The organism is Vibrio sp. 2-Bac 85 (assembly GCF_037546705.1).
GTDB lineage: Bacteria > Pseudomonadota > Gammaproteobacteria > Enterobacterales > Psychromonadaceae > Psychromonas.
This window is the reverse complement of sequence record NZ_JALAAB010000013.1, coordinates 1-57,671: the sequence shown is the minus strand read 5'-3', so window position 1 is coordinate 57,671 and position 57,671 is coordinate 1. Positions and strand designations below refer to the sequence as shown.

General features: G+C 37.1%; 51 protein-coding genes and 1 pseudogene (1 of these 52 running past the window's edge). 33 read left to right on the top strand and 19 right to left on the bottom strand.

Features of this window, described 5'->3' with window-relative positions:
- The 8 genes and pseudogenes from MT390_RS13735 to MT390_RS13700 form a co-directional block, all read left to right on the top strand.
- On the top strand, positions 1 to 1,050 hold the 3' portion of the coding sequence (locus tag MT390_RS13735; protein ID WP_499441684.1) for a di-heme oxidoredictase family protein. It extends 267 nt beyond the left edge of the window; 1,050 of the gene's 1,317 nt are visible here — the last part of the coding sequence; the start codon falls outside the window, past its left edge; its stop codon occupies positions 1,048 to 1,050.
- 535 nt (positions 1,051 to 1,585) lie between these two features.
- Positions 1,586 to 2,920 (top strand): D-serine ammonia-lyase, encoded by a 1,335-nt coding sequence (gene dsdA, locus MT390_RS13730; protein WP_499441683.1) that lies wholly within the window; start codon positions 1,586 to 1,588, stop codon positions 2,918 to 2,920.
- Between the two features lie 491 nt (positions 2,921 to 3,411).
- A complete protein-coding gene (locus MT390_RS13725; RefSeq protein WP_499441681.1) occupies positions 3,412 to 5,022 on the top strand; it encodes a BCCT family transporter in 1,611 nt (536 codons plus the stop codon).
- Positions 5,023 to 5,198: 176 nt separating this feature from the next.
- Positions 5,199 to 5,795, top strand: coding sequence for a DUF4202 domain-containing protein (locus MT390_RS13720; protein WP_499441680.1), 597 nt, complete (start codon positions 5,199 to 5,201; stop codon positions 5,793 to 5,795).
- A 1,033-nt stretch (positions 5,796 to 6,828) separates the two neighbouring features.
- A complete protein-coding gene (gene rnk, locus MT390_RS13715) occupies positions 6,829 to 7,242 on the top strand; it encodes a nucleoside diphosphate kinase regulator (protein WP_028867838.1) in 414 nt (137 codons plus the stop codon).
- 311 nt (positions 7,243 to 7,553) lie between these two features.
- Positions 7,554 to 8,426 carry a DMT family transporter gene (locus MT390_RS13710; RefSeq protein WP_499441678.1) on the top strand — a complete coding sequence of 291 codons (873 nt, stop codon included), beginning with the start codon at positions 7,554 to 7,556 and terminating at the stop codon, positions 8,424 to 8,426.
- Between the two features lie 543 nt (positions 8,427 to 8,969).
- Positions 8,970 to 10,340 carry a hypothetical protein gene (locus tag MT390_RS13705; protein WP_499441677.1) on the top strand — a complete coding sequence of 457 codons (1,371 nt, stop codon included), beginning with the start codon at positions 8,970 to 8,972 and terminating at the stop codon, positions 10,338 to 10,340.
- Positions 10,341 to 10,587: 247 nt separating this feature from the next.
- Positions 10,588 to 10,744 (top strand): annotated as a pseudogene (locus MT390_RS13700) (IS6 family transposase); the annotation flags it as partial.
- A gap of 880 nt (positions 10,745 to 11,624) precedes the next feature.
- Here the strand turns inward: MT390_RS13700 and MT390_RS13695 are convergent.
- The 3 genes from MT390_RS13695 to MT390_RS13685 all read right to left on the bottom strand — a co-directional run bounded on the left by MT390_RS13695 (position 11,625) and on the right by MT390_RS13685 (position 15,469).
- Complete coding sequence (locus MT390_RS13695) at positions 11,625 to 13,001, bottom strand: Na+/H+ antiporter NhaC family protein (RefSeq protein ID WP_499441675.1); 1,377 nt, start codon at positions 12,999 to 13,001, stop codon at positions 11,625 to 11,627.
- Positions 13,002 to 13,087: 86 nt separating this feature from the next.
- Positions 13,088 to 14,026 (bottom strand): aromatic alcohol reductase, encoded by a 939-nt coding sequence (locus tag MT390_RS13690; RefSeq protein ID WP_499441674.1) that lies wholly within the window; start codon positions 14,024 to 14,026, stop codon positions 13,088 to 13,090.
- Between the two features lie 765 nt (positions 14,027 to 14,791).
- On the bottom strand, positions 14,792 to 15,469 hold the full coding sequence (locus tag MT390_RS13685) for a hypothetical protein (RefSeq protein ID WP_499441672.1): 678 nt from the start codon (positions 15,467 to 15,469) through the stop codon (positions 14,792 to 14,794).
- A gap of 453 nt (positions 15,470 to 15,922) precedes the next feature.
- On the opposite strand from MT390_RS13685, the gene MT390_RS13680 reads away from it, so the two are divergent.
- Complete coding sequence (locus tag MT390_RS13680; protein WP_499441764.1) at positions 15,923 to 16,081, top strand: hypothetical protein; 159 nt, start codon at positions 15,923 to 15,925, stop codon at positions 16,079 to 16,081.
- A 138-nt stretch (positions 16,082 to 16,219) separates the two neighbouring features.
- On the opposite strand, the gene MT390_RS13675 is transcribed toward MT390_RS13680, so the two are convergent.
- Together MT390_RS13675 and MT390_RS13670 are read right to left on the bottom strand one after the other, a co-directional pair.
- Positions 16,220 to 16,720: a GNAT family N-acetyltransferase gene (locus tag MT390_RS13675; protein ID WP_299667552.1), complete on the bottom strand. Its 501-nt coding sequence runs from the start codon at positions 16,718 to 16,720 to the stop codon at positions 16,220 to 16,222.
- 329 nt (positions 16,721 to 17,049) lie between these two features.
- Positions 17,050 to 18,501, bottom strand: a complete 1,452-nt coding sequence (locus MT390_RS13670; RefSeq protein WP_499441670.1) for an NAD-dependent succinate-semialdehyde dehydrogenase — start codon at positions 18,499 to 18,501, stop codon at positions 17,050 to 17,052.
- A 180-nt stretch (positions 18,502 to 18,681) separates the two neighbouring features.
- On the opposite strand from MT390_RS13670, the gene MT390_RS13665 reads away from it, so the two are divergent.
- Entirely contained in the window at positions 18,682 to 19,611 is a 930-nt protein-coding gene (locus MT390_RS13665; RefSeq protein WP_499441669.1) for a LysR family transcriptional regulator, read from the top strand.
- A gap of 101 nt (positions 19,612 to 19,712) precedes the next feature.
- On the opposite strand, the gene lhgO is transcribed toward MT390_RS13665, so the two are convergent.
- Together lhgO and glaH are read right to left on the bottom strand one after the other, a co-directional pair.
- Complete coding sequence (gene lhgO / locus MT390_RS13660) at positions 19,713 to 20,939, bottom strand: L-2-hydroxyglutarate oxidase (RefSeq protein WP_499441667.1); 1,227 nt, start codon at positions 20,937 to 20,939, stop codon at positions 19,713 to 19,715.
- 89 nt (positions 20,940 to 21,028) lie between these two features.
- Complete coding sequence (glaH, locus tag MT390_RS13655) at positions 21,029 to 21,991, bottom strand: glutarate dioxygenase GlaH (RefSeq protein WP_499441666.1); 963 nt, start codon at positions 21,989 to 21,991, stop codon at positions 21,029 to 21,031.
- 253 nt (positions 21,992 to 22,244) lie between these two features.
- On the opposite strand from glaH, the gene MT390_RS13650 reads away from it, so the two are divergent.
- The 8 genes from MT390_RS13650 to MT390_RS13615 all read left to right on the top strand — a co-directional run bounded on the left by MT390_RS13650 (position 22,245) and on the right by MT390_RS13615 (position 30,485).
- The gene (locus MT390_RS13650) at positions 22,245 to 23,135 is read left to right on the top strand and encodes a LysR family transcriptional regulator (protein WP_299667567.1); all 891 of its coding nucleotides are present in this window, start codon (positions 22,245 to 22,247) and stop codon (positions 23,133 to 23,135) included.
- A gap of 130 nt (positions 23,136 to 23,265) precedes the next feature.
- On the top strand, positions 23,266 to 24,582 hold the full coding sequence (aptA, locus tag MT390_RS13645) for an omega-aminotransferase AptA (protein WP_299667570.1): 1,317 nt from the start codon (positions 23,266 to 23,268) through the stop codon (positions 24,580 to 24,582).
- 349 nt (positions 24,583 to 24,931) lie between these two features.
- Complete coding sequence (locus tag MT390_RS13640) at positions 24,932 to 25,963, top strand: TRAP transporter substrate-binding protein (RefSeq protein ID WP_499441663.1); 1,032 nt, start codon at positions 24,932 to 24,934, stop codon at positions 25,961 to 25,963.
- 115 nt (positions 25,964 to 26,078) lie between these two features.
- Complete coding sequence (locus MT390_RS13635; protein ID WP_499441662.1) at positions 26,079 to 26,693, top strand: TRAP transporter small permease subunit; 615 nt, start codon at positions 26,079 to 26,081, stop codon at positions 26,691 to 26,693.
- Positions 26,690 to 28,024, top strand: coding sequence for a TRAP transporter large permease (locus MT390_RS13630; RefSeq protein WP_499441660.1), 1,335 nt, complete (start codon positions 26,690 to 26,692; stop codon positions 28,022 to 28,024). Before MT390_RS13635 ends, MT390_RS13630 begins: the two co-directional genes overlap by 4 nt.
- The gene (locus MT390_RS13625) at positions 28,025 to 28,450 is read left to right on the top strand and encodes a universal stress protein (RefSeq protein ID WP_499441658.1); all 426 of its coding nucleotides are present in this window, start codon (positions 28,025 to 28,027) and stop codon (positions 28,448 to 28,450) included.
- A 425-nt stretch (positions 28,451 to 28,875) separates the two neighbouring features.
- Positions 28,876 to 29,850: a tRNA dihydrouridine(20/20a) synthase DusA gene (gene dusA, locus MT390_RS13620; protein ID WP_499441656.1), complete on the top strand. Its 975-nt coding sequence runs from the start codon at positions 28,876 to 28,878 to the stop codon at positions 29,848 to 29,850.
- Between the two features lie 32 nt (positions 29,851 to 29,882).
- Entirely contained in the window at positions 29,883 to 30,485 is a 603-nt protein-coding gene (locus tag MT390_RS13615) for a DUF4136 domain-containing protein (protein ID WP_299667588.1), read from the top strand.
- A gap of 162 nt (positions 30,486 to 30,647) precedes the next feature.
- On the opposite strand, the gene panM is transcribed toward MT390_RS13615, so the two are convergent.
- The 4 genes from panM to gpmM form a co-directional block, all read right to left on the bottom strand.
- Positions 30,648 to 31,076 (bottom strand): aspartate 1-decarboxylase autocleavage activator PanM, encoded by a 429-nt coding sequence (gene panM / locus MT390_RS13610; protein WP_499441653.1) that lies wholly within the window; start codon positions 31,074 to 31,076, stop codon positions 30,648 to 30,650.
- Between the two features lie 42 nt (positions 31,077 to 31,118).
- Positions 31,119 to 31,955 carry a divergent polysaccharide deacetylase family protein gene (locus MT390_RS13605; protein WP_499441652.1) on the bottom strand — a complete coding sequence of 279 codons (837 nt, stop codon included), beginning with the start codon at positions 31,953 to 31,955 and terminating at the stop codon, positions 31,119 to 31,121.
- A 1-nt stretch (position 31,956) separates the two neighbouring features.
- Entirely contained in the window at positions 31,957 to 33,228 is a 1,272-nt protein-coding gene (locus tag MT390_RS13600; RefSeq protein WP_499441763.1) for a murein hydrolase activator EnvC family protein, read from the bottom strand.
- A gap of 236 nt (positions 33,229 to 33,464) precedes the next feature.
- The gene (gpmM, locus tag MT390_RS13595; protein WP_499441651.1) at positions 33,465 to 34,994 is read right to left on the bottom strand and encodes a 2,3-bisphosphoglycerate-independent phosphoglycerate mutase; all 1,530 of its coding nucleotides are present in this window, start codon (positions 34,992 to 34,994) and stop codon (positions 33,465 to 33,467) included.
- 212 nt (positions 34,995 to 35,206) lie between these two features.
- On the opposite strand from gpmM, the gene MT390_RS13590 reads away from it, so the two are divergent.
- The 4 genes from MT390_RS13590 to gpsA all read left to right on the top strand — a co-directional run bounded on the left by MT390_RS13590 (position 35,207) and on the right by gpsA (position 37,599).
- Positions 35,207 to 35,635, top strand: a complete 429-nt coding sequence (locus MT390_RS13590; protein WP_166372123.1) for a rhodanese-like domain-containing protein — start codon at positions 35,207 to 35,209, stop codon at positions 35,633 to 35,635.
- A gap of 2 nt (positions 35,636 to 35,637) precedes the next feature.
- Positions 35,638 to 35,886 (top strand): glutaredoxin 3, encoded by a 249-nt coding sequence (grxC, locus tag MT390_RS13585; RefSeq protein WP_166372124.1) that lies wholly within the window; start codon positions 35,638 to 35,640, stop codon positions 35,884 to 35,886.
- A 36-nt stretch (positions 35,887 to 35,922) separates the two neighbouring features.
- A complete protein-coding gene (gene secB / locus MT390_RS13580) occupies positions 35,923 to 36,384 on the top strand; it encodes a protein-export chaperone SecB (protein ID WP_166372125.1) in 462 nt (153 codons plus the stop codon).
- 210 nt (positions 36,385 to 36,594) lie between these two features.
- Positions 36,595 to 37,599, top strand: coding sequence for an NAD(P)H-dependent glycerol-3-phosphate dehydrogenase (gene gpsA / locus MT390_RS13575; protein WP_299667608.1), 1,005 nt, complete (start codon positions 36,595 to 36,597; stop codon positions 37,597 to 37,599).
- Positions 37,600 to 37,687: 88 nt separating this feature from the next.
- Here gpsA and asd read toward each other — a convergent pair whose 3' ends face one another.
- Both asd and nadE read right to left on the bottom strand, forming a co-directional pair.
- The gene (asd, locus tag MT390_RS13570) at positions 37,688 to 38,800 is read right to left on the bottom strand and encodes an aspartate-semialdehyde dehydrogenase (protein WP_166372127.1); all 1,113 of its coding nucleotides are present in this window, start codon (positions 38,798 to 38,800) and stop codon (positions 37,688 to 37,690) included.
- Positions 38,801 to 39,031: 231 nt separating this feature from the next.
- The gene (gene nadE, locus MT390_RS13565) at positions 39,032 to 39,862 is read right to left on the bottom strand and encodes an NAD(+) synthase (protein WP_499441649.1); all 831 of its coding nucleotides are present in this window, start codon (positions 39,860 to 39,862) and stop codon (positions 39,032 to 39,034) included.
- Positions 39,863 to 40,464: 602 nt separating this feature from the next.
- Between nadE and MT390_RS13560 the strand changes: the two genes are divergently transcribed.
- The 3 genes from MT390_RS13560 (at position 40,465) to MT390_RS13550 (ending at position 43,035) form a co-directional block, all read left to right on the top strand.
- A complete protein-coding gene (locus MT390_RS13560; RefSeq protein WP_166372129.1) occupies positions 40,465 to 41,262 on the top strand; it encodes a transporter substrate-binding domain-containing protein in 798 nt (265 codons plus the stop codon).
- A 71-nt stretch (positions 41,263 to 41,333) separates the two neighbouring features.
- Positions 41,334 to 42,284, top strand: coding sequence for an amino acid ABC transporter permease (locus MT390_RS13555; protein WP_166372130.1), 951 nt, complete (start codon positions 41,334 to 41,336; stop codon positions 42,282 to 42,284).
- A 22-nt stretch (positions 42,285 to 42,306) separates the two neighbouring features.
- On the top strand, positions 42,307 to 43,035 hold the full coding sequence (locus tag MT390_RS13550) for an amino acid ABC transporter ATP-binding protein (RefSeq protein ID WP_205963062.1): 729 nt from the start codon (positions 42,307 to 42,309) through the stop codon (positions 43,033 to 43,035).
- Positions 43,036 to 43,253: 218 nt separating this feature from the next.
- Here MT390_RS13550 and MT390_RS13545 read toward each other — a convergent pair whose 3' ends face one another.
- Complete coding sequence (locus MT390_RS13545; protein ID WP_166372132.1) at positions 43,254 to 44,093, bottom strand: 2OG-Fe(II) oxygenase family protein; 840 nt, start codon at positions 44,091 to 44,093, stop codon at positions 43,254 to 43,256.
- A 367-nt stretch (positions 44,094 to 44,460) separates the two neighbouring features.
- Here MT390_RS13545 and glmU point away from each other — a divergent pair, with 367 nt between their 5' ends.
- Complete coding sequence (glmU, locus tag MT390_RS13540; protein WP_499441647.1) at positions 44,461 to 45,822, top strand: bifunctional UDP-N-acetylglucosamine diphosphorylase/glucosamine-1-phosphate N-acetyltransferase GlmU; 1,362 nt, start codon at positions 44,461 to 44,463, stop codon at positions 45,820 to 45,822.
- 164 nt (positions 45,823 to 45,986) lie between these two features.
- Here glmU and MT390_RS13535 read toward each other — a convergent pair whose 3' ends face one another.
- On the bottom strand, positions 45,987 to 47,738 hold the full coding sequence (locus tag MT390_RS13535) for a DEAD/DEAH box helicase (protein ID WP_166372134.1): 1,752 nt from the start codon (positions 47,736 to 47,738) through the stop codon (positions 45,987 to 45,989).
- Positions 47,739 to 48,165: 427 nt separating this feature from the next.
- On the opposite strand from MT390_RS13535, the gene yjeH reads away from it, so the two are divergent.
- Positions 48,166 to 49,440, top strand: coding sequence for an L-methionine/branched-chain amino acid transporter (gene yjeH / locus MT390_RS13530; RefSeq protein WP_499441645.1), 1,275 nt, complete (start codon positions 48,166 to 48,168; stop codon positions 49,438 to 49,440).
- 3 nt (positions 49,441 to 49,443) lie between these two features.
- Here the strand turns inward: yjeH and nfuA are convergent, their stop codons facing one another.
- Together nfuA and MT390_RS13520 are read right to left on the bottom strand one after the other, a co-directional pair.
- Complete coding sequence (gene nfuA, locus MT390_RS13525; protein WP_499441644.1) at positions 49,444 to 50,031, bottom strand: Fe-S biogenesis protein NfuA; 588 nt, start codon at positions 50,029 to 50,031, stop codon at positions 49,444 to 49,446.
- 270 nt (positions 50,032 to 50,301) lie between these two features.
- Positions 50,302 to 51,063: a ComF family protein gene (locus tag MT390_RS13520; RefSeq protein ID WP_499441642.1), complete on the bottom strand. Its 762-nt coding sequence runs from the start codon at positions 51,061 to 51,063 to the stop codon at positions 50,302 to 50,304.
- A gap of 29 nt (positions 51,064 to 51,092) precedes the next feature.
- Here MT390_RS13520 and bioH point away from each other — a divergent pair, with 29 nt between their 5' ends.
- The 3 genes from bioH (at position 51,093) to MT390_RS13505 (ending at position 52,692) form a co-directional block, all read left to right on the top strand.
- Complete coding sequence (bioH, locus tag MT390_RS13515; protein ID WP_299667639.1) at positions 51,093 to 51,938, top strand: pimeloyl-ACP methyl ester esterase BioH; 846 nt, start codon at positions 51,093 to 51,095, stop codon at positions 51,936 to 51,938.
- Between the two features lie 74 nt (positions 51,939 to 52,012).
- Positions 52,013 to 52,267 carry a flagellar biosynthesis protein FlgE gene (locus MT390_RS13510; RefSeq protein ID WP_166372137.1) on the top strand — a complete coding sequence of 85 codons (255 nt, stop codon included), beginning with the start codon at positions 52,013 to 52,015 and terminating at the stop codon, positions 52,265 to 52,267.
- 11 nt (positions 52,268 to 52,278) lie between these two features.
- Entirely contained in the window at positions 52,279 to 52,692 is a 414-nt protein-coding gene (locus tag MT390_RS13505) for a hypothetical protein (RefSeq protein WP_166372138.1), read from the top strand.
- 248 nt (positions 52,693 to 52,940) lie between these two features.
- On the opposite strand, the gene MT390_RS13500 is transcribed toward MT390_RS13505, so the two are convergent.
- Together MT390_RS13500 and MT390_RS13495 are read right to left on the bottom strand one after the other, a co-directional pair.
- Positions 52,941 to 53,429 (bottom strand): FKBP-type peptidyl-prolyl cis-trans isomerase, encoded by a 489-nt coding sequence (locus tag MT390_RS13500; protein ID WP_166372139.1) that lies wholly within the window; start codon positions 53,427 to 53,429, stop codon positions 52,941 to 52,943.
- A gap of 12 nt (positions 53,430 to 53,441) precedes the next feature.
- Positions 53,442 to 53,666, bottom strand: coding sequence for a YheV family putative zinc ribbon protein (locus MT390_RS13495; protein WP_166372140.1), 225 nt, complete (start codon positions 53,664 to 53,666; stop codon positions 53,442 to 53,444).
- Between the two features lie 135 nt (positions 53,667 to 53,801).
- Here MT390_RS13495 and MT390_RS13490 point away from each other — a divergent pair, with 135 nt between their 5' ends.
- The 3 genes from MT390_RS13490 to MT390_RS13480 all read left to right on the top strand — a co-directional run bounded on the left by MT390_RS13490 (position 53,802) and on the right by MT390_RS13480 (position 57,413).
- Positions 53,802 to 55,712 (top strand): ABC transporter ATP-binding protein, encoded by a 1,911-nt coding sequence (locus tag MT390_RS13490; RefSeq protein ID WP_499441639.1) that lies wholly within the window; start codon positions 53,802 to 53,804, stop codon positions 55,710 to 55,712.
- Between the two features lie 71 nt (positions 55,713 to 55,783).
- Positions 55,784 to 56,071 carry a pyrimidine/purine nucleoside phosphorylase gene (gene ppnP / locus MT390_RS13485; protein ID WP_113819433.1) on the top strand — a complete coding sequence of 96 codons (288 nt, stop codon included), beginning with the start codon at positions 55,784 to 55,786 and terminating at the stop codon, positions 56,069 to 56,071.
- A 262-nt stretch (positions 56,072 to 56,333) separates the two neighbouring features.
- Positions 56,334 to 57,413 carry a polysaccharide lyase family 7 protein gene (locus MT390_RS13480; protein WP_499441636.1) on the top strand — a complete coding sequence of 360 codons (1,080 nt, stop codon included), beginning with the start codon at positions 56,334 to 56,336 and terminating at the stop codon, positions 57,411 to 57,413.
- Positions 57,414 to 57,671 lie beyond the last annotated feature (258 nt).

Below are 57,671 nucleotides of genomic sequence, written 5' to 3'. Positions count from 1 at the left end.
GGTCCGCTTGCAATCACTGACTCATGTGCAAATTGCCATGAATCTTCAAGTAGAGCGGAATCATTAAAAAGTGATGGTTCCACTGGCAATGGAATATTGTTCAGATTACGGGATATAGAGGGCAATGTAGATTCTATGTTGGGTGCACAACTGCAAACTTATTCCGCAGATGGAGTGCCCGAAGGAAGTGTAAGCTGGTCCGAAGGAAGTTCAAATGAGATCCTTTTCCATTTAAACGATAATGTAAATGCGCTTGATGAAGGCATAGTTTTAGCACCTAGACTATCGCCTCAATTGATTGGAATGGGATTATTAGATCTAGTGCCTGAATCGGTTATTCTTGAGTATCAAGATATTAATGATACTGATATGAATGGCATATCTGGTAGAGCAAACCAACAACAGCAATGTATTGGTCGTTTCGGCTGGAAAGCTATCCATTGTTCATTGGATGGGCAAATAGTAGGTGCACTTCAACAGGATATGGGATTAACTTCAACGTTGAACCCAGCAGAACCTTGCTCTGATAATCAAGGAATATGTAATATTTATCCATCGGGAGGTGACCCTGAAGTATCTGATAAGTCGGTACAGGATATTAATGATTTTTTAACTATACTCGCGGTGCCAGAAAGGCGAATTAATAATCATGAAACATTCCTTGCGGGAAGAGCACTTTTTAATTCTACTGGTTGTAATGCATGCCACCGAGAAACGTTAAGTACTGGTGAAGTGGAAAGGTTCCCTATTCTCAGTAATCAAACATTTTACCCTTACACTGACTTATTGCTTCACAATATGGGCCCTGAGCTTAGTGATGGTGCAAAAGAGTCCGGTGCAGAAGCTGATGAATGGCGTACACCACCATTATGGGGATTAGGTTTAATTGAAGGTGATGAGAAAAGTCGATTCTTGCATGATGGCCGAGCCCTCACCATTGAGCAAGCAATCTTGTGGCATGGTGGTGAATCAGAGAGTGCTAAAGAAACTTATTCTCAACTGACGAATGATGAAAAAGATGCATTATTAGCTTTTTTAAGGGCTATTTAATTTAAATTCACTGCGCTGATTTGTTTTGTTTGTCGCGAGTTGAAGCCCTTAAACTGAAATTGCTCCGTTAAAACTGTTTAAGTTAAAACTACTGAAGTTAAAGCTGCTATAAATTGAGAGTCTAACCTGCTAACAGAGAGCAGGTTAGGCTCTGCTTTTCGCAGCTGCTGTACCTACATCAATGAAACCGTTATATTTTCACAATCTAAGGTGAGTTTATCTGTGGCGGATTCAACATTGAAGTGTTATCAATAATCGGCTTTAATTAATTTGGATTAGGCATTATCTAATCGATGAGTTAATTAGTTTAGGCAATATTTTCTGTCCCAGCTCAACAGTACTAAACGTTTGCTTATTTAGGGCCGAAGCCTCCGTTTTTTAAATGACCTAAAAGCCCATTATTTTGCATTTTTATTAACCTCATGATAAATCTATCTATACCCTTCATTTTTTGACTTCATTAAATATTGTGACTTTCCAAGGCTGCAATTGATGACTGTTGTATTCGATTATTTAATTTAAGGTGTTAAAACTAATGTCGCTGAATATACAAAAGCTTATTACTGAATTCCCTTTACTTGAGCAATTGATTGCATTGCAAGAAATAAGTTGGTTCAACCCTAATATAACTAGTTTAGAAGAAGGTCTGCCTTATGTTGGGCTCAATCATAATGATATTAAAGCAGCCAGTGATAGGTTAACAAGATTTGCACCTTATTTAGCACAGGTCTTTCCTGAGACGGCTGCAAGCAATGGCATTATTGAATCTGAGGTGGTCAGCATTAGCAAGATGCAAGCACAGTTAGAACGTGAATACACGACACTAATTGTAGGAAAAATGATGCTGAAAAAAGATAGTCACTTACCTATTTCAGGTTCAATTAAAGCGCGAGGTGGAATATACGAAGTATTAACACATGCAGAAAAGTTAGCGATAGCTGCTGGTTTATTAAAAGAGTCTGATGATTATCGTAAACTCGATAGTGATCAATTTAGAGCGTTTTTTAAAGGTTACCGTATCGCCGTAGGTTCAACAGGTAATTTAGGGATGTCTATTGGCATTATGAGCGCTAAATTAGGTTTCTCCGTCTCTGTTCATATGTCTGCAGATGCAAGGCAATGGAAAAAGGACAAACTGCGTGAACATGGTGTGAATGTTGTTGAATATGAACAAGATTATGGTGTTGCCGTGGAGCAAGGTCGTCAACAGGCAGAGAGTGATAGTAATTGTTTTTTTATTGATGATGAGAATTCACAAACACTTTTTCTTGGTTATGCTGTTGCAGGTCAACGATTAAAAAAACAGTTCCATGAAATGGGAGTTCGCGTGGATCAAGCTCATCCTTTGTTTGTCTATTTACCCTGTGGTGTAGGTGGCGGTCCCGGTGGTGTTGCGTTTGGTTTGAAAATGGCTTTTGGTGATAATGTACATTGTATCTTTGCCGAGCCAACACATTCACCATGTATGTTATTAGGTGTTTATACTGAATTACATGACGGTATTTCAGTTCAAGATCTGGGTATTGATAATATCACTGCTGCTGATGGATTAGCGGTTGGTCGAGCATCGGGGTTTGTTGGTAGAGCGATGCAACGTCTGTTGGATGGTTATTATACTATCTCAGATCAACGCATGTATCATCATCTAGCTGAGCTCAGTGAATTAGAAAACATTCAACTTGAGCCTTCTGCACTCGCTGGCATCGTAGGCCCGATCATAGTGAATAAAAATATAGAGTATAAAAATCGTTTACAGTTAGATGCCATTAAAATGCAAAATGCTACTCATTTAGTATGGGCAACGGGTGGCGGCATGGTACCCAAAAAAGAGATGGATGATTATCTTGCTCAGTCGTTAACACCTACTTAACCGCCATTATTTATAGCCCGTTAATATCGATATTAGTGAAGATATTGGGGTGAAAAACCTGTTAATACTCAGTCATTACTTAGAGGGTTTATGTTGAGACTGATGATTTTAAAAATAAAGATAATCATGGTGGCATTAATCGATAAAATGCCTAGCTCATTATTTATAGAGAATTAGCGGTTAATCATGAACTAAGTAGTAAGCAATAAAAGTAACCTCTACTTCTGAAAGTTAATATTTTTAATTTAAATTACTTCACTTTAAAGCACTATATTGTAAATTATTTAAATTAAATCAGATAGTTACCTTAAAGCTCGTGGAGAGTGCTTTCTATGGTAAAGTAGCCGGCCAGGGGACTAGCGATAAAGCCTAAAATTACTCCAATAAAGAGATTTGACCATGGTCTATTATGGTGGGCTAGCTAGTCAAATATAACTTAAATATGGAGCATGTCCTTCTATTTGTTAATACAAATAGGTAAGACACAGTTTATGAAATTCAAATCAAACAAGTACAGTATTGAATCAACAGATTATCAGGTCGGTCAGGATAATTTTAATAAATGGGGCTTCGATGTCCACAACACAGTTTTCACTGCTTCAGTAGCGTTATCCATCCTTTTCATCGTCACTCTGCTAATGTTAGAGCCTGCCGATGCAAAAGCAGCCATTGACTCAATTAAGGGCTCTGTCCTGTCTAATTTTGACTTCCTATTTATGTGGGGAGCCAATATCTTATTAATCTTTGCCGTTATATTAGCATTTTCCCCCTTGGGTAAAATTCGCTTAGGTGGAGATAAAGCGACCACTGATTATTCAACAATGTCATGGATTTCAATGCTATTTGCAGCGGGCATGGGGATTGGATTAATTTTCTGGGGCGTGGCAGAGCCAACTGCTTTCTTTACCAATTGGTACGGAACTCCATTAAATGCAGAACCTTTTACGGCAGAAGGCCGTGAACTAGCATTAGGTGCAACGGTTTTTCATTGGGGACTGCATGCTTGGGCTATCTATGGAATGACAGCACTTTGTTTAGCTTATTTTGTGTATAACAAAGGCCTGCCACTATCCATGCGCTCCGTATTTTATCCGATTTTAGGTGATAGAGTTTGGGGAATAACCGGTGATATTATTGATGTATTAACCGTTTTAGTGACCTTATTTGGCCTAGCAACTTCTCTTGGATTAGGCGGTGCACAGGCGGCTAGTGGTATTAGTCATGTTTTTGGTTTTGAAAATAGCCTTTATCTAAAGCAGTTCATTATTCTATTAATTATGGGTTTAGCTATTCTATCGGTCACGCGAGGAATGGATGGAGGAGTTAAACTGTTAAGTAACCTTAATATGGTCATTGCCTTTATATTCTTGGGGCTAATCGCTGCTTTGAACTTCACAACGGTACTTGATTCTTTGGCTACCGCAGTGATCGGTTATGTAAAAAATATTATCCCGTTAAGTCAGTCTTCGGGACGTGACGATACAACATGGTTGCATGGGTGGACAGTCTTTTATTGGGCGTGGTGGGTTGCTTATGCACCTTTCTTTGGCATGTTTGTAGCGCGTATATCTAAAGGGCGTACGGTGCGTGAGTTTCTTATTTGCGTGATGGTTATTCCTACGTTAGTCACCACTGCCTGGATGTCAGTTTTTGGTGGTGTAGCTATTGAACAGATCATTGATAAAGTTGGATTGTTAGGTGCTGAGCAAGGTATTACAGATGTGTCTTTAAGCCTTTTTTACATGCTAGATGCTTACCCTCTCGGTGATGTTTTATCTGTTATCGCAGTTGTATTAATTGTTGTTTTCTTTGTAACTACATTAGATTCAGGCTCCATTGTTATCGATAGCATGACAGCGGGAGGCAAACTAGAAGTGCCAATGAAACAAAAAATAGTGTGGGCTGTTATCTCGGGTGTTATCGCAATGGTAATGCTGTGGATTGGCGGTACTCAGTCTATTCAAGCGCTGCAATCGATCACTATTATCGCAGCACTGCCTTTCACTCTTATTCTTCTGCTTGGTTGCGTTAGTTTGCTGAAAGGGTTATTAACTGAAGTAGACAAACCAAAGGTAATAGATGAACGAATCAAACAAAGCTAGTATCTAACCAGTATTAAGGCTTTATAAAAAGCTCCCTTGTGCCTAGTGCAAGGGAGCTTTTTTCTATCAAAAATATGAGTATTTAATGTTGTGAACATTTCTTATTTTTTTGTTGTAAGTATTTTTATATAGTTAGTCTCTATTTACCTATCGCGAGAAGTTGCAGGGAGCATGTTATGAATCAAAAACTTGAACAAGTCATTGGTCTAATTGATGACGTTAATAATGAAGATCCAAATAAAGAGTTAGTAGGCGATAAGGAATGGCCAAAGGAACGTTTATATTCTGAGCGTATGGCTGAAATGTTGAATCGTTTTAAACCTGATGCCAACGAGTTATTGAAAATAGCTGTACGTGGCCAACATATTCAACGCTGGAAATCATTGCGTAGTGATTATCCGGTTGGAAAGCAAGGATATCATCAGTGGCGATCTGAGCTTTATACCTTTCATGCAAATGGTGTTGCTACCTTGATGCAGCAAGTTGGGTATGAACCAGATGATATTGAACAAGTTAAAAATGCCGTCGGTAAAAAAGCCATTAAACGAAACCCTGATAGTCAATTGGTCGAAGATGTTGCTGGTTTAGTGTTCATTGAATATTACATGTTAGCTTTTGCCCTAAAGCATCCTGAATATACTGAAGAAAAATGGATTGGTATTATTCTTAAAACATGGCGAAAAATGTCAGATGATGCACATCAATTCGTTTTAGCTGGAAATATTAAATTACCTGAGTCTTTACAAAATTTAATTGTTAAAGCTATTAGTTGATTTCAGCTTACTTCGTTTTATTTCAGGAGATTCGACATCTTGGTTTTGAATTCAAGTATTGAGGTGTCTTATTTTTTATTATTGTGCTTGTCTGTGATTTTATTTTCCCCTTTGAATAGCTTATAAGAAGGTTGTGCCGGAGTAGTATTACCCACCGCTTTGTCTTTTTATTTGAGAGCTTAAAAGTAAAGAAAAACTCTTTTACTTTACATTTTGATTCTAAAATTAGTTGCTTGAAATAGTTAATTTTTTCTTTTGTTAAATCTTACTGGATAAGCTTGAAGTTATTATTTAAGTTGTTATATTGAGCTTATGAAAACATCAATATTTTATACTATCAATTTCTTAAGGAGCTTCGTCCTTAAATTCCCCTCTTAAGCGGGCATATGTCTATGCCCATCTGTATTTGCAGATAATCTTCCCAATAAAATTAAACTTAAAAACAAACTTATGAGATCAATTAAACCTCTCCAAAAATAGGTTTATTGTGACTTTTTTATATACATTTTGTCTAATCGTATGTGATTAATATTTATCAAAATAGATCAGGAGGCTATGTGAGTTGAATCTGAGTAAATTTTAGTTTTGTTACAAAAATACGTAATTAATCTGTTATTTATTATTTAGGTGATGATATGTCAAAGAGTGAAATGAAAAAGCCCGTTTTATCATTGAAAGAAAAACGGAAACTTAAGAAAGAAGATAATAGCAATAAAATTGTAAAACCTAGAAAAAGAAAAGGTTAAATAATGATGGGGCCATATATTGGCCTCATTTTAAAAATTACCGATTGAAAATCAAACACAACAATAGTCAAAATAGTTATAAAAATTGTATATGAGGTGCTGTGTCGTCGTAGTGAAAATAACAAAATATATTTTATCTTATTGAAATATATTTGTTATTTCTATTTTAACCCCACCCAATCTACATTAACGAACGTTAAATTAATCTTTAACGTCTCTACGAATAAATGTTCTGACTTGTGTTAGATCTTTAAATAATTGTTGTATTAATAATACTGAGAATAAAAATGAATCAAAAACCAGAGATTACTATTTCGTCCTTAGATTTAGATCGATTATATAACGTCATTGATCTGTTACCTAAAAACAGTGTGGCAGGAGTGAGTGGACTTGAAGAGGAACTCGCTCGTGCCAATATTGTCGATCCTGAACAGATTCTTCCGGATCTAGTTACCATGAATTCTACCGTCAAATTTTCTGTTGACTCATCGCTAAAAGAGTTTGTGCTTACCCTTGTTTATCCCAAAGATATTGATTCAAAAGGTGAGAAAATATCAATATTAGCTCCCGTCGGAAGCGCTCTTCTTGGGCTTTCTATAGGGGACAGAATTGAATGGCCAAAACCAGGTGGGGGAACAATCAAAGTAATGATTAAAGAAATACTGTATCAACCAGAGAGAGATGGCGAACTTCATCGATAAGTCACATTAAAAAGTTCGGTGATCACTATGCCACCGAATAATTTATAGCTGCGCTTATATCATGGCTCTTTATATCTGGGCAACACAAGGGTAGTAGTCCCAAAGGGCTATCAAAGCATAACCAAATAAAAGCTAAGCAAAGCCAAATAAAGACTAAATAAAATGAATGCTTATTTTCAAATATTTTTTTAAAATATGGTATTTCATTTTTGAGTTCAAAATATTACAAGATCGCATGTTGACGATTAAATTGAAGAGCAATCTCTGATAGCACTAATATTTCATTTTAACTTTAAAGGAAGCATTTTATTATGTGGATAATATATGCATTACTCGCTACTGTTTTTTTTGGTATGCGAGGGGTATTGTACCAATGGACATCACAGAAAAAGATGAACCGAAATTTATTCTTATTTGGCGTCTTTTTTGTAGGATTTTTAGTAAGTCTTTCTGGTGTCGCCTTGCTAGACCAAGAATGGTATGGATGGGCGGATATTGCCGTTGGTTTAGCATTAGGCTTTGGTTCTTTTGCCGCTAATGCTTTTTTACATAAAGGCTTTTCTGTTGGAAAGGCTTCCCTAATTAGTATTTTGTCTGGGTTAACTCCCTTATTTGTACTGATTTTTGCTTTTTTATTATGGCAAGAGACCTTGACCACACTGCAATTGATTGGCTTTTTTATCATTTTTGGTGGTCTTTATATTATCCGCTACTCCAATGAAATTTCCATAACCAATTTACAAGGTGCGCAATGGGGATTACTTGCAGCATTATTCTTTTCATTTAATGACTTATTAGGTAAGCAGTCCACTCTTCTTGAGGCTGATACGTTCGCCACATTAACCTCAATGTTTGGTTTTGGTAGTTTTCTTTTTGCGATGAGTTGGTTAGCCAATCGTAAAAAAATAGTGGAGGATGAAAATGACACTCGTCCTAGTTGGTCTGGATTAAAAACATTTTCCTGCGGCTTATTTATTGGATTGACTAATGTCGCTGGCATGGTTGCAATAATATCCGCTTTTGCAATTGGCAACACAGGATTAGTATCAGCTATTTCTGGAATGAATATCTTAATCATCCTGTTGTACTCTCGCATTATTTTAAAAGAATCTTTTACTCGTCAAGAGTTTTTAGGATTAGCTACCGCTTTCATAGGGGTTATAGTACTGAGATTGAGCTATTAATAATTCCTGTTTTGAAGTGATTAAAAAGTAATCATTAAATTAATGCGCGTAAAATTGTCGTGTATTTTTTATATATAGTTTGTGTGTGATTTATGACATTTTTTAATTTTTTGGGTAAATAAACTTTATAAAAAACTTTTTTTCTTAAAGTGTAGAAATTCTACAGTTGGTTAGTTGGTTAGTTGGTTAGGTGGTTAGGTGGTTAGGTGATAAGGGTTATATGGGATATTTATATTTTGATGAGTCAATTCGAGATAATGGATGTTCAGATTAACTTAGCTTTTACTTTTTGCTTGTAAGCGTTTTATGTTACAAATTGTAAATCCATCTCTTCTCTTTATCTTTAAATTGTACATTCAGCACCTCTTTTAATATTTTTTTATCATTAATATTACTATTTGTGATTGTTATTTGGCTTTAAGTGTTTAATATGCAAATCAAATATTAATTTTATACCCAATAATAGGCATTTTTATGTCGGGTATTTACGAAGAAAATTAATATTTAACATATTTTTTACTTTTCAAATTGCAGGGAATCTTAATGAAAAAAACATTACTCGCTCTAAGTATTGCTGGTTTATTAACAGCATGCGGTGGTTCAGATGGTACTAATACAAGTACTGGTTCAGATAACACTGATTCAAGTAGCTTCAAAGTTATTGATGGTTATTTAAGTGGTGCAGAAGTTTGTGTAATAGCCGAAGGTGCTGATATTTGTACTAAAATTGGCGAAACTGATGAAAATGGCAGTATCGACATTCCAGCGGGAACTACAGGGCAATTAGTTGCAACAATCATTGCTGGTAAAACATTAGACGCAGACAGTGTCGGTTTTGTTGATACGACATATCAAATGCTGGCCGATATTAAGGTTAGTACTCATAACGTTATCACTCCTTACACAACATTAGATGCACTTGATCCTGATAAATCAATAGCAGATATTGCTGCAGAGCTGGGGTTAAATGTCGATGTTATTAATGGAGATTATGTTGCATCAACCAGTGAAGAAAAAGAAACAGTACATGCAATTGCAAGAGTCCTAGCGTCAAAATTAAATGAAAGTAAAGACGAGAATGAACCTGCAACATTATTAACACATGCAAGTGATGTAAAAGCGTATATTGATGATAATGAAATTACGGACTTATCTAATGCTCATTTTAGTATCGATAGTAATAACGTCGTTACACATAGTATCAGTAATCCTATATTAAATACTTTCATTGCAAACAACCTATATGTTGAAGATGATCCTGACTCAAACCTATTCCATTTATATAATTTAAATGAAATTAGAAATGAATCAGAGAATTTTGGAGTAGGCTTTACTTCAGGTACAAATATTTCAATATATAATATTGATTCTCATGAGAAAATCGACGCTGAATTTACTACAGAAGGTAATATAATTAACCTTTCGATTGACGATGAAATTGTTTCAGATGAGTTTATTTACGTAGGTGATAGCTTAGCTTTAGTCGTCACCAGTTCAGATAGTGATTTAATTACTTATGTAGATTCAGATGTGGATGATAGAGACATAGTTTGGTCTAAAGATTATTTTATCGAGAATACATTCTATTATATCTTCGATGATTCTGATTCGGACACGCCTAAACCTGCCATTATAGATATAACTTTTGCAGAGGATGGTACTGCGATAATGCATGATCAAGGTCCAGAAGAGAATATCACTTGGGAGGTTGATGGTTTGTATTTAACACTTTATTTTGATGCTAATGATCCGGATGATTCAATAACAATCTTAAAGTATGTAGCTGAAGGTGATATAACTTTATTTGCAGAAAAGGCTGAACCTGGATATAAACCTTCTTCTTATGGTTTGATGTCTACGAATCAAACATTAGCAAAACAAATCTTTAATCGTTGGAATACATTGGCTAATTAATTAGTGTTAAACTCCCCACGCTGGGTGCGCGGGGAGCTTATTTATATGAACTACTTTTTAAAAGGTACTCTTAACTAAGCTAGGTCTGTGATTCTCTATAACTGCATTTTAAATATAATCAAAAACTTCCAGAACCGTTTCTAACTCCCATTGGTATAAGCTCATTCTTAGATGCATCTATTAGGGGACTGTCATTAGAGAACTGTCAAGTTAATAACTGCCTCAGCCATTATACGATAATCTTCAAATGAACAATCCTAATATCTATGTAGGTTATCGTTACCCTGCCCAAATCATCAGCCATGCCGTCTGGCTTTATCATCGATTTACACTTTGCTTTCGTGATATTGAAGAGTTGCTAGCAGCGAGGTATCGTTGTTGGTTATGAAACGATCCGGCAATGGTGTAAAAAATATCGCAATGTCTACTGTAATCAGATCAAAAAGAACCGTGGCTAACTCGTTGATACTTGATACTTGATACTTGGTACTTGGTATCTGGATGTGGTATTTATCAAAATAAATTGCGTATTCCATTATCTTTAGCGAACAGTTGAGCAAGATGATAATGAGATGAATATCTTAACCCAAAAGCGTAAAGATAAAAGCGTTGCAATGCATTTTTTCAAACGCTATTGAAAGGTGAAGGGGTAATACCACTCAAGTTTGTGACAGATAAACTAGCAAGTTCTCTGTGGCAAAAAAAGAGTTAGTACTAAGTGGGGAATGGCTGCAGTATAAGACATTCGGGATATTTCTCTTCCATATCAGTTAATAGTATTTTAACTGATTAATTGTTTGCTATAACACAGTAAAGAATGGGTTCAGCTGGTTTTAGGTCTTGTGTATTGATACTTTGTGTAACAGATAATTGATTGTTATAACTCGCTAATAGGATGTTTGGGAGTTAGCTTCCTAGCTGGCAGAGGGACATAAAGCCTAGAGCAGATCCTGATTACTAAATAATGCAAAATTAAGGACTTGTTCACGTTAGATAAAAATATATGAACCAGATGAAAATGAATATTCTTCAAAATCAACCATACGCTACTCTTCGTCCGCTTCGATATAAATAAGACTGAAAAATCAAAGCGGTAGGGTGGTCAGGATGAGGACTGCCAAAATTACGTTGATAGAGATATTCACGCTCTAAGACTTCAAATTCAGTTTGTTTTTTTTATTATGATAGAGGGGGATTAAGCCCATCTCTAGGAATTCGCATTCCAATCTAGACTCATGAGGCTACGTTTTGCGAGTTTAGAGAATGGAAGCGAGGAAACAAGTTTTATATGTTTGAGCCTACAATTAAGTACCCGATAATAGATAAGCCAGCAAACAGTAATGTGAATGGAAGTTGTGTTCGAAAATGCAGTACTGGTTCACAACCCGCCGCCGAGGACGCAACAATAACTGAGTCTGAAATAGGCGAATTTTGATCACCAAATACAGCCCCAGAAATAATTGCTCCAATCATTATTGGGATAGGTATTCCCATATTAATTGCCATTGAAACTCCAATAGGTATTAAAATACTGACGGTGGCACCAGAACTACCCGTTGAAAAGGAAATCAACATGCCGATAATAAATACCATAGTCGGCACTATCCATGGAGGAAACTGTCCCGAAACCAATCCTGCTAGATAGCTACCACTACCAAGCTGACCAATAATATTACTGAGCGTAAAAGCGAGTAACAGAATAAGTACAGCGGGTAGAATCTGTTTAAAGCCTTCTAACACCCAGTTCATATACTGGGAAAAGGCGATGTCAAAGAATCGATAAGCTAAAGCAGATCCAAGTAAAGAAATATAGCCACTCCAATAGATAGCATTACCGACATCGCCTTTTAATAGGTTCCCATTGCCGGTGACTAACGTGATCGTAATAATGGACCCCAACAGAAGGATCAAAGGCAACATTAATATAACAATGGGAGCGCTGACAATAGGTGTTTGGATTCGTTGGTTTTCAAGTGCTGGCTCTTGTTCAATAGAGCTGCGCGTTGATTTAAAGTCGTGATTCCAGAGTGCAAGAAGTGGCACCGATGCTAATACTAAAAGGGTGTAAAACTGATAGCCGATAGCACCAAAAATATAATCCATCGGCTTGCCCGTTAATACCCCGCTTTCAACTTGATGAGCTAACAGGCTAGAAAGAAATACACCTGCGCCGCTGATAGGTAATAGCCAAGCAAGTGGTGCACCGGTACTATTGGCAACATAGGCCAATTTTGCTTTTGAGATATTATGCTGAGCAAAAAGAGGGCGACCGACTAATCCAACCATCATCATCGAGCCAATGCCTTCTAAGCACATTAGAGAGCCCATCAAGAAGGTAATAAGCTGGGCACCGCGATTTGATTTGACTAAATTACGTTGAACTGTCAGATGATATATCATCTTATGAACAGCACCTGATTGTTGTAATACATTGATTACAGCACCAATCATAGTAATAAATATCAGACTTTTTACTGCACTAGTCGAGCTGAATGTGTCTGCGATAACATCAAAACTTTGAGTTACTCCTCCTAAAAATGAGTCGTTAAGTAAAATCGACCCTGCTAATATCCCTGCAAATATTGACAAATAGGCTTGTCGAGTAGTAATTGCTAAAGTAATCGCTAAAAGGGGAGGAAGTAAGGTTAGCCAAGTATCCATTGCCGTGTTCTCACATTAAGTAATTATGACTAGCATTATGGCCGGCATTAAAACTGCTAGCCACTGGGCTTTGGGAACATACATTGTTAATTATCAAATATAAACTCAGGATCAGCTATCGCTTGCTCAGGTGTACGTGAAACTTGATAATCAGGGTAGAGCTGACTTATTCGTAATGTCTCATCGGTAAAAGAAGCAAGTTTACCAATAACATAGATTACATAATTAATCCCCCAACGTTCGCGATCGGTTTCCGCACCTTTCTTAGCGGTAATTTCATCACCTGCTGTATTTCTAGCCTCAGTGATAAACTCAGAAGAGAAATGTTCATACTCAAATTCATTATCCGGAAAATTTGCTTTCAACAGTTTAATCATCTTAGTTTGAGTGAGTACGTTGAGATCCATTTGCACACATTGATTAAGGGTGCGAACATCCGTTAATGCTAACGCCGCTATATAACCTATATCTTCGATATCATGGGTATAGATAGGTAACTCCATATCACCAAAAGTGGTTATTTTGCGGAAAAAACGCAGGTTTGGTAGGAAGTAATCAAAGATCCCGCCATTATAGAAAAATGTCCAACCAATGCCCGATTCCATGATCTTTTTATGCAATGCTTTTTTATAGTCGAAAAGGATACCGTCGCCCTCATCAAGGTTACGAGTGTGACAACCAAACTCGGTTGGTACAAAGCGTTTTACACCCGCTTTAAGTGCTGCTTCTAACCATAGAGCCTCGGCTTTGGTGATTATTTCTTTAGATCCTGGCACCGCGCTGATCAATGTTTCCACATCTTTTAACGCTACCGTCATCTGATCAAGATTAAGCATATCTGGTACTTCGATTAATTGTGCACCTTGTGCTTTATATGCAGAGAGTTTTTCGCTGTTTTTACTGGACAGAGAGCGGTGAAGAAGAATAACGTTATGCCCTAGCGCTAATAGGTTTTTTGTTAAAGGCGTACCTATTTGACCTGTGGCGCCAATAATCGCAACTGATTGTTTTGTGAAGGTATACATTGTTTTTCTCCTGCTGTTTATTTATCTGATAAGTATACTCAGGGAAGAAAAGGCCGCACGGTTAAGACGGGCATAAAAATGGTCAATATCGAACTAAGGTAATGACGACTTACTTAATTGTAAGTCATCATTACTGAGGTACATGGGAATATAAGCTTTTTTATTTGCGAGATCTACATATCAATCCCTTTAGTCAACCAACTAAATATTTGTGTTACAACCTCTGTATAATATATTAAAGAGTTCATTATTTTTGAAGTTCATATGTCAATCTAGAATCAATTATTGTTATTTTTAAAGGAAAAGAATGGGGTGAGGTCTTTCATTTTGCATTTTTTGATTATTTGAGCTAGTTGTGGATTATTCACTCTTAATTAATAGGGAGGCTTTTATGAGTCGTCCTTTACGTTTAGAATTTTCAGGTGCGCTTTATCATGTCACATAGCGTGGTAATGAAAGAAAGGCTATTTACCTAGAAGGGAGTGATGTTTAGATATTTCTCAATGTATTGCACATCGTTTATTCGCGTTATATATTCATTAGTAACTTACATTATTTCGGCTAATAAAAACCAATAACTATGAAATGCAAAATGAAAGACCTGACCTTCATTTTTTTTCATTAGAAGGTAACTTTGGTGTTGGTTAGCATAAAAAGATAATCAGTGACAGTCTTTTAAATTTTAGAGTAAGTTTAAAAATATATATGAACTCCAAATGATAAACATAAAAATAACTAATTTTTTATGTTTATCAGTAAATTTTTTTAAAAATATTTGCAGCGAATAGTTGAGTCTGTACTAAGAGTTTGAAACTGTTTAGACATTTTTTTGAAATTAATTAAACCTATCAACATTATTAAAAGCAATAAGGGGGCTGAAGGAGCGGGTACTCTTACAAGAACAACACCAGCATTTACAAAGCTATAGTTTGAAACGCTCATATCACCAAAATAAAAATATGGACCACCAGCTAAATCTGTAATTATCCCATCATCACCTCCAAATATCACAGAGTCTATGTCGTTACCTTCTCTCACACCGTAAACGCCTAATCCATCAATGAAAGCATAAGAACGATCAATGCTTTGACCTGGTCCAGTAGTCCTGCCTAATAAATCGTGTACTTTAAATAAAAAGTCGTAATTATGGAATGATGTTAATATTGCAGTTTCTCCATTCCATGGTATTGGTCCATTATCAAATGTGTCTATATAAAGCGTATCTAACATATCGATAGCTTCTTCATGAGTCGCAGTACGGAAGGCATTACCATACCCTAGTTTATCATATTTAGTGAGTGCTTCTTGTTGAGTCATGCCTCGAGTTAAAGACCAATCTAACCAATCTAGACCATTGATTGTTGTATATGTACCATTATTGATGATTGTTGCATTAGCTAGAGGTACAAAAAATAATAAAGTTAAGATAAAAATTTTTCTCATAATAGACTTCTCATTTGTTATTTATATATAAAAAAATAATTCAATAGCATTAAAAATACCATGTTCTAAAGCATTAATAATGCCATATTCTAACTTTTTGTTTTTAAATGGTTTATTTTTATTTTATATGTTGGTAATTTAAAAGTGTAAATATTGTCAACACTATTGTGGCATTAAATTTTTATTTCTACGGTAGAACTATTAATTTAATATTATCGAAGCAAAGAGTGTATTAATTATAATTCCAACGTTATTAATGAATTAATGAAAAAAGGGGGGAGTTATATCAACTATTTAGTTATTAAATATTGGTTGTGTAATGTATAAATTTATTCGGCATTCATAACAAGTGTTATTATGAATTTTTGATTTTCGAATTGCAAAGGAATGGGTGACCCTCATGTTGGATTGACTAATGTCGCTGGCATGGTTGCAATAATATCCGCTTTTGCAATTGGCAACACAGGATTAGTATCAGCTATTTCTGGAATGAATATCTTAATCATCCTGTTGTACTCTCGCATTATTTTAAAAGAATCTTTTACTTGCCAAGAGTTTTTAGGATTAGCTACCGCTTTCATAGGGGTTATAGTACTGAGATTGAGCTATTAATAATTCCAGTTTTGAAGCTATTGAAAAGTAATCGTTAAATTAAGGTATATTAAAAACCTACTAATACTTATTTACGTATAAAAATATTAGTAGATTTTGTTCTTAATAAATTATCGGTATAGCTATCGGGAAATATTTTTAAAATATTTTAGCTGTTGTATTTAAATCATCAGGCGATAATCGATATATACGCATTGTGTCAACACAATAGGCTCCCATCTCTTGGTAAAATGCTATCGCAGAAGTGTTCCAGTCGAGACAGCCCCATTCAAGCATCTCACAGCCTCGCTCGATTGCAGTTTTTGACAAAAACTGCATTATAACCTTACCCAGGCCTTTTCCTCTTTTAGCATCATCAATTAAGAGGGCATCGATAAATAATCCTGAGCGTCCAGTAAAAGCAGAACTTTTCTCATGAAAATATGCGAAACCAACCGTTTGCCCATCATAAATCCCAAAGACAACCTCACCTTGCTTAGAGGTGAGGAGGCGCTCTATTCGTTCCGGTGTAGCTGTTATTGCATCTGTCATTTTTTGATAACTGCCTAATTTTTGCATAAAGTCGACTACCAACTCGGCATCCGAGGGCTTACCAATTCGGAGGTGGAACTTGGGTATTTTTGTAGAAATTTTTGTCATTGTTAAACCTACTGTAAATTCCTGAATCAAAGGGGAATGGTTGGTTAATCTTTCGTATCGATAGTCTTCATTTCTTTTTTTCAATGGTTCGTTAAGTGAAATCAAGATGGGCAGAAATAAAACTCATTCATTTCATAACATCTTTATTTCAGTAATAAATAACTAATGAGAAATAATTATTACCTAAAAGGGTAGTGTCATGTGATTTTTTTATAAGATAATCAGTGTCTTAATATGTAAATGGTGATACCTGTAACTATTAATATTAAACTTTAATCAAATAAAGCATTAGCAATATTGCTAATGCTTTATTTGAAAAATAGACATTTTTAAACATCGATACCTAGGCACAAGTATTTAATTTCTAAGTAATCTTCAATACCATATTTTGAACCTTCACGGCCATTTCCTGATTCTTTAATTCCACCAAAAGGTGCGACTTCAGTTGAAATAATACCTTCATTAATACCAATAATACCGTATTCTAATGCTTCACCTACTCGCCATATTCTACTATTGTCACTGCTGTAGAAGTATGCGGCTAAACCATAAGGAGTATCATTGGCCCGCTTAATAACATCTTCCTCATCGTTGAAACGAAAAACCGTTGCGACCGGGCCGAATAATTCTTGGTGAGCTATATCCATTTTTTCACTAATATTCGTTAGAATGGTCGGTTGATAATAAAGTTCACCAAAGCTTGCTACATGACCTCCTAAATGTAACTCTGTGCCTTGTGTTAAGGCATGCTCAACGATACTAGAAACTTTATCGATAGCCTTTTTATTGATCAGTGGACCTACTTCTGTTCCATCTATCAACCCACAACCTAATCGTAATTCACTAACTGCTTTTGTAAATTTATCCATAAACTGATCATAAATTGCATCATGCAGATACAAACGATTTGTACACACACAGGTTTGGCCTGCATTACGATACTTAGAGATAAGCGCGCCTTGCACAGCTTTATCAATGTCAGCATCATCAAAAACAATAAATGGAGCATTACCTCCCAACTCCATAGAAACTTTTTTTACTGTTTGAGACGCTTGCGCCAGTATGTGTTTACCTATTGCAGTTGAACCAGTGAAAGATACTTTTCGTACCAATGGATGAGTGCAAAGTACTTCGCCGACTATAGCTGGTTGCTTTGTTGTAACTATGTTAATTACACCTTTTGGAATACCGGCTTGCTCTGCGAGTTTTGCCATTGCTAATGCGCACAAAGGTGTATCTTCACCAGGTTTTACTATCACAGTACAGCCCGCCGCAAGTGCAGGGGCTACTTTACGAGTGATCATTGCAACAGGAAAATTCCACGGCGTAATCGCTGTCACGACACCAACTGGTTGTTTGATTGTCATGTAACGATTGCCAGGCATCGGTGCTGGAATATTATCACCGTAAGTTCGCTTGGCTTCTTCAGCAAACCATTCAACGAAAGATGCACCATATATTACCTCTCCATATGCTTCTTTATATGGTTTTCCCTGTTCAGATGTGAGTAATTTAGCTAGGTCATCTGCATGTTCGACTATTAAATTAAACCATGCTTTAAGCAATATAGAACGTTGCTTTCCAGTGGTTTTACGCCACTCAATCAAAGCATTATCAGCAGCAAGTACAGCCATTTCAGCATCTTCAATTGTCATATCGGGTACCGATGTTATGACTTCCCCAGTAGCTGGATTTTCGACATTCATCGTTGCGCCACTTTGTGCGCTGATCCACTTCCCATTGATATATGCAAGAGATTGAACTAATTGTAACTTCTTCATTTATTTCACCTATTAGACTAACTAGCTATTAAAAATTTGAATGTGCGTCACCTCTACTGAAAGTATTACTCGCTTCAAAGAATAACGTAACAAACTCATATACACTGGTACATCATAGTAATATTTGATCCATTAAATATATACGCACGTTTAAATCTGAAGTTTTATGGGTATGCAACAATGACAAAAATATCTTTTCCTGTTGGGCAGGTTGGTGATTATGAGATTAAGCAGCTAAAGATATTTAAAACAGTTGCTGATTGTGGTGGTTTTTCTGCTGCTGAAACCGAACTAAATATTAGTCGCTCAACGATAAGTATTCATATTTCAAATTTAGAATCTCGCCTACATTTGACTCTATGTCGCCGCGGTCGTGGTGGTTTTTCACTCTCAGAAGAAGGCCAAGTGGTTTATGATGCAACAGTTATACTATTGGCTGGGTTGGAGCACTTTCGAAACATTATTAATGGCCTAGATGATAATTTATCTGGCTCTTTGACAATCCTGTTTAGTGATACGATAAGTTTGGATCAACGAGCTGATATCCCCACTGTTTTCCGACACTTTTCCGAAGTGGCAAGTGATGTTTATTTGACTTCGGAAGTTGCTAAAATGGCTGAAATTGAACGTCAAGTGTTAAGCGAAGAAGCTGATATAGGTTTTATTCCTTATCATCGTAGCCTTGATGGTTTGGAGTACCAGGCTATTTTTACTGATAATTGCTATTTATATTGCAGTAATGAGTGCTCTCTATTTAGCATGTTTGATGATGAGATTAGTGACGATATTATCAACGCTTTCCCGGTAGTTTATGCTGGCATGAAGTCTCAGGAAAATGTTAATGGACACCTCTTAAACATGAATGTTAAAGCAACAGCGTATAACTACGATTCTCGCTTAGCCTTATTACTTTCTGGGCGTTATATTGGATTTTTACCTGAAAGCTACGCGCAGTCTTATGTCGATGCAGGGAAATTGAAATGTTTGGTAAAGGATCAACGTTTTTATCGTTCTAAAATTATGGCGATTACTAAAAAAACTAGTACCGTAAACCGTATTCGATCGTTGTTCATTAAAACATTAAGTGATTTTTACAACCGTGATATTTAAATAGTAAAACCATCAACTGGGGGACTTATACTTATGCTGATGGTTTTTAATTCATAAAAATACTTATTATTCTATCCTAAGTAAGCTTTATGAAGTAACTCTTAAATTACCTCCTCCCCTTGTTTTTTCATTATCTTTTCGCATATATAGTTGCCAATTGGAATTGCCGATGTTGCTGCTGGTGAAGGAGCATTACAAACATGTAAGCTGCGAGGGCTTTCTGCAAAGAGAAAATCATGCACTAAGCTACCGTCCTTTAATACTGCTTGAGCTCTTATCCCCGCTGGATAAGGTTGCAAATCAGCAAGTTCTATTTGGTTGCAGTATTTATTGACTAATTTCAAATAGCCTGGTTTCCACCATGAATTTTTAGTTTCAATCAATCCTGATTTTAAGTTGTTTTTAGTGACTTTCCAAAAACCTGAGAAACTCAGCATGTCTAGAATATCACGCAAATCAAGATTAATTTTTCCGTAACCTTCACGCTTCCAACCTTGTACTGCATTCGGACCTACTGTGACTGAGCCATCTATCATTCGCGTTAAATGGACGCCAAGAAATGGAAGTTCAGGATCTGGAATTGGATAAATTAGGTGATTGACAATTTTATTATGCTTTTTAGGTAGTTGATAGTATTCACCACGATAAGGAATAATTCGAAAATCGACATCAATATTTAACATGCGCGTAATTCGATCAGCCATTAATCCAGAGCAAGAAACAAGAAAACGACTGCTAATGTTAATATTTCCTGATTTATTTTCACAGGTTAAAGTGATGCCATCAATAGACTCTACTAAATTAATCAACTTAGTGTCTAGCATAACTGTACCACCAAGTTGCACAAATTCTTCAGCCATTTTTTCTGTTACCAAGGTATAATTTACTATACTGGTTGAATCTACGAAAATACCCCCAATACCTTGGATATTTGGTTCTTTTAGTTTCAATTCAGCTTGGTTTAATAATGTGACAGGGATTTCATTGTCTAAACAGCGTTGATAAAGTGCTTGCATACGTTGTAGTTCAATTTCATCAGTGGCGACTAATAACTTGCCACAATTTTCCACTGGAATATTGTGTTTTGTGCAAAACTCAGTAGTTGCTTTTACGCCTGCTTTACAGAATTTTGCTTTCATACTACCAGGTTGATAGTACACTCCAGCATGAATGACACCACTATTATGTCCAGTTTGATGACGCGATAATTGAGATTCTTTTTCCACTAATAAAATTGATTTTTCTGGATATCTTTGTTGCAGCTGCCATGCTGTTGATACACCAACAATACCACCACCGATGATGACATAATCATATATTGGATTCATTGTTTATTTCCTGTTTCTGAGTTTGTATTAACCTCAACGTTTATATCAAGTAATTTCATTGAGGTTATAGTCGCTAGTTGGTTACTCTGTTATTTATTTGTAAAGTGACCACGTTGTCGAAGTAATTCACGTTTTAAACCAGGATGAGAAATAAATTTGTCACGTCCATGTAACCAACAGTGGTTTTGTATAACCAACATTGCGCCTGTTTTTACGCGAACGTTAAAACAGTTAGTATCACTTTCTAAAGACTCCCCCATTTTGTATAAATATAAACCTTCCTGCATCCGTTGAGGGCAAGCAAACTGGTCGATAAATAACATGTGAGGCTTACCATTTTTATCTTCTTCAAAGAAAACTGGATGTTCAACTTGAGAATGGATGTTTTTACTTGGTGGTGTTGCCCAAACAATATCTTGTTTAGCGAGAGGGTGGTTGTAAAAATGCTCTAGATCTTCCCAATCATCGATATGAAGAAGCAAAGAGTCACCCATCTCCATATTTTTTTCGCTCATTTTCATCATTAATACAAAATCAGTACGTTCATCAACATAGGTTCCATCATTATGTAGTTCCATTCGGCGATGAGCCTGACGCAAGTAACTATCGCTGTTGTCATCATTTTCAACTGTAAATCGAGCGTAATACTTGCCATACATTGCATCAAAATTAGGCAGACCAATCAGATGAGAAATCGCTGTAGATAAGATAACAAAAAAATCACGTTGTTCATCGCTGTCAACAAAGTCAGCTTGTGCCGAATCATCCGCTTCTAATAAAAAAGCTGCTTTTGCTCGGTCTTGCATGATTTCGTTGAGTAATGTGCCCAATTCATGATTACAAACACGATCAAGTATATCTGCTGCAGCATAGCGTAAAAAAGGTTTGTACTCGATTGCTTGTAATCCCCATTCAGCAGTCTCTTCGATGAACTTTGTTAACGTTGCTTTTTCAATTGTTACTACTTGTAAGCGAGGATTCTCAGTATGCGGTCTAACTTGGAAACCTTGATAATAAGTGATGCTTTCCGTAGTCGTTAATGCAGTGTTCATAATCGATATCCTTCCTAAATTATAGTGTTAATGAATAAAGTGTCTCTACTCGATGTGAGACAGTTAACATGAGTTAACAAAACCTTAACAATTTAAATTGCATATTGATAATATATGATTGATATAGTTTTAATCACTTTTATTGATGATTGATTTTATGGCTACATAATTTATATGTGGATAGTGGTGAGATAGAGTTGCGAACTTATTAGCGATAGCACTTTAGAATTAAAACAGATAGGGACCTTGAATTATGGATTTTAAAAAACTGTATTATTTTACGGTGCTTGCTGAAACAGGAAATTTTACTAAAGCGGCAGAGAAGTTAGGAATAGCACAATCTGCTCTGAGTATGAGCATTCAAAAGTTAGAGAAACAGTTAGAACTTAAGTTAATTAATAGAGCTGAGCGTAAAATGAGTATTACCAGTGATGGGCAAATACTATTAACACATGCAGATAAAATTTTAGCTAATGTCGAACAAGCAAAAATACAACTACAAGAACTTAAAGGACTTGAGTTTGGCACTATTAATTTTGGTGTTTCCGCGATGATTGGCTCTTATTATTTACCAGAAACCTTAGCACTATTTAAACAACGTCACCCTGGAATACAAATTAACATTCATGAAGCAGGTACGGCGACGTTAGCCAAGATGCTGCTTGATGGTGAGTTAGATCTTGCGATGATTCGTGTCGACAGAAAAAATGAAAACATCCGTTGTATTACATTGGCTAAAGAGCAAATTGTTGCTTGTGTACCGCTAGATCATGAATTTTCTGACTATAAAAGTATTACTCTCGAACAGTTTTGTAACCAACCTTTGGTTTTATTTCGTGAAGGTTACTTTTTACGTGAAGCAGTTAGTAATTATTGTCAGCAGCATCGAATCACACCTGACATTCGCTTTGAAACTAACTTAATTGAACTATTAAAATCGCTAGTACGTAAAAAAATCGGTATCTCGACTTGTCTACCTATTATTTTAGCCGAAGATAGCGAGCTAATAACTATACCTTTTAATCCGAGTATTCCATTACATTTGGGGATCGGCTGGAAAGCAAGCCACTATCTATCTCAATCATCTCAAGCGCTGGTTACATTTTTGCAGCATGAGATGAAGGCCGAGAAGCCTAATGTTTGATAATTCTAAACCTTTATTTTTATTCTTGATGATTTTTTTTGATCGAATCACAGCTTAGTCTGATGTTATGCAATACACAATTTCATAACAATATGATCACACAATAACAACATCAATAAAGGACTAAGCAATGAATAAGAAAACTAACTACGACGCTTTCTGGATGCCATTTACAGCAAACCGTGATTTTAAGGCTAATCCTCGTATTATAAACCGTGCTAAAGGCATGCATTGTTATACGGATGATGGACGTGAATTGTTAGATGGAACAGCCGGATTGTGGTGTGTTAATGCTGGACATGGTCGTAAAGAGATCGGTGAAGCAATGGCTAAACAAGTTACTAATCTAGATTACAGTTCACCATTTAATTTTGGCCATGATATAGGTTTTGAATTTGCTGAACGCTTAGTTGAATTCACCCCCCCTGGTTTAAACAAGGTGTTCTTTACCAATTCAGGTTCAGAAGCTGTAGAAAGTGCAATGAAAATTGCTTTAGCTTACCAACAAGCAAAGGGTAATACCGGAAAATTCCGTTTTATTGGTAGAGAGCTTGGTTATCATGGTGTGAATTTTGGTGGGATATCTGTTGGTGGACTAGCACCAAATCGTAAAGGTTTTGGACCTTTATTACCTGCTGACCATATCGATCACACGTTGGATATATCTCGTAATGCTTTCAGTAAAGGTATACCTGAGTTTGGTGCTGAAAAAGCTGAACAATTAGAAACATTGGTGCAGTTTCATGGTGCAGATAGTATCGCGGCAGTTATTGTAGAGCCTATTTCTGGTGCGGGTGGTGTTATCTTACCACCAAAAGGTTACTTACGCCGATTACGAGAAATCTGTACAAAGCACGACATAGTTTTGATTTTTGATGAAGTAATCACGGGTTGGGGTCGTTTAGGATCGTCATTCGCTTCTAATTTATTCGATGTAATACCTGATTTGATCACCTCAGCAAAAGGTATTACAAGTGGTGTTGTTCCGTTAGGAGCCGTCTTTGCACAGGATGAGATTTATAACACCGTTGTTAATAATGCAGCAGAAGGTGCTGTTGAGTTTTATCACGGTTATACCTATTCAGCTCATCCTGTTGTCTGTGCCGCCGGGTTAGCAACAATGGATATTTATCAAAAAGAAGGTTTATTAGAGCGTGCAAGTGGTGAAATAGGTGATTATTTCCAAGAAGGCCTACATTCATTAAAAGGTATCTCTTCAATTATTGATATTCGTAATTATGGCTTGATTGGCGCAGTCCAATTTGCACAACCAAGTCATGGTAAGCCAATTGGTTTTGATATATTGAAAAAATGTTATGACCAAGGTGTACTAACTCGCAGTATGGGAAATACGATAGCACTTTCTCCACCATTAATTATCGAAAAGAGTCATGTTGATCAAATTGTAGATACGCTTGCCACTGTTGCAAAGTCTATCGAGATTTAAACCTTCAAGCTTTTGAATAATTAGAACATTACTCTACTATCCCTGCTTAATAGTGTTGGTGATTAGGGGCTTTGTTGTGTAGCATTTTTGTGACAAATAATAAGCATTTGAGCTGTATCAATAAGAAGTTTATTGTTTGATTTATTTCAAACTTTACTTGGTGAGTATCATATTTAAGTTTTTTAACATAAATGTAACAATTATTTTGGAATGGTAATTAAGGTTATGGATGAACCAATAATACTGTTCAGATTTGCACTGACTCAATTGGTCTAGTTGCTCAGTCAAGGAAATATTCGTTGTGAATATTTCCTTATCAGGAATAAATAATATAAAAGGAATAATAACTATGTCTAGTAACCTCTTTAGTAATCTATTAACGACTCGTTTAAAACGTTCTTTGGCTGGAACAATATTAACGTTGACAGCAACGTTAGGTGCAATTCCAACAGTGAGTGCAGCTGAATTTAATTGGCGCTTTGTAAACCTATATTCTCGCGGTACAGCTTATGGCGAAGTTTATAAAGACTTTGCTGAAAATATTGGCGTAATGTCGAATGGCAGAATAAAAGTTAAAATGATGTATGCAGGTGAAGGTGTTGGTCAAACTGGTGTACTGGGGTCAGTTAAGTCTGGCCTAATGACAATGGGAGCGCCTTTTCAACCTATGCATGCGGGTGAATTTCCTGCTGGTGTGGTAGAAGTCGGTTTACCTGGGACAACGAGTGATGTGGGTGAATTAAGTACTTTATTTCGTGAAAAAGGCTGGAGCGAAATATTAACAGAAGCTTATGATAAACAAGGGTTAGTTTGGTTAGAACCTTACGTTCAACTACCTGTTTATATTTTAACTAAAGAGCCTATTAACAGTATTGATGACTTTAAAGGTTTGAAAATTAGAGCGCCAGGTGCTTACGGCAAGTTTTTGAGAAAATTAGGCGCATCGCCAGCTTCTCTTTCTTGGAGCGAAATTTATACTAGCCTTGCAACAGGTGTTATTGATGGTTCAATCGGTAGTAATATCATTGACCATAGAGATGGTAATCACGCTGAGGTAGCAAAATATATGTATCGCCTACCAATTGCTGGTGCACAAGTTCTACCTATCGTTGTAAATAAACGTGAATGGAATAAATTACCAAAAGATTTACAAGCGATTGTACGAAGTGCAAGTGAGTCACACGCGCTTGAGCAGATGACTAAATCTCGCATATGGGAATCTAAAGCGATTGCAGACATGGAAGCACAGGGTATGAAGTGGAGCCCAGAACCAACTAAGGCAGACATTGAAACGTGGAACACAACTGCAAACTCATTATGGTCTGAATATGCGAACTCAGATAAATATAGCAGTCAACTAGTTAAAATATTACAACAATAATGGACAAGCTAATCAAGGTATTTATACGCCTTGATTAGTTCCTAAGTGCATGATTCCAAAGAAGGTAGTCAGTTACATACTGTATGGTTTAGTGCTGTAAACAAGGATGATTATTATGTTTAAAACGATACTAAAGTATTTATGTTTAGCCATTAATAAAGTCGTTTATTTTATCGGCTTTTCAGCATCATTATTAATGCCATTGTTAGCGCTAACTGTCGCTTTCGAAGTTTTCTCTCGTTATGTACTCAATAGTCCAACTATTTGGGCTTATGACGTATCTTTGTTTTTATTTGGTTATATTGCAGCTTTAGGTGGTGCATTAGCACAGCAGAAAAAAGCACATATCAACGTTGATGTTATTTACTTATCATTATCCGCTCGTATGAAATCAGGCTTTAACCTATTGTCGTACAGTTTAGCTATTTATTTTCTATCTGTAGTGATTCTGGTGAGTTTAGGGAAATACGAGGAAGCAATTGAATTCAACTACCGTCGACAATCTGAATGGGCCCCTTCTATGGCGCACTTCTGGATCATGATGACCGTTGCATGTAGCGTATTCATACTGCAATACATCAGTGATTTATTACAAGATGTTTTCTTCATATTTACCAGTGAAGCGTTGTTGGAATCGGAAGACGAAAAGCAACAAGCGTTAGCAATTGCGAATGGTGATGAAAATATCGAGTCTGTCGAAAATAAATTAAAAAAAGTTGAACAATTATGAGTATTGGCGTTTTAACACTGTTGTTAATTGGTTTGATTTTAGCCTGCTTTTCATTTGGCGCTCCCGTTGGATTAGCGTTAGGTGGAATCGCAATGGGAGTAGGTTATTTAACGTGGGGAGAAGGTATTTACAACCTCATTCCAACCACTCTTGAAAGTACCTTTTTTAGCTTTGTTTTATTGGCAATTCCTTTATACATTTATATGGGACAATTATTAACACGCTCGGGTATTGGTGACGCAATGTTTAATGCCAGTCAGATGTTCCTTGGTCGTATTCGAGGCTCACTGGCAATTAGTGTTATTGGTGTCTGTTCTATGATTGGCGCGATGGTGGGGATTATCGGCGCGGGTATCATGACGTCCGGCAGCATTGCGCTAAGGCCAATGTTAGAGCGTGGATATGATAAACGCTTAGCGTTGGGGGTCATTATGGCAGGCGGTGGTCTAGGTATTTTGATCCCACCAAGTATTCCAATGATCATGTACGCAGCTTCAACTCAAAACTCTGTTGGCCGTATGTTTATTGCTGCACTGATACCTGCATTGATATCTATTACAGTATTAGTTTCATATGTCATTATTTCTTGTAAGCTAAAGCCTGAAAAAGCCCCTATGAATACGGGGGCTGAGAAAAAAATGAGCCCCAAAGAGAAAGTGAAGACGGCGCGTGATGGCATATTTGCTCTGCTACTTATCTTTGCTGTACTGGGGAGTATTATTACGGGTATTGCTACCCCAACAGAATCTGGTGCGATTGGTGTTGTTGGCGCAATTATGTTGGCAATAGTTTTTAAACGTTTTCGTTTTCAGATGTTTAAGTCAGCAGGTTTCGAAACCGCTATGCTAGTCAGTGTTTCGATGTGGATCATTTTAGGAGCTTCATTATTTAGTAATTTCCACATGCTCAGCGGTGTTCAAGATATGGTTCAAGATCTTGTGACGGATATCACGCAGAAGTTTGATCTCCCACCAATAGCTATCATTATCATAATGCAAATTACCATGTTATTACTCGGGTTTATTATTGATGAACTCATTATAGTTTTAATGTGTGCACCACTATTTGCACCAATTGTAGTGGGGCTTGGATATGATCCTATTTGGTTTGGTATTTTGATGATCTTAAATATAGAGATTGCAGTGCAGACGCCTCCTTATGGGTTCGCGCTATTCTATCTAAAAGGCATTGCGCCGCCTGGCATTAGCATGATGGATATTTACCGTTCGGTTGCACCGTTTATTTTATTGAAGTTGATGGTCTTAATTTTGTGTATGGTATTTCCCGAAATCGTTTTGTGGTTACCGAATAAATTAATGGGAGATGGTTAAATGAGTTTGAAACATATATTAATGCCAGTCGATTTAGCATTCAATAAACTGGCTGAAAAAGAAGTTACAATGGCGCTTAAATTACTTGCTGATGATGGAGTGATTGACATGTTATTCGTTGATGACACAGCAAGTCACAGACGCATGGCTTTAACCGCCGTAAGTGACCGTCTTACCGAGAAACATAATGCAACTGAACTTGCACTGAAAACTATGTTTCATGCAACCATTCCAGAACGGCATAGAGGGCGTTGTATTGTTCGTACTGGAACGGTGTTTGATGAGGTTGTATCACTGGCAAAAAAAATTAATGCAGATGCCATTGTTATGGCATCTGCTAAGCCTAAATTTAGGTCATATTTATTAGGATCTAATGCAGCAAAAATAGTTCGTCATGCACCTTGTTCGGTTTTTGTCGTGAGATAATTGAAGTTGTGAGCATTTAATTAAGTCTATTTATGTGTGATTTTTTCATCTTTTCACCTCAATTCTGCTATTTATTTAAAACACTTTAATGCGTATAAAAAAGCAAATAATTACACTTTTATGCGCATTAAAGTGTAATTAACTGCTTATCTAAGAATCTTAAATTAGATTGTTTATTGAAATTTTAGTTTTTTGATTCAGTTGTTGGTTATTATTATGGGAGAATTTTTGTTTATTATGGCTTTTTTGGTAAGAGTAGGTGACTCTACGATGTCATTAAATGGCGTTTTTAAGTAATCATTTTCTGTTATAATTATTCTTTTAAAATGTCAGTTGAAGGTTAGTAGCAATCACTTCTTTAATGTGAACGGTATAACACTCTTATTTGGCTTAATGATCTTCCTTTATTTTATTCTTGGTGTTTTATGCAAAATTTCCCTACAAACCGCTTTTCTATTGCTCCGATGCTTGATTGGACTGATCAATATTGTCGTTATTTCCATCGTTTAATGAGTAAAAATACATTGTTATACAGTGAGATGGTCACGACAGGTGCTATTTTGTATGGGAAAGGGGATTATTTACAAAAAGATGCTGCTGAACATCCAGTAAGTTTGCAGTTAGGTGGTTCAGCGCCATTAGATTTAGCACAAGCTGCCAAAGCGGGTGCTGACCGTGGATTCGATGAAATAAACTTGAATGTAGGCTGTCCCTCTGACCGAGTACAAAATGGTCGTTTTGGTGCGTGTTTAATGGCCGAAGGTGCATTAGTTGGTGATGCAGTAAAAGCGATGAAGGATGCCAGTGGTTTGCCTGTGACGGTTAAAACACGGATTGGTATTGATGAGTTAGATTCTTATGAATTTTTATGTGACTTTGTAGAAAAAGTAAAAGCACAAGGTTGTGATACTTTTATTATTCATGCCCGTAAAGCTTGGTTAAGTGGTTTAAGCCCAAAGCAAAATCGTGATGTACCACCTTTAGATTATGAACGTGTGTATCAATTAAAGCGTGATTTTCCTGAATTAACGATTGCCATTAATGGCGGTATTAAAACGTTATCCGATTGTGAAACTCATTTGCAGCATTTAGATGGAGTGATGTTAGGAAGAGAGGTTTATGCTAATCCGTATATCTTAAGTGCGGTTGATCAGCAGTTATTTGGATGTGACAAAGTACCATTAACTCGTTTTGAAGTTTTAGAAAAAATGTACCCTTATATTGAATCTCAGTTAAGCCAAGGTGTACACTTGAACCGTGTCGCTCGACATATGTTAGGCTTGTTTCAAGGTTTACCGGGTGCACGAGCATGGCGTCGTCATTTAAGTGAAAATGGTCATATACCGGGCTCTGGTATTGAGGTCATGCAAAAAGCAGCATCATTTGTGATTGAAGATTAAGATCTACTTGTTAGCGAAGGTGAGGTAATAGGATGAAAAAATTATATTTACTGTTTGCTATAATTGGTATTCAGTTGGCTCTCTATGGTTGTAGCTCACAAACGACAACCGATGCAACAGCGCAAACAACAAGTAACACACAGCGTTTGATGATTGTTAGCAGTGGTAATCCCCCTGACGTATTGCCCGCATTTACTACTTATACTTGGAGCGACCAATATAATCAGGTGTTGTCAGGTGTTGCGGGACAAAATCAGCAGCAGCTGAAAGGTTATATTCGCAACCAAATAACCACTTATTTGAGTAGTAAAGGATATCAATATCGTGCGGATCCTAAACAAGCTGATATAGTTGTTGGATTTTTATTTGCGCTAGAAGATGATATTGCGGACCAAACCATTCAGCAACGCTTTGGACTGCTACCAGGTTTAACACGTAGTAATGTTAATGATCCTCGTTATGAAAAAGGGTCTCTATTACTAGCTGCGTTAGATAACCAAGAAAAAACCGTTTATTGGCGCTCTGCTGTGCAAGGTTTTGTCGATTTAGAACAAGATCGAATGGAATCCGGCTCGGTACGCATGCAATATATTCTGAGTATGATGCTAGGTGGTTTCCCACAAGCGGGTAAATAGGCGGGAAAGTAATAAGGCAAGACAGTACATACATTGTATTGCTGAAATTACACATAGCAAATATGTCTTGGTTGCCATTCAATGTGCAAATGATGAATGGCAACGGATAACGGATACAGTCCAGTAATCTATTTAATGCTGCTTACTGTTAACCAATTACTGTTAACAAAGAGACTTGCTTGCAATATGGTTATTGATTGTATAACCACTGTCTGAGAAAAAGGCCTGAGTTGCTAGGTACTGATCTTCTAATACTTCTTTTAAGTTATATTCAATTTGTGTAATTCCTTCCGCTTTAATCACTTTTTCAATTTGCTTCAATAAATTCTTACCAACGCCACGTCGACGAGTTAGATCTCTAATAGATAATTGAGAAAATATAGCTGTTGTACCTTGGGTTTTTACATTTACAGCACCGATATGGCGCTCATTAAACATTGTTACGTATAACTTGGTATCCGCTTGTGCTAATTGCTCTTTAATGGCTTGTTCGGTTAAAGCTGCCGGTGGAAGGTGGCCTGCATAGATTTTCTGTAAATCTATTAATAATTGATTTGATAGAGTGTCGGCAATGAAAACGGATAGGCGCATACAGGTCTCACTATTAGGTTGTTGGTTATGTTATTAGTTATGTTATTCATTATGTAGTGGAAAGTTAACGCTACGGGTGTCTGAATAAATATGATTTTGTTGATAATATTGTACTTTTTTAAGCAATAAAATCACACGTTCTTTTAATGGAATTAATTGTCTTAAGGGGACTAATTGGTAATCTTGCTCAGGTAAAGCTAAGCGTTGTGATAAGTATTGTAAGGTTTCAGGGTAAGGGTGCGCAATAAGAATGGTATAAGGTGAGTGCATACTATGTTCGATTGCTGTCTTAAATTGCTTTTCCATGGCCGCTTGTGTACGTACATTGTCTAGGAATATGTGACGTCTTAAAGCTGGTAGTCCGGCGGTCAATGCTGCGGTCTGTGCAACGCTTTGAGCACTGGTAAAGCTATCAACAAAAAACAATCCCTGTTGAAATAACATTTCCATAGTCCACTGCATTGCTGTTAGATTCTCGGTGAGTTGACTACCCATATGATTATTAGCACCAACGGCATAGGGGATGACCTTTAAGGAATCGATTAATTGTTGTTGGTGAGTTTGCTTGTCCATCTCTTCGGTCAACGCACCTTTGCCTAATAAATGGTTATGGCTGTGTGCCTGCATCGGAATGTGTAATAGTACTTCACGATGTTGCTGGTGGGCAGCTCGAGCAAGGCTTTTAGCGTAAGGTGTGAATGGAAGAATAGAAAAAATTACATTTTTAGGTAACTTTAAAAATGCTTGGTTATTCTTATTATTACCAATGTCATCAATGATAATAACGAGCTTACCGATTGCTAAGGCATTGGTTGCGTTGCTAAAGAGCCAAGTATAAAGTAATAATCTACCTGTTTTATTTAGAAAGGTGAGTAGCATATTACTTACTTCTTGTTAACCAGCGTAATGGATCTTCTGCTTTACCTTTGTGGCTTAATTCAAAATATAAGCTGTTTCTATCTTGTCCACCACTGTGTCCTGCTAGCGCGATTGCATCACCTTGAAAGACCACATCCCCTGCTTTTTGCAACAATGTTTCATTGTATCCGTATAGGGTAATATAGTTATCACTATGGTCGAGCGCGATCACCATGCCGTAGCCTTTAAAATATCCTGCAAATAGAACCCGTCCTGTAGCCACGGCTCTTACTTTTTCGCCCTCATTTGCGGCGATAGCAATGCCTTTCCAGGTAACTTGGCTGCTACGAGCGCTTCCAAATCGGTGTAATACTTTACCTTGAATAGGCCAGGGTAATTTACCTTTGAGACCTGCAAGCTTAGAGTTGTTTTTTGCTTTGTTTCTCGCTGCAGCTTCTGCTTGTGTTATTTTTTCTCGTTCCTGTGCAGCTTGTGCCTGCGCCTTTGCTCTATTCTTACGTTCCTGTGCTGCTTTGGCTTTAGCTGCTGCGAGCTGTCTTTTTTTACGGTCTTCTGCTGCTTTTTTAATGCGTGCTCGTAAAGCTTTTTCAGAGTTTGCTAATTCCGCTATTTTTGCATTTTGATAGTTAATATCTTGTTTTAATTCACGTAGTGCTTGATCACGTTTTGATCGCTGATTATTTACCGTGGCTTGAGTTTGTTTCTGTTCTTGATACAGACTCTCTAGGGAAGTTAGTGCTGCAGCTTGTTGGCTGGCGTTTTTGTCGAGTTTTTGTTGCGTTGAGTGTAAGGCTTCAATACTTTCTAAGCGGGCTTCATTTAAATAATAGTAATAGCTTTTGGCGCGAATGACTTTGCTCAGATCCTCTTGATTTAGCATTAATTTAATGAGGTCATTTTGCCCAGTCATATAAGCACTAATGAGTTGCTGTTCTAATAATGTTTGTTGCTTCTTTTTGTCGTCTTCTAGTTGCTTCGTTTCTTGCTGCAAGGTGATTAATGCATTGCGTTTGTCATCAATCATTTTTTTGGTTTGATTAACCTGTAAAGATGCCTTGGCAATTGCTTGGTCACTTGCTGAAAGTTGCTCTTCAAGCTGCTGTTGTTGTTTTTGTTGTTCTGATTTTGTTTGTTTGCTTTGCTTGATCTGACGTTGTAAATTATTAAGGTCTGCTGCTGAAATTTGATGGCTAAAAAGAATAGCAACGAGAAAAGGAATGCATAGTAATTGTTTTAAAGGCCCTCGTTGATTGGAATAAAATAGATTTAGCATCACTGTTGGTATCGACCTTATAAACTGATTAGTATTATTGATAAATCTCTCAATCAGATAATACCTACAATTCTTTTGTATGTTGAGTAAAAAAACAATTACTGAAGGTTTACATGGTATTTTATTCGATTAAATAAGAATTTATGCGAATTAAGTGGATATTGCTTGGACGATATAACTGATTTTTAGGAAGAAATCAGGTGCGCCATAAGAGTCTGACGCACCAGAGTATAAACTTACTTAACAGTAATTAAAGGTTTACCTGTCATTTCATTTGGTATTTCCATGTTCATCAATGACAACATAGTTGGTGCAATATCACACAGACGACCGCCTTCAGCGATAGTTGCTTCACGACCCACATAGATAAACGGTACCGGTAAATTAGTATGTGCGGTATGAATACCACCTGTATCTGGGTCAATCATTTGTTCTGCATTACCATGATCAGCGGTAATTAAACATTCGCCGCCCACTTCTTTTAATGCGCCTACAATCTGACCAATACAAGCATCGACTGCTTCACAGGCTTTAACTGCCGCGTCATAAACACCAGTGTGTCCAACCATATCACCGTTCGGGTAGTTACAGATGATCACATCGTATTCGCTGCTTTTGATTGCGCTTACTAATTTTTCAGTTAATTCTGCAGAACTCATTTCTGGTTGCATATCGTAGGTAGCAACCGCTGGAGAGCTAATCAATGTGCGATGTTCACCTGGGAATTCATCTTCAACACCACCGTTAAAGAAGAAAGTCACATGCGCGTATTTTTCAGTTTCTGAAATACGTAATTGTGTTTTGTCTTTTTTCGCTAACCACTCACCTAACGTATTCGTTAGCTCTTCGCTTGGGTAAGCAGCTGGTGCTTTAATATCTGCTGCGAACTCTGTCAACGTCACAAAGTGAACGTTTGGTATTACTGCACGTTCAAAACCAGTGAAATTTGGATCAGTGAAAGTATAGGTTATCTCACGTGCACGGTCGGCGCGGAAGTTTAAGAATAAAACTGCATCACCGTCAGAAATAGGTGTGGCTTCGCCAATCACAGTTGCTTTTACAAACTCATCATTTTCATCACGAGCATAAGCATTTTCAAGGCCTACTAATGCGCTGTCGGCTGTGTATTCTGATTTTGCTTCAGTAAGCAGGCTATAAGCTTGCTCTACACGATCCCAACGATTGTCACGGTCCATTGCAAAATAACGGCCCACTAAAGAAACAGTACGACCAACGGCAACTTCTTTATATTTATCTTCAAATTTTGCTAATGTACCTGCTGCACTGCGTGGCGGAGTATCACGACCATCTAAGAAAGCATGAACGTAAACTTTTTTTGCACCACGTCTTGCTGCTAGTTCAATGGCTGCAACAATATGGTCTTCGTGAGAGTGAACGCCACCTGGTGAAGCAAGACCCATAATATGAACAGCTTTATCTGCTGCAACTGCTTTATCAACTGCGGCAACAAAATTTGCATTTTCATAGAAATCGCCATCGGCGATAGATTTAGTCACTTTGGTTAGGTTTTGGTAAACAGTACGTCCTGCACCAATATTAGTATGACCTACTTCTGAGTTACCCATTTGTCCATCAGGTAAACCTACATCCATGCCCGATGCCGAAATAAGCGTATTGGCATAGTCTTTACATAATTGGTCTAGAACAGGTGTGTTAGCATTTGACACTGCATTATCTGGCATATCTGGGCGGTAGCCCCAACCGTCTAAAATCAATAGTACTAATGGTTTCTTAGGAGTTGTCATATCAAACCTCTTTAATGATTAAATTATCTACAAGGGATTTTACAACATTTGTGTAGCTTGTCACTGAAAAAGCCTAGTGTTAGATCAAAGCAAGTTGAAAAAAGCATAAAAAAGCTATTTTCATTTATTAATCTAAATCTCAAGGCTGATATTCTGTTTTCCACAGGGTATACTCATGCTGAAATTTATCCTTACAGAAGAAGAAACAAGTTATGCAAGAGTATATTGATTTTATTACCAACAATCCGATGTTAGCTGCTGCATGGGTAGCGATTGCCGCAATGTTAATCTACAGTGTTGTAAAAGATAAACTAAGCAAGATAAACAATATCAATCCACAGCAAGCAACGCAATTAATCAACAAGCAAGATGCGATAGTCGTTGATATTCGAACTGCTGATGAGTTTAAAAAAGGCCATATCGTTAACGCAAAAAATATAACTCCGTCACAGATTCAAGAAGGAAAGTTCGCAGCTATTGAAAATAATAAGCAGACCCCCATTATAGTCGTGTGTGCATCAGGTACTCGCTCTGCAGCTGCTGGTGAGAAGCTAGCAAAAGCTGGTTTTGAGCAAGTAAATAACCTATTTTCAGGTATGAGCGGCTGGACCTCTGCAAATTTACCAACAACTAAGAAGTAATTATGGCTACTATCACTATCTACACCACTCCATATTGCCCATATTGTGTTCGTGCAAAACAATTGTTGGACAATAAAGAAGTAACCTATCAAGAAATTGATGTGTCTGACCGTTCTCTTCGTCCGAATATGACAAAATTGACTGGTGGAACAACGGTTCCACAAATTGTTATAGACGGCAAGGCAATAGGCGGTTGTGACGAGTTGTATGCATTAGAACGCGCACACCAACTTGATGAATTGTTAAGTTAATACGAATAAATAATTTTTAAGGATTAAGGAAAGATCATGCCAGAACAACAAGAACAACAAGTAGAATTCAACATCCAACGTGTATATGTAAAAGATATCTCTTTTGAATGCCCAAATTCACCTGACATTTTTAAAAAAGAATGGGCTCCAGAAGTTAAAATGGACATTGATACACAATCTAATAAATTAGAAGAAGGTGTATACGAAGTAACTTTATCACTGACAGCAACTGCGACAGTGGAAGGTGAAGTTGCTTTCTTATGTGAAGTACAACAAGCAGGTATTTTCTCTGTTTCACAGCTTGAAGGTCCTCAATTAGCACATTGCTTAAATGCATTTTGTCCAAATATCCTATTCCCATATGCGCGTGAAGCGGTATCAAGCTTAGTGACTCGTGGTACTTTCCCGCAGTTAAACTTAGCACCAGTGAACTTTGATGCTCTATTTCAACAAGCAATGGCAAATCAGCAAGCTGAAGTAGAAACATTAAATTCTTAATTAAGTTCTATAACAATCGGTATGAGTATTTGAACCAATATTACCTAAAAATAACAAGCCATAGCTAGGTCTTAATTTATATAGTTAGGTCTTAGCCTACATGGCTAGCTCTTAATTTAAATGGTTAAGCCCTAACTCAGCAATGGCTTGTTATCGTCAGTAACATGGAGCATTTATTTATTCCGGTTGACATTAAATAGGTGATGATGAATGACTGAAAAAACTGCAATTACAGTTTTAGGTGCAGGCTCTTACGGCACCGCACTTGCTGTTGCATTGGCTCGTAACGGCCACAATACATTAATTTGGGGTCATCAAGCTGACCATATTCAACGCCTCCAATCAGATCGTGAAAACAAAGCCTTCTTACCCGGTGTTACATTTCCTGAACGTCTTCAACCTGAAAGTGATCTCGCAAAATGCATCGCTGCAACGGATACTATTCTGCTGGTAGTGCCAAGCCATGTATTTGGTTTAGTATTATCTCAAGTTAAACCTTTATTACGTCCTGAACACCGCATTGCATGGGCAACTAAAGGGCTAGAAGCTGAAACTGGACGGTTATTACAGGAAGTCGCGCGGGATATCGTGGGTGAAGCTTATCCTTTGGCTGTATTGTCTGGGCCAACGTTTGCGATGGAAGTGGCAAAAGGTTTACCTACTGCGGTTGCGGTTGCTGGAACTGACCTTAGCTTTACGCAACACCTTTCAGAGCTTTTTCACAACCAAAGTAATTTTAGAGCCTACATTTCAGAAGACTTTACTGCAGTGCAATTAGGCGGTGCTGTTAAAAACGTGATTGCAATTGGCGCAGGTTTAGCCGATGGCTTAGGGTTTGGTGCAAATGCGCGTACTGCTTTAATTACGCGTGGTCTAGCTGAATTAACACGTTTAGGTGTGGCTTTAGGTGCTACAGAAGCTTCATTTATGGGCATGGCAGGGTTAGGTGACTTAGTATTAACTTGTACTGATAATCAATCTCGTAATCGACGTTTTGGTTTGGCTTTAGGCCAAGGTAAAGGCATTGATGAAGCACAGGTTGAAATTGGCCAAGTAGTTGAAGGTTACCGGAATACGGAAGAAGTTTATAATCTAGCAAAACGCGTTAATATTGAAATGCCGATTTGTGAACAAATCTATTACGTACTTTATCAAGGCAAAGCAGTAAAAGAAGCTGCGATGGATTTGTTATCACGTAGTAAGAAAGGCGAGTAGCATCTAGTCTACTTGAGATTATAAAAACCGATATACAAAAAAGGCCTCATTGAGGCCTTTTTTAATAGATGTTACAAACTAATGCAAATTAAGCATCTTGTAATATATTCAACATACGGCGTAATGGCTCAGCAGCACCCCATAATAGTTGGTCACCTACAGTGAATGCACTGATGTATTCAGGACCCATTGCTAATTTACGGATACGACCAACAGGGATACTTAATGTACCTGTTACTTTTGCAGGAGAAAGCTCAGAAACGGTGGCTTCACGTTCATTAGGGATCACTTTAACCCACTCATTATGTGATGCTAGAATTTTTTCAATTTCAGCTACTGAAACATCTTTTTTCAGTTTCATTGTGATTGCTTGGCTATGACAACGCATCGCGCCAATACGAACACACAAACCATCAATTGGTGTTTGATTATCGCTAGTGCCTAGAATTTTGTTGGCTTCAACTTGTGCTTTCCATTCCTCTTTTGATTGACCAGAAGGCATAGGCACATCAATCCATGGAATCAAACTACCCGCTAACGGTGCACCAAACTGTTCAGTTGGTAATGCATCACTGCGAATGAATTCAGCCACTTTTTTATCTATTTCTAAAATAGCAGAAGCAGGATCTGCTAGCTCATCTGCTACTGATGCTTCAATTGCACCCATTTGGCTAATCAACTCACGCATGTTGCGTGCGCCTGCACCTGAAGCTGCTTGGTAAGTATGTGGAGAAACCCATTCAATTAAGTTTGCTTCAAATAAACCACCTAATGCTAATAGCATCAGTGAAACGGTACAGTTACCGCCTACGTAGGTTTTTACGCCATCAGCTAGACCTTGTTGAATCACATCTTTGTTTACAGGGTCTAGTACGATAATGCTGTCATCTTTCATACGTAACGAAGAAGCCGCATCAATCCAGTAACCGTTCCAACCACTAGCACGTAGTGCTGGATAAACTGAATTAGTGTAATCGCCACCTTGACAGGTAATGATGATATCCATTTCTGCTAATGCTTCGATTGAAGATGCATCTTTTAAAGTATCGGTTGGTTTACCAACTTCTGGAGATGCTAGACCAACTTGTGAGGTGGTGAAAAATACTGGCTCAATCGTTGCAAAATCATTCTCTTCACGCATTCTTTGCATAAGAACAGATCCAACCATACCGCGCCAACCAACTAAACCCACTTTTTTCATGGTCTACATTTCCTTTCATTTATAGTTTAAATAGAACCGATTAATCATTAACCGAATACAGAATCTACCATTAGAGGGCTTAATAAGGCTAGTTATTTGATGGTTTGCTTGGGAAAAAAGGGCAAACTTACCTTGATTGCTTAATTTTTATTAAACAACCAAGGTAAGTTATTGTTACTGGTCAGTGCAGGTAAGTAGAGGCATACCTGTGGTTTTTATAATCGTTGCTTATTAATCGTAAATTGTTGGAATAGGTTGACGTTTATGCTGCGTACGTAAGTAAATGGTAATCAGTTTATCTTCGATCTCTTGAGGGACGCTTTTACCTTCTAAGAAATCATCAATTTGATCGTAGGTCATGCCTAGTGCTATCTCATCTTCAAGCTGTGGTTTATCTTCTTCTAAATCAGCAGTAGGTGCTTTCTCAACTAACAAACTTGGCGCACCTAAATGTTTAGCAAGCGATCTTACTTGACGTTTGTTTAGTCCAAATAAAGGAGCTAAATCGCAGGCACCATCACCGTGCTTGGTATAAAATCCCGTAATATTTTCAGCGCTATGGTCGGTACCAACAACTAACCCACCCGTTAAACCTGCAACTTCGTATTGAGCAATCATTCGCATACGTGCTTTAACGTTGCCTTTAATAAAATCAAGGTTGGTATCATCGGAGTAATTAATAGTACTGTTTTTAATCGCATCTAACGTACTTTCATGAATACCATCCGCACCGGCTTGAATATTTACCGCGACAGTGTGTGTTGGTTGAATGAAACTTAACGCTAGCTGCGCTTCATCTTCATCTTTTTGTACTGCATAGGGCAAGCGAACCGCAATAAATTGGTAGCTATTAGTGTTTTCTTGCGTGTTCAATTGCTCTACTGATAACTGACATAGTCGCCCGGCAGTACTGGAATCAACACCGCCACTGATACCCAATACAAGGGTTTTACAATGTGCTTTTTTTAGTATGTTTTGGATAAAGCTGATACGACGTTGAATTTCACTTTCTATATTGATGTCTGCTAACACACACATCTCTTGCAGTATCTTTTGTTTCATGAGGCAGCCTATTCTTAAAAGGTTAATATTGATATTGATAGATGGCAATGCACTATAAAGTACCAAGGATGACTATGATTATGCAAAAAAGTCGCCATTTTTTATAGTTATTTGTTCTGTTGTCTTTTGCAGTTAAATTTTTAGGCGAGATAGAAATATTTTATTCGTACGGCTTTGAAAGCATTAAGCTCACTGTACTTTCCTTTATTTCACTGACTATTTATCTCATATAAGTTAAAAGCATTGAGGTATCTTAATACTTTCAATTGAAATATTTTATTGCCCTGTTTTGGTGCAAAGCGCTCTTTATTGGTGCGCTTTATCTTTTTTGATCTATGAAATTCAGTATTAGGTTACATGTATTGATATTGTATTTTTTAAAAAACTGGAATATTTGTTAAATATTGTCCGCTTTTCGATATTTTTTAATCAATTAGGTTTTTATTTTTGTTGAATCACGGATCAATTTTTTTCTTATCCAAGCTCGCTTATTGGCGTATTTGTTGCTACATCTATATAACTAAAATAATGTCGTGACATTAATTGTCTTAATGAAGCGCCTTATTAGTGATAAACACTTCAAATACTAAAAGGATTTTTACATGAAAAACAAACTTAGAAAACTCGTTTCAGCGACTTCTCTTCTAGCATTATCAGTTGGTATTGCTAATGCAGGGACTTTAGACGATATCAGTAAAGCTGGTGAGCTTAGAGCTTGTTTTGATGCAGGGTATATGCCATTTGAAATGAAATCTAAAAACGGAAGTTATATCGGTTTTGATGTGGATTTAGGTAAATTGATGGCTAAGCAAATGGGTGTTAAGTACGTGCCTGTCAATACTGCATGGGATGGTATTATTCCTGCGTTATTAACAGATAAGTGCCATATTATAATGGCAGGTATGACCATTAACGCACAAAGAAATATGCGTGTTAACTTTGCCGACCCGTACATTACAGTTGGTCAATCTATACTACTGAATCCAAAACTAGAAGGTAAAGTACTTAGCTATAAAGACCTCAATGCCGGTGAATACACTATTGCAGGTAAGTTGGGTACTTCTGGTGAGCAAGTAATTAAGAGAATGTTATCAAAAGCAAAATATAATGCCTTTGAAACACAGACTGATGCTGCACTTGAAGTCATTAACGGTAAAGCTGATGCAATGATTTACGACATGCCATTCATCTCGATTTATGCAAACCAATCAAAAGGTAAAACGGTCGCTATTCTAGAACCTTTTACTTATGAGCCTTTAGGTTGGGCTGTTAAGCAGGGTGATCCTGATATGTTGAATTTCCTTAATAACTTTCTAAGACAAACTAAAGGTGATGGTAATTATCAACGCATCTATGATAAATGGTTTAATAGTGATGCTTGGTTAAGCCAAGTTAAATAAGGTTTTTAAGTAAGCCCTTTAAAACCAGAGGATCTCCTCTGGTTTTTTATTTTCTGACTGTCGGTGGACTTATGAACGAAAAACCCAATAAACTGAAATGGCATGTGCTGTTTATTATTACGATTGGCCTTATCTCAGCCGGAATTTATTCCGCATCACAAACCATTAATTATAAATGGCAATGGCACCTTGTCCTCCCTTATATTATTGATACATCTCCTATCGATATTATTGCCCAAGGCGATGCAAATGCGGCAGTTAATGCTGATGGTGTGATCACCTTAACCTTTGATAACGGCGATCCTTCTCGCGTAATTTCAGGTGCTGATCAAGTGCTTATTTCTGATGGTGATCTTATTTTTGAAGGTGATCTATTAGCACGCAAGGAAGGTATTAGAAGTGGTGTTTTAATTGATGGGTTATATATGACCCTGAAAATTTCTGTTATCTCTTTATTATTCTCTATTATTATTGGTTTAATTGCCGCATTGATGAGGATCTCAGACAACCCATTTAGTAAAAATTTATCTGTTTTATATATTGAAATTATTCGTGGTACGCCGCTACTAGTGCAAATATTTATCGTTTATTTTTTCCTAGGAACAATTTTCGATCTAGATCGTTTTACTGCTGGTGTTGTTGCATTATCTGTTTTTACTGGTGCTTATGTTGCTGAAATCCTCCGTTCTGGTATTCAGTCTATCTCAGCTGGCCAAATGGAGGCTGCACGCTCACTGGGCATGACTTATACGAAGGCGATGACTTATGTGATCCTTCCACAGGCTTTTAAGCGTACGTTGCCACCAATGGCTGGACAGCTTATTAATTTGATTAAAGATTCTTCGTTAGTTTCTGTTATTTCTATTACTGATTTAACAAAAGCGGGACGAGAAGTGGTGAGTGGTAGTTTCGCTACCTTTGAGGTTTGGTTTACTGTTGCTGCATTGTATTTAGTTTTAACATCTACCTTATCTTGGGGCATACAGCGTATTGAAAAAAGGTTAGCAAATAATGACAGATAAGAAAAAGTATGAAGGTAACGATATGATCGTCACTGTTGATGTTGATAAAATTTATCCTAACGGCTGTCATGCATTAAAAAAAGTAACAACCAATATTCAACGTGGCGAAGTTGTTGTCATCATTGGGCCTTCTGGCTCTGGTAAATCCACTTATTTACGTACTTTAAATCAATTAGAAACTATCTCGAGTGGTGAAATTACGGTTGATGGCGTAAAAATGTATGATGACGATACTAATATTAATAAGTTGAGAGAAAATATCGGAATGGTATTTCAATCATTTAACTTATTTCCGCATCTTTCTGTTAAAGAAAATGTAATGTTAGCACCATTAAAAGTGGCTGGTCGTAGTAAAGATGAAGTCATTTCAGAAGCTGAAGTGTTGTTGACACGTGTAGGGCTTGCAGAAAAGATGGATATCTACCCAAGTCAACTTTCTGGTGGCCAGCAGCAACGAGTAGCTATTGCTAGAGCCTTGGCAATGAAACCGGATATGATGCTTTTTGATGAGCCAACTTCAGCACTTGATCCGGAAATGGTGGGTGAAGTGCTGGATGTAATGAAGTCCTTAGCTGCAGATGGTATGACCATGGTCGTGGTTACTCATGAAATGGGGTTTGCTAACGAAGTTGCTGATCGTGTTTTATTTATGGAAGATGGCGTTTTATTAGTTGATGATATTCCTGAAAATATTTTTGGTAAGGTAACAAATCATGTAAGATTACAAAAATTCCTGTCAAATATTCGATAAGTTTGTAACTAGCATCGCATTTTAGATAGCGATTAATTTAGGCAAGGTTGTTTAGTGCCAGTATTAAAAACTGCTTAATTTAACAACCTATTAAGTCTTTATTTCTCTGCAAACCTACGCCACCTAAGGCAACTTTCGAATCATATTAATTATAAATGTGAATTTGCAAGTTTTCAGCCCTTGACGCTGGAGCACATTTAGCTCCAGCGTCAAATTTTTTAAATAACACCAAGCTCTCTTAGGCGTTCCTTTAAGTATTGATCCGCAGTGTAATTATCCGAGAGAACAACTTCTGGTTTTGGATGAAGAAAAAGAGGTAATGAAATTCGAGACTTCGTTTTGTCTGCGCCATCAGGATTAATAACACGGTGGGTTGTTGACGGATAATATCCGCCTGATGCTTCCTGTAGCATATCGCCGATATTAACAATCAAGTTACCGAAATCAGATGGTACATCTAACCACTCACCTTCTATGCTTTTTACCTGCAGACCGGGCTCATTAGATGCAGGAAGAATAGTCAGTAAATTAATATCTTCATGGGCACCTGCTCTTATCGCACCCAGCTCTTCATCTCCTTTTAATGGAGGGTAATGGAGTATTCTCAACAATGTCTGTTGATTATCTTTAATCATATCTGGAAGCGGTTGTGTGAATAATTTTGAAACTTCAGTTGGTGAATTATCCTCTACCCAAGTCAATAACTCAGCAGCAAGGTTACCCGCTTGTTGGTAATAATTTTGAAGTTCAGTTTTTAATTGTGCAGGACATTGTCCCCAAGGATAATAATGAAAATATTCTTTAATATCTTTTTTTGTATTTCCTTTCGCCGTTTCAGAAACTTCAGCTGGGAAAAAACCGTCTTGAGTCTCAGCATTGAAATGAAAGTCCACTTTATCTTGAGAGTTAAAAAACTGCTGCCAATTGTCGTAAATAGACCTCACTATTTGTTGCTGGATAGGATGATTTTTTAATACACCAAACCCAGTATTGCGAAGGGATTCAACAAACAGTTGTTGCGCATTTTCGGCATTGTAATCTATGGCTTCAAGTTTCATATTTTTATCTTATGTTTTAAGTAGTAATTTCATATTTTAACAACACTTTAATAGGCGAATCTAGGTGCAAATAATATTCGTAAGTTTGAAGTATGCTGTAGAGCACAAAAGAAACATTAGAAAAAGCTTATTAAGCTCAATCTAGTCACCATCAAGGTTACCTTTTCTATATCTACGCATATCATCTTGGTGCTTAAGGCGGTGAAAATTACAAAAAATGAAAAATATTTAATTAAAATGATATTAATCGGATATTTTTTTATGGTTATGTTTACCAAAATCTCGAGATCAGTATTTTCTTATACGTTCTTATCAAAAAATCCGCTAAAATGAACGTTTTATCATTCTTTATTATTAAGGTCTCATTATGTCTTTAAGTGTTGTTATTCTTGCTGCTGGTAAAGGTACCCGCATGCGTTCGCTTTTACCTAAGGTATTACATAAAATTGCTGATAAGCCGATGGTGCAACATGTTATTGATACGGTAAAAGGCATTGGTTCTGAAAATATACACTTAATATATGGCCACGGTGGCGACATCATGCAAAAAAATATTGCTGATGATTGTTTAAATTGGATCGAACAAACTGAGCAATTAGGTACTGGCCATGCAATGCAAATGGCGCAGCCACACTTTAAAGCGGATGAAAAAATCTTAATCGTCTATGGTGATGTTCCTCTATTATCTGCGACTACATTAGAAAAATTAGTGACAGTGCAGCCTAAAGGCGGCATTGGTTTATTAACTATTGAGCTTGATGACCCAACAGGTTATGGCCGCATTGAGCGTACAAATGGTGAAGTGATTGGCATTGTTGAGCAAAAAGATTCAAATGCGGCTCAACTAGCAATTAAAGAAGTAAACACAGGTATTTTAGTCGCAGATGCGAATGATTTAAATCGTTGGTTACCTGCTTTATCTAACGATAATGCTGCTGGCGAATATTACTTAACGGATATTATTGCAATGGCATATTCAGAAGGCGCTTCAATTCAAACAGTTCAACCTGAACATGCTTTTGAAGTAGAAGGTGTTAATAACCGTCTGCAACTTGCTAATTTAGAACGTGCTTTTCAACTTGAAAACGCTAACAAGTTATTACTTGATGGAGTGATGTTACGCGACCCAACTCGTTTTGACTTGCGTGGTGAACTAACCTGCGGGCAAGATGTTGATATTGATATCAATGTGATCATCGAAGGTAAAGTGAACTTAGGTTACGGCGTTAAGATTGGAGCTGGCTGTATCCTAAAAAATTGTGATATTGCAGATAATACGGAGATTAAAGCAAATTCTATTATCGAAGGTGCAAAAATTGGCGAAAATGCCTCAATTGGTCCTTTTGCACGACTTCGTCCAGATACTGTAATTGCAAAAGAAGTGCATATTGGTAACTTTGTTGAAGTTAAAAAATCAACCTTAGGTGAAGGTACTAAATGCGGTCATTTAAGTTATATTGGCGATAGCCAGGTTGGTAGTGGCGTTAATATTGGTGCTGGTGTGATCACTTGTAATTATGATGGTGTTAATAAACACCTGACTGTTATTGGTAACGATGTTTTTGTGGGCAGTGATTGTCAGATTGTTGCTCCTGTTACCATTGGTAATGGCGCGACGACAGGTGCGGGTACAACAGTGGTAAGTGATGTTCCTGATAACGCATTATGTATTTCACGTACTAAACAGCGCAATATTGAAGGCTGGAAGCGTCCCGTTAAAAAGAAATAAGGCTTAGCTTAAATTGGTTTAGAGCTTTAACTAGTAAGCAAACTATGAGAGGTCGTTAACTTAGGTTAGCGGCCTTTTTTATTGCCTTGAATAGGATGATTGATAAATTTCAGGTATAAAAAAGGAGGCGTTAGCCTCCTTGATAAAATACTAAACCTTAATGGTTAGCACTTTTTAAGGTTTAGTGGACGTTTACATACTTGCACATTTCTTAAGTGTGAAAGTGTTTCTTCCGGCATACCTTTTGGTAATTCAATTGTAGAGTGATCATCGTTTAAACGAATATCACCAATGAAGCGACTATTGATATTTGCTTCATTTGCAATTGCACCAACGATGTTTTTAACTTGTACACCGTGCTCACGACCAACATCTAAACGGAACATTTCAAGTTCAACATCAGTAGGGCGTCCACGACCACGAGGTTTATCTTCGCTACGTGCGCGGTCATTGCGGTCAGGGCGATCACCACGAGGACGGTCACTGCGTTCGTTACGGTCACGACGAGGACGATCACCACGATCACTACGTTCGTTACGATCATTGCTACGTGGTTCTACAAATTTTTCTTCAACAGGCTGTAATGGTTTTTCTTTTTGTGCCATGAATAATAACGCAGCAGCAAGATCTGTATCATCAATTTCAGTGTTGTTTACCATTTGCTCAAACAAAGTGCGGAAGAATGTTAGATCTTCACTTTCACATGTAGAGAATATTTGTTTTTGGAAGTTATCAATACGTGTTTGAGTTACTTCATCACGTGTTGGTAAGTCCATAATAGTAATTGGTTGACGAGTTGCACGTTCAATTGCTTGTAGTAAACGACGCTCACGCGGTGCAGCAAATAAGATTGCTTTACCAGTACGGCCAGCACGACCAGTACGACCGATACGGTGAACATAAGATTCAGTATCTGTTGGGATATCGTAGTTTACAACTAAGCTAATACGTTCTACGTCTAGACCACGTGCAGCAACATCTGTTGCTACTAAGATGTCTAAGCCACCTGATTTAAGGCGAGCGATAGTACGTTCACGTGTTTGTTGATTCATATCACCGTTTAGTGCTGCACTGCGGTAACCACGTGCTTCTAAACGTTCTGCTAATTCAACTGTTGCTGTTTTAGTACGAGCAAAGATGATAACACCATCAAAGTCTTCAGTTTCTAACATACGAGTTAAAGCGTCTAACTTATTAACACCACGTACGATCCAACATTTTTGTTCAATGTTTGAAACAGTAGATGTTTTAGCTTTAATCTTAACTTCTGTTGGGTTGTTCATGTAACGCTTAGTAATGCGTTTAATTTGATCAGGCATTGTTGCTGAGAAAAGCGCTGTTTGATGCTTTTCTGGCATTTCTTTCATGATCGTTTCTACATCATCAATGAAGCCCATGCGTAACATTTCATCAGCTTCATCAAGTACTAATGTTTTTAGGTTTGATAAGTCTAATGTTTTACGTTTCAAGTGATCCATGATACGACCAGGAGTACCAACAACTACGTGTGGACCACGAGTTAATTGCTTAAACTGTATATTGTAGCTTTGACCGCCGTAAATAGGCATAACGTGGAAGCCGCGCATATGACGAGAATAAGATTGAAATGCTTCTGCAACTTGAATCGCAAGCTCACGTGTTGGCGCTAGTACCAATACTTGAGGATGGTTTTTGCTAATATCAATGTTTGCTAATAAAGGCAGTGCAAATGCACCTGTTTTACCAGTACCTGTTTGAGCAAGACCTAATACGTCTTCACCATTTAATAGGTGTGGGATACATTGTGCTTGGATAGGAGATGGTGTTTCGTAACCCATTTCTGAAACAACTTTAACAAGCGCTTCTGGTAAGTTTAAATCTTTAAATGTTGGTCCTGTTACTTCTTCTACTGCTTGTTGGTTTTCTGACTCTGACATAGTGGCCTCATGAGTTTATAAAATTCTGCACATTACTCGAATGTACGTTAAATTCAGCCTATTCCTACATCAGCCTAACAAGTTAGAAGCTGTAAAACGTGTCCATTAATTTTCGCGAAATCAATCGCGTAGTAGGTTTACTCTGAATATTCTGCTTCGCTTTAGATGGATCCTTCTGCGAGGGAGGCGCATTCTACTGTATTTGTTTATAAAATGCCCGCTTTATTTTGACAAACCGCACGTTTTTTATAAATTAATCGCTATCAACCATGGGAAATCCGATAATTGACTTGTGGTTTCTATTTTTAGATGGTTGCTTGATTTTTATTTCATTTAATTTCCTTTTATTACTTAATGTCGTTGTTTGCAGTGATAAACTGCTGTTTTCCATATATCCCTCACAGATATTGTCTTTCAAGGAGTCACAGTGGCATTGCACACCCATAAATTGTCGGTATTACAAGGCGTTGGTTTATTAGTTTCTGCTTTATTAGGATCTGGTGTTTTTATTATTCCTGCTATTGCAGCGCAAGTAGCGGGCAGTTGGTCACTATTAGCTTGGACGTTAATGGGCATTTTAATTGTGCCTATCGTTTTTACCTTTGCACAATTAGGTAAAATTTATCCTCATGCTGGCGGTACTGCTTATTATGTGCAGCAAGCATTTGGCGAGCGCAGTGGACGATTGGTCAGTTGGTTATTTATTTGGGTAGTGGCATTGGGGTCGCCTGTTATCGCCATGACAGCTGCCAACTTTTTACAAAATGCATTAATAGAATGGCAGTTACTTGCGACAGGCGCGGATCATCGATTGTTGATTGCTATCACTATGCTGTTGTTAGTTTTAATTATTAATCTACTAGGACTAAAAACAGCGGCTGTGATCCAATCTGCATTGAGTGCTCTCATTGTCGGGACCTTGTTGTTTGCTTCCATTGATACCCAGCTAGATCCATCTTTAGTATTGCCTATCACTGAGTTTCACTTCGATAAGGTTGCGTTAGCGGCGACTTTTATTCTTTGGTGTTTTTTAGGTATTGAAGCGATTACGCATATTGCCGATGACTTTGAGCAGCCACAGCGAGACTTTCCTCTGACTATTTTCATCGGGATCACTATTACCTTAGTGGTTTACGGGTTAATTAGTATCAGCTTATTAAAGACAGGCTTTTATGGCGATCAGGAGAGGAATCTTAATTCAGTGGTACATTTAGTTGAGTCTAGTTTAGGCCGTAAAGGTTATGTATTAGTAAATTTAGTAGGGTTTTGTACCTGCTTTATTTCAGTAAGCTTATACTTTGTTGGATTTTCTCGCTTATTACAAAGTATGGGTAATCAACAGCAAATTCACCTTAACTTCACCCGCTTAAATCAACATCGTGTTGCTTATTGGGGACTCTCTTTTGCGGTTATGCTTTGTTTTGTGATGCTATTAATCAGTAACTTTATTGATTTGCCCATTGATAATTTAATTGCTTATGCGAATGGATTATTTATTCTAATTTATCTTGCAGCTGGCATCGCGGGGATTCAATTACTGCCGGGTAAAGGTCGCTGGATAGCGGTTATCGCAAGTGCTACGTGTTTACTATTGTTTTTGAGTTTGGGTAAGGAAATGTTATTCGCACTGTTATTAATAACAATATTAGGAGGGTATTATGCGGTTATCTACCCTTCAAACAACCGCATTAAAACAAGTTAGACGTTACTTATAGAAAGAGTGATCGCCTTGAGCATGCTCAGTAACATCGCGTACTGCGTTTAGCTCTCCTGAGAACTCTTCAAGTAATTCTTTCTCGATCCCTTCTTTTAAGGTCAAGTCTACTTGTGAGCAACCATTACAGCCACCGCCAAATTCAATCACAGCAACGTTATCATCAGTGATTTCGATTAGTTTAATAAATCCACCGTGGCTTGCTAGTTGAGGATTTATTTGTACTTGAATAACGTATTCAACGCGTTCTAGTAGTGGAGCGTCATCTTTCACTTTACGCATTTTTGCGTTTGGTGCTTTCAGTGTTAGTTGTGTGCCTGCATCTTCTTCAACTAGGTCAACAAATGCATCTTCTAGGTAAGGTAAGCTAACTTCATCAACTAATGCATCAAAACCTTCAAAACTTAAACGTGTATCGCTAGCTTCAACTGCTTCCGGTGGGCAGTAAGATACACCACATTCTGCTTTAGGTGTGCCTGGGTTGATAACAAACACTCGGATGTTAGTGCCTTCTTTTTGTGGCGCTAGTAATTTTGCAAAATGTGCTTGTGCAACTGGAGTAATTTCGATCATGTTCAACCTTTATGCTTGAGTAATTTACTAGGACATTATAGCGAGATTTGAATGCAATAATAAAGCAAAGAGTGAAAATGCAACAAATAATAAAATTTAGGATCAAATAAAAGCTATTATAGAAACATTATTGGTCGTTTTATGTATTGATATTTAAAGGAATTCTTCTTAAACGTCAGTAATGCGTAAAAGATTTAACGTTATTGTGGTTTTTTAGTCATTGAGAGTTAAAGTTACTTAGTAAATATTAGAGCTAATTAGTCATATTAAAGCTGCTTAGCCTAATTCAGTACGGCAAATACACCAAACATCAATTGTCTTAACTTTAGCTGTTGATAAGCATTGGCATAGGCTATTAATAGTTGCACCCGTAGTGACAACATCATCAATAATTACAATACTTTTCCCCTGTAAACTTATCTCTGCGTCTTTACTTAATGAAAATGCGTGATTTAAATTGTGTAAACGCTGTGCTCTTGATAATCCTTCCTGTGCTGTGGTTAATTTATTTCTAATAATAAATGGCTGATTAACGGGTGGTTCGTACAGTGTAATTACGGGCAAGTGCTTGACTAAAGAATCCTTAATTAATTGTGCTTGATTAAAACCTCGGCTTCTGTGTTTTTTGGTGTGTAGTGGCACTGCGATAATACAATCGATTTCTTGTAATTGTTGCTGGCTATAACGGTTTTGTATTGAATGAGCGAGCAATAAACCGAGTAAATCTGCATATAATATTTGACCATTATATTTTAATTGTTTTATTAAAACGGGAAAGGGTGTTTGATAGCTTGCTATCGCATGTAGTTGACGAAAACTAAAAGGATGTTGTAAGCATTCTCCACAATATGCTTGTGAGCTTGTTAATCCACAACCACAATGTAAACAACAAGGCCTATCTGTTAAGATTGAATCATAACAACACTGACAAATAAGAGACTGCTTACTAGGTAAGTGGCACAATAAACAATGGCTTGGTAAACAAGCTTCAAGTAATGTTTGGCAGTGTTGATTAATCGCATTCAGAAGATTTTTCAAATCAAACCCTATTATTAAATGAGGTTACGGTGAGTATAGAACAGCAAAGTAATAAGCAAGGTGATGAGTCGACTAATCTACAAATAAGTATTCCTGAAGGTCGTCAGCCTCAACATCAGGTTGCTTATCAATCAATGGGTACAGGGAAGAATTTAGTGTTAGTGCATGGCTGGGGAGTAAATAGTGCTATCTGGCAACTTGCAGCTGAACAACTAAGTCAACATTATTGCGTGCATCTAGTTGATCTTCCGGGATTTGGTAAAGAACCTGAAATTTCAGATTATTCTTTGGCCAATATCGCAGACTTAATTTTGAAAAAATTACCCGATAATGCCATTTGGTGTGGATGGTCGCTAGGTGGGCTGATTGCAACCTATGTCGCACGTCATCATCCTGAACGCGTTGAAAAATTAATTCAGGTGTGTGCTGCGATAAAATTTGTAGAACAAGGCCAGTGGTTAGGTGTAAAAAAAGCGGTTTTTGAGCGATTTAAAACAGGAGTCATTACACAGCCTGAAAAAACATTAAATCGATTTTTATCCTTGCAGGCAATGGGGAGTGTGACGGTAAAAAATGATATTGCTATTATTAAAGGTTTATTAGCAGAACAGCCACAACCAAAGCAAAATGCGTTGATTGCAGGTTTAGATTTATTAAGTAATGTTGATTTACGAGAATCATTTAGTCAATTAACTATGCCATGTTTAAGTTTATTTGGACGCTTGGATAGTTTGGTGCCTATTGCGAATATGCCTGAGTTGATTAAATTATATCCTGCTAATCAGCAGGTTATATTTGAACATTCTTCACATGCTCCATTTATAAGTGAATCTGTTCATTTTCAGCGTGTCGTGATCGACTTTATTGAAGGATAACTATTCATGTTAAGCTTTATCTTTGCTTAAAAAGTAGCCATAATGGAGTTGTAATCATTGCTTAGGAGTTATTTATGGAAATAAATTCAGCGTTTTCTTCAGGGCTGTATGGCTTGAATCAAGCATCACAGCAAATAACTGAATCCAGTGAAAAGATTGCTAATCAACCCGTGAATTCTGAAAATACAGAAAATAGCAGTTATGACTCACAACCAGTGACAGCAGAATTGATCAATATGAAGCTAGCGGAAATTCAAGCACAAGCTTCTGCAAAAGTGATCACAACAGCTGATGAGATGGTTGGTTCACTGATTGATGTGTCTGTCTAACTTTAACCCTCATGGTTAATGTAAATGTTCAACTCCCACCTATTGTCGCGGCTCCTTTCCCGCAAGCCGCGGAAACACTTCATCGTCAAAATCAATTACAAACAGCGATTCCAAAAACCGAGGAAACGCATGCTTACGCTAAAATGCGATCTCAGCAAGAACGAGAACAGGTCGCTCATCAGTCTGGGCAAATTCTTCAAAAGGATAATCCTGAGTCAAAACAACAAAGACATTCAAGTGGCTTCAATCAAAGACGTGATTTTTTCTTTTCCAGCAAATTAAAACTTTCACATCGCGAGATGGATAAAGTCTCTGTACAATTAAAGGGGATCTCCGATTACAAGCAAGTAGTCTCAGTGATTCAAGCAAAATATAACGATGCAGTGTCACCTATACCTGAACCGACCGTTAATTATGATATCTAGCTGTTTAGATTATTTATTAGCAAATCATCTTTAAAGCATTGTCTAGAGTTACTTTGTTACTGCGTTTGGCAGGTGAATTGTTTTTAAAGGGGCATTTCTGACAATTATTAAAGAGGAAAATTAGCTATAAAAAAGGCCACAAATTTATGTAGCCTAGCTTACTGTTAGCCCTTTTCTAAATAGTCTGTTTAATGACTATCTATTAAATAACAAGCTATCAAGTAACTAGTTATTTAATAAGGTTCTATTTAGTGAGAATGTCCACAGCCTTCAGCTGAGTGAATATGCCCATGTGACATTTCTTCATCAGTCGCAGCACGAACAGAAATAACTTCACCAACAAATTGTAATGCCATACCTGCTAGAGGATGATTTGCATCAATGCTAACATTTTCTTCAGTTACGCCAGTGACTTCTACAGTACGAGGACCTTGCTCTGTTTCTGCTTGAAATGACATACCGACTTCAATTTCATCAACGCCTTCAAATAAAGTACGAGGAACTTCTTGAACTAACTCTTCTTGGAAAGGACCGTAAGCATCTTCTGCTTGCAGTGTTACATCAAATTTGTAACCCGCTTCTTTACCTTCTAACTCTTTCTCTAAACCTGGTACTAAATATTGTGCACCTTGAATAAATTCAAGTGGGCTACCGTTTTCTGTACTATCAAGCGCATTACCGTCAACTTCTGCAACACCAAAGTGGATTGCTACTACTGAATTTTTTTCAATTTTCATCGTTATTTCTCTCTATTCTTTATCGGGTTCAGATGGATCAAAAACACCAATTATTTGTTCAAATTGACGTGTTGCTGATTTAGCCTGATTAGGCGTTTGTGTTTGTGTGTAACCACAAGCGACGCAGGTTAAAGTCTCAACTGCATTTTCCAGTGTCAAAGCAATACTGTCAATAGTCTTACATTGTGGGCATTCAGCTCCAGCGATGAAGCGTTTTTTATTTTTAGATACAGGCATATACAAATCACAAATGACAAAAAGTACGTAATGATAAACAAATTAGCACTCATTTTCAGTAGTTATGGCTCAACTTTGTAAAGTTCGTTATTATCTTGCTCTAATTTACCTGATTTACATTGAGACTCTGAATTTATGATTGTTGCAACTAATATCGAATTTATCCGAGGTGGAAAAGCCTTACTTGAAAATGCCAGTGCAACCATCAATCCAAAACAAAAAGTAGGTTTAGTTGGTGCCAATGGCTGTGGTAAATCTAGTTTTTTCACTTTATTAAAGCAAGAGCACCAAGTTGATGCCGGCGAATTAACTATTCCTCAGCATTGGCGACTAGCGAGTGTTGCTCAAGAAACGCCTGCTTTAGATACTAATGCCTTGCAATATGTAATCGATGGCGACCATCAATTTCGTGCTTTACAAGCAAAATTAAAACAAGCAGAGGCTGAAGATAATGGTACTAAAATCGCTGAAATGCATATTTTACTAGATAATGCTGGTGGTTATACCATTGAATCTCGTGCTGCTGAGTTATTAGCAGGGTTAGGGTTTAGTGAACAAGCTCAAGGTCGACCGGTAAGTGACTTTTCTGGTGGTTGGCGCATGCGTTTAAATTTAGCACAAGCGTTGCTTTGCCCATCCGATTTATTGTTGCTCGATGAACCAACCAATCACCTTGATTTAGATGCGGTGATCTGGCTTGAAAAATGGTTACATCAATATCAAGGAACATTAATCCTTATTTCTCATGACCGAGACTTTATTGATAGTATCGTCGATAAAATTATTCATATAGAACAGAATAAATTATTTGAATATACCGGTAACTACACTAGCTTTGAGCGCCAGCGTGCTGAGAAATTGATGCAGCAACAATCTTCCTACGAAAAACAACAAGCGCAAATGGATCATATGCAAAGTTATATTGATCGTTTTCGCTATAAAGCCAATAAAGCCAAACAAGCACAAAGCCGTATTAAAGCGCTCGAAAAAATGGAAACGTTATTACCTGCACATCTTGATAGCCAATTTAGTTTTTCATTTCGAGAGCCTGAAGCTTTACCCATGCCATTACTTACACTGGAAAAAGTGAGTGCAGGTTACGAAGATCTATTAATTCTTGATGAAATAAAATTAAACCTAGTCCCTGGTAGCCGTATTGGCTTGTTAGGTCGCAACGGTGCGGGTAAATCAACACTCGTTAAATTACTTTCAAATCAGCTTCAGCCTAAATCTGGCAAGATTGAAATCAATACCAATGCAAAGATTGGTTACTTTGCACAGCATCAATTAGAGTTTTTACATCTAGACGAAAGCCCAATGCAACATTTAATGCGTTTGGCACCAGATGAGAAAGAGCTGCCATTGCGTAACTTCTTAGGTAGCTTTGGTTTTCAAGGTGACAAAGCTTTTGATATTGTCGCTCCGTTTTCTGGTGGAGAAAAAGCACGTTTAGTTTTAGCATTATTAGTTTGGCAAAAACCTAACTTATTATTACTTGATGAACCAACCAATCACTTAGACTTAGAAATGCGGCATGCACTGACGGTTGCACTACAAGCATTTGAAGGTGCCATGGTTGTTGTATCACATGACAGACATTTATTACGTACTACTATTGATGATCTGTATTTAGTACACGATAAAAAAGTGGAGCCATTTTCTGGTGACCTAGATGATTACCATCAATGGTTATCAGATCAACAGCGTATTGAAAAACAAGCCTCTCAAAGCGAAGATAAAATCGTGTCGGTGAGTGCTAATCGTAAAGATCAAAAAAGATTAGAAGCTGAATTTCGTAAAAAACTAACGCCTTTTAAAAAGCAGCTAACCAGCGCTGAAAAGCAAATGGATATTCATTCTGCTCGTGTGGCCGAGATTGAAGAACAGTTAAGTGATAGTTCGCTTTATGATCAAGAGAATAAAAAGAAATTAACTAATCTATTAAAAGAACAAGGCGAAGTAAAAGAGCAGTTGGAAGAAGCTGAAATGTTATGGATGGATGCGCAAGAACAGATAGAAACACTACAATCAGAATTGGAAACTTGAATTTTAGGTGCAGCTTCGCCATACTCTCTGCGCAATGATTCACCAGCAAATGAAATAATAAAGGGATTAAAATGAGTTTTGAAGCAAATGAATATTTCGATGGTAACGTTAAATCAATCGCATTCCAAAGCGAAACATTACCTGCAACAGTAGGCGTAATGGAAGTTGGTGAGTACACATTTGGTACTAGTGCTTATGAATATATGACAGTAGTAAGTGGTAGTCTAACAGTGCGCTTAGTTGATACAACTGAGTGGAAAACTTATAAAGCAGGTGAAACATTTGAAGTAGAAGCAAATTCAAGCTTTGATGTTAAAGTTGTCGTTCAAACTGCTTACCTTTGCTTATATAAAGCATAATATTTAACATATTGCTAATATTAGAAAATCATAAAGGGGCTTAGGCTCCTTTTTACTAACCAATAACCTTCTTCGTTTTTATTCACTTCTTCTTTTTTGAATAGAAATAATTAATGCCACACAGTTAACAAAAAATCATATACCTCTTATCTATTGAATATTAAGTCTTAATATTTTCCAAGAAGATCACAATTAATAATACAATAATATTATAACTTGCCTTTCAAGTTTTTTTGTTGATATTAATAGAGTAGGCATTCTCATGAAAAAAATATATTTAAGTGCGCTTGTGGCAAGTTTGTTAGTTGGTTGTGCGAGTAACGCTACTAATGAAGTAAATGAAGGCGATTATGTAACAGGACAAGTTGCTAATGCAACAACGCCTTTACATCCATCTGCTAATACAACAGCATTAATCACTAAACTAGATCCTTACAAAGCACCATCTCAAAACTTTGACCTTACAAAATGGAAAATTAATATTCCAATGGAAGATGACAAACCTGGCCGTGCAGGCAAAGTTATGGAAATTTCTGCTCAAAAACTAGGAAGCACTACCAATCCTTATACTCATTCTGATTGGTTTTATACAGATGCAAGAACCGGTGCGATGGTATTTGCTACTCCGAACAAAGCAATGACAACGCCAAACAGCAAAAATGCGCGTAGTGAATTACGTGCTATGTTAGCCAAGTCATATAAAGATCCAAAAAACAATTTTGCAATCGCCGCTAACCCCGATGCAGCAGATTATGGCTCAATCGGTGGAGAGTTATCTGCAACATTATCAGTAGATTGGGTAAGTACGAGCGGTAACGCAGATAAAAACGGTGCTTTCTCTACTGTCATAGGCCAAATTCATGGTTCAAAAAACGAACCTTTAAAAATCGTATACCGTAAATTACCCGGTCATGAATACGGTTCACTGTATTGGCGTTATGAAATAAATGCGACGGGTGATAATTACTCAAAACGTAAAGATATTTATCATAACGTGTTTGGTGCTTATGATTTACGTGAAGGCTCAGCTGAACCAATGGACGGGATTAAGTTAGGTGAAGTGTTTTCATATAATGTAAATGTAGAAAATAGCATTATGCATTTAACCTTTGTTAAAAATATCGGAGAACAAGGCGAAGAAGTTAAAACAGCAGAAATAGATTTGTCGAAACCACATTATAGAGGTAATGAATACGACGAAGGTTATGCAAATGATTGGATGTACTTTAAAGCAGGTAATTATAACCAATGTAATGTTGGATCATCTGAATGTACTAACAATGGAATTGCAGCTGGTGATTATGCAAAAGTAAGTTTTTACCAATTAACATTAGATCAATAAGCTAACTTAATAGACATTAAAGTCTTTCATATAAGTGAAAGGCCTTAAATTATGACTTTAACTATTATTAAAATAGTTAAAAATGGACTATTTGTACTTATATCAGTGCTTATAGATAATAAAATTTAGATATTAAGTGCAACTTAATACAATTAACTTTTCCTTTTTAGTCCTGAATTATCACTATTTTGCATGAAAAATGCGCTCTTTGTTGTTTAATTAGTCACTCAGTCACTTTATTGCAAATAATCATAATAA

Excerpts from the sequence above, each read along its gene's own strand:
- gpsA (WP_299667608.1), top strand. The coding sequence starts at position 36,595 with ATGACTGAAAAAACTGCAATTACAGTTTTAGGTGCAGGCTCTTACGGC.
- MT390_RS13685 (WP_499441672.1), bottom strand. The coding sequence starts at position 15,469 with ATGAGAAAAATTTTTATCTTAACTTTATTATTTTTTGTACCTCTAGCT.
- MT390_RS13650 (WP_299667567.1), top strand. The coding sequence starts at position 22,245 with ATGGATTTTAAAAAACTGTATTATTTTACGGTGCTTGCTGAAACAGGA.
- MT390_RS13615 (WP_299667588.1), top strand. The coding sequence starts at position 29,883 with ATGAAAAAATTATATTTACTGTTTGCTATAATTGGTATTCAGTTGGCT.
- MT390_RS13490 (WP_499441639.1), top strand. The coding sequence starts at position 53,802 with ATGATTGTTGCAACTAATATCGAATTTATCCGAGGTGGAAAAGCCTTA.
- MT390_RS13505 (WP_166372138.1), top strand. The coding sequence starts at position 52,279 with ATGGTTAATGTAAATGTTCAACTCCCACCTATTGTCGCGGCTCCTTTC.
- MT390_RS13545 (WP_166372132.1), bottom strand. The coding sequence starts at position 44,093 with ATGAAACTTGAAGCCATAGATTACAATGCCGAAAATGCGCAACAACTG.
- MT390_RS13670 (WP_499441670.1), bottom strand. The coding sequence starts at position 18,501 with ATGAAGAAGTTACAATTAGTTCAATCTCTTGCATATATCAATGGGAAG.
- dusA (WP_499441656.1), top strand. The coding sequence starts at position 28,876 with ATGCAAAATTTCCCTACAAACCGCTTTTCTATTGCTCCGATGCTTGAT.
- glaH (WP_499441666.1), bottom strand. The coding sequence starts at position 21,991 with ATGAACACTGCATTAACGACTACGGAAAGCATCACTTATTATCAAGGT.
- MT390_RS13535 (WP_166372134.1), bottom strand. The coding sequence starts at position 47,738 with ATGTCAGAGTCAGAAAACCAACAAGCAGTAGAAGAAGTAACAGGACCA.
- MT390_RS13705 (WP_499441677.1), top strand. The coding sequence starts at position 8,970 with ATGAAAAAAACATTACTCGCTCTAAGTATTGCTGGTTTATTAACAGCA.
- MT390_RS13480 (WP_499441636.1), top strand. The coding sequence starts at position 56,334 with ATGAAAAAAATATATTTAAGTGCGCTTGTGGCAAGTTTGTTAGTTGGT.
- MT390_RS13605 (WP_499441652.1), bottom strand. The coding sequence starts at position 31,955 with ATGCTACTCACCTTTCTAAATAAAACAGGTAGATTATTACTTTATACT.
- dsdA (WP_499441683.1), top strand. The coding sequence starts at position 1,586 with ATGTCGCTGAATATACAAAAGCTTATTACTGAATTCCCTTTACTTGAG.
- MT390_RS13555 (WP_166372130.1), top strand. The coding sequence starts at position 41,334 with ATGAACGAAAAACCCAATAAACTGAAATGGCATGTGCTGTTTATTATT.
- glmU (WP_499441647.1), top strand. The coding sequence starts at position 44,461 with ATGTCTTTAAGTGTTGTTATTCTTGCTGCTGGTAAAGGTACCCGCATG.
- rnk (WP_028867838.1), top strand. The coding sequence starts at position 6,829 with ATGAATCAAAAACCAGAGATTACTATTTCGTCCTTAGATTTAGATCGA.
- MT390_RS13625 (WP_499441658.1), top strand. The coding sequence starts at position 28,025 with ATGAGTTTGAAACATATATTAATGCCAGTCGATTTAGCATTCAATAAA.
- MT390_RS13665 (WP_499441669.1), top strand. The coding sequence starts at position 18,682 with ATGACAAAAATATCTTTTCCTGTTGGGCAGGTTGGTGATTATGAGATT.
- aptA (WP_299667570.1), top strand. The coding sequence starts at position 23,266 with ATGAATAAGAAAACTAACTACGACGCTTTCTGGATGCCATTTACAGCA.
- MT390_RS13630 (WP_499441660.1), top strand. The coding sequence starts at position 26,690 with ATGAGTATTGGCGTTTTAACACTGTTGTTAATTGGTTTGATTTTAGCC.
- MT390_RS13690 (WP_499441674.1), bottom strand. The coding sequence starts at position 14,026 with ATGTATACCTTCACAAAACAATCAGTTGCGATTATTGGCGCCACAGGT.
- MT390_RS13510 (WP_166372137.1), top strand. The coding sequence starts at position 52,013 with ATGGAAATAAATTCAGCGTTTTCTTCAGGGCTGTATGGCTTGAATCAA.
- MT390_RS13550 (WP_205963062.1), top strand. The coding sequence starts at position 42,307 with ATGATCGTCACTGTTGATGTTGATAAAATTTATCCTAACGGCTGTCAT.
- MT390_RS13635 (WP_499441662.1), top strand. The coding sequence starts at position 26,079 with ATGTTTAAAACGATACTAAAGTATTTATGTTTAGCCATTAATAAAGTC.
- panM (WP_499441653.1), bottom strand. The coding sequence starts at position 31,076 with ATGCGCCTATCCGTTTTCATTGCCGACACTCTATCAAATCAATTATTA.
- secB (WP_166372125.1), top strand. The coding sequence starts at position 35,923 with ATGCCAGAACAACAAGAACAACAAGTAGAATTCAACATCCAACGTGTA.
- MT390_RS13675 (WP_299667552.1), bottom strand. The coding sequence starts at position 16,720 with ATGACAAAAATTTCTACAAAAATACCCAAGTTCCACCTCCGAATTGGT.
- ppnP (WP_113819433.1), top strand. The coding sequence starts at position 55,784 with ATGAGTTTTGAAGCAAATGAATATTTCGATGGTAACGTTAAATCAATC.
- lhgO (WP_499441667.1), bottom strand. The coding sequence starts at position 20,939 with ATGAATCCAATATATGATTATGTCATCATCGGTGGTGGTATTGTTGGT.
- gpmM (WP_499441651.1), bottom strand. The coding sequence starts at position 34,994 with ATGACAACTCCTAAGAAACCATTAGTACTATTGATTTTAGACGGTTGG.
- MT390_RS13590 (WP_166372123.1), top strand. The coding sequence starts at position 35,207 with ATGCAAGAGTATATTGATTTTATTACCAACAATCCGATGTTAGCTGCT.
- MT390_RS13725 (WP_499441681.1), top strand. The coding sequence starts at position 3,412 with ATGAAATTCAAATCAAACAAGTACAGTATTGAATCAACAGATTATCAG.
- MT390_RS13495 (WP_166372140.1), bottom strand. The coding sequence starts at position 53,666 with ATGCCTGTATCTAAAAATAAAAAACGCTTCATCGCTGGAGCTGAATGC.
- MT390_RS13560 (WP_166372129.1), top strand. The coding sequence starts at position 40,465 with ATGAAAAACAAACTTAGAAAACTCGTTTCAGCGACTTCTCTTCTAGCA.
- grxC (WP_166372124.1), top strand. The coding sequence starts at position 35,638 with ATGGCTACTATCACTATCTACACCACTCCATATTGCCCATATTGTGTT.
- MT390_RS13695 (WP_499441675.1), bottom strand. The coding sequence starts at position 13,001 with ATGGATACTTGGCTAACCTTACTTCCTCCCCTTTTAGCGATTACTTTA.
- nadE (WP_499441649.1), bottom strand. The coding sequence starts at position 39,862 with ATGAAACAAAAGATACTGCAAGAGATGTGTGTGTTAGCAGACATCAAT.
- MT390_RS13640 (WP_499441663.1), top strand. The coding sequence starts at position 24,932 with ATGTCTAGTAACCTCTTTAGTAATCTATTAACGACTCGTTTAAAACGT.
- MT390_RS13720 (WP_499441680.1), top strand. The coding sequence starts at position 5,199 with ATGAATCAAAAACTTGAACAAGTCATTGGTCTAATTGATGACGTTAAT.
- MT390_RS13500 (WP_166372139.1), bottom strand. The coding sequence starts at position 53,429 with ATGAAAATTGAAAAAAATTCAGTAGTAGCAATCCACTTTGGTGTTGCA.
- asd (WP_166372127.1), bottom strand. The coding sequence starts at position 38,800 with ATGAAAAAAGTGGGTTTAGTTGGTTGGCGCGGTATGGTTGGATCTGTT.
- MT390_RS13710 (WP_499441678.1), top strand. The coding sequence starts at position 7,554 with ATGTGGATAATATATGCATTACTCGCTACTGTTTTTTTTGGTATGCGA.
- MT390_RS13600 (WP_499441763.1), bottom strand. The coding sequence starts at position 33,228 with ATGCTAAATCTATTTTATTCCAATCAACGAGGGCCTTTAAAACAATTA.